Source organism: Vibrio frigidus (assembly GCF_042465995.1).
GTDB lineage: Bacteria > Pseudomonadota > Gammaproteobacteria > Enterobacterales > Vibrionaceae > Vibrio.
Map to the genome: position 1 here is coordinate 115,343 of NZ_JBCDMC010000005.1, position 57,225 is coordinate 172,567.

The window sequence follows — 57,225 nt, forward strand, 5'->3', positions numbered from 1 at the left end:
AGATAAAAAAGCAGCGTGGTACGCAGATCTGCTATTTAATCGTAGTTTCTTAGACCCAATGGTGAAGAACGAATTCCCTAAAGTGTTGTGTGACGTCTTAGAAGAACATGGCGTGACACCTGAAAGCACTCAAACTGAACGAGATGCGATTACGTCAGCGAAAATAGAATTCCTAGGTGTTAATTATTACGTGCCACGTCGAGTAAAAGCCCGGGAATCTGAGTACGAGTTAGATTACTTTACACCAGAAGTGTACTTCGAGAATCACGTTAATTCGGATGGCCGATTTAACCCATACCGCGATAACAATGAGATTCTGCCGACGGCTATCTATGACATTGCTACTAACGTTAAAGACAACTATGGAAATATTCCTTGGTTTCTGGCTGAGATAGGTATTGCTATGGACGAAGAATCCGAAGGAGAGCCTCAGAACAATGGTGTTATTGACGATGGTTTTCGTACTGAACTGATGAAAGAGCATCTTGTTCAATTACATAAAGCGATTGAAGATGGTGCAAATTGCTTCGGAATCCACCAATGGACATTCATTGACAATTGGTCGTGGACGAACTCATTCAAACGTCGCTATGGCTTCTTTCGTTTGGATTTGAAAACAGGTAACAGAATTCCTAAAAAGCATGGTATTTGGTTTAAGAAATTGGCTATGTCTGGTTCGTTTACAGATTGATCAGAGATCGGTATGAATAGGTCTCTAACGTTATTCAGCACGGAAAACTTGGTACTTTTTAGGCCTAAAAAAGGCTGCTCAATGAGCAGCCTTGAAGCGTTAAACCACGCTAATATTAGAATGAAGTACGTTTATAAGGACGATAATCTGGTGTCCAGAAGTTCTCCTTGATTTTCTGCATGATTCTTTCGTCGGTACGCTGCGACGCGACGCCTTGCTCCATTGCTTTTTTCGCAACCGCAAATGCAATCTTAATTGACACATCGCGGATATCTTCCAAAGGCGGTAAGAGTGCGCCTTTACCATTGATGGCTAGCGGTGAACATTCCGCTAACGCGCGACTAGACGCCATTAACATCTCATCGGTTACGCGGCGAGCTCTTGCTGCCAATACACCCAAACCGATACCTGGGAATATATAGCTATTATTACACTGCGCAATTGGGTAGGTTTTGTCACCAATGACAACAGGATCAAATGGGCTACCCGTCGCCACGAGTGCTTCGCCATTTGTCCAACGTAGAATATCTTCTGGCAGTGCTTCCACACGACTTGTTGGATTAGACAGCGGGAACACAATAGGGCGTTTACAGTGTTTATGCATCTCAGTAATGATGTCTTCGCTGAACAGGCCCGGAGCACCGGAGACACCGATAAGCACCGTTGGTTTACCATTTTTCATTACTTCGAAGAGCGATACATCGTTGCCTTCCGTATCCCATTCATTGAGAACTGCGCGTTTCTGAACCAGTTTTTTCTGGAAGTCTAGCAGGTTAGGCATGTCGTCGGTTAAGATACCCCAACGGTCAACCATAAATACTTGTGAACGGGCTTGCTCGTCACTAACCCCTTCGGATACCATTTGAGCGATAATCGCTTCGGCGATACCACATCCCGCAGAACCTGCGCCTAAAAACGCAATACGCTGCTCACTTATTTTAGATTTTGCCGCCTTGCATGCCGCCAATAATGAACCAACAGATACCGCTGCAGTACCTTGAATATCATCATTAAAGCAACAGACTTCATCTTTGTAACGCTCAAGCAAAGGCATGGCATTTTTCTGAGCAAAATCTTCAAACTGTATTAGTGCTTCTGGCCAACGACTTTTTACGGCTTGAATAAATTCGTCTACAAAGGCGTTATAGTCTTGTTTGCTTACGCGAGGATGACGCCAACCCATATACATTGGGTCAGAAAGTCTTTGTGGATTATTCGTACCTACATCAAGCACAACAGGTAAGCAATAAGCAGGGCTAATACCACCACACGCGGTGTAAAGTGCTAGCTTACCAATGGGAATACCCATGCCGCCAATACCTTGATCACCTAACCCGAGAATACGTTCGCCATCGGTAACAACGATCACTTTCACCTTATTACGAGAAGCGTTGTTGAGCATATCTTCAATATGTTCACGGTTTGGATAAGAGATAATCAATCCGCGAGCACGGCGATAAATATTAGAGAAATTTTCGCACGCGGCACCCACTGTTGGGGTATAGATGATCGGCATCATCTCAGTGATATGATTTTCAACCAAGCGGTAAAAAAGGGTTTCGTTTGTATCTTGAATGTTGCGCAAATAGATATGTTTGTCCATATCTGATTCGAAGCTTTGATATTGTAAGTAGGCGCGCTCTACTTGTTCTTCAATCGACTCGATCGCCTCGGGAAGCAAACCATCTAGATTGAATAGTGCACGTTCTTCTTTGTTAAACGCGTTACCTTTGTTGAGTAAAGGTGCTTCTAGTAGGGCTCGACCTGCGTAGGGAATATAGAGTGGGCGTTGGCTTTTGTTATTCATTTATAACTCTTATTGGCAGACTTTATTGATGGAAGTAACAATTGTTACAAAACGAACGCATTTTATTACATATGCGAGTAAAAGGTAATCGATTATCTATGATTTAAATGGTCAAAACTCGTTTATTATTTTTTAGTGGTAAAAACTGCATTGATTATAGTTCTACATCTTGTTGTTTGCTCGCGATGTGCTTTGAATATCTTATTCTGCTGGCGTCACTCACATTGAGTCAGTGATTATACCCGCTCGATTGTTGTTGTCGGTTGCTTTGATTGTAAAGTAGTCACTTATATGCTTCAGTATAAGCATATAATGATTCTCATTTACGGAAACGATGATTGTGAAATTAGAAAATACCTACCGACAGTTAGGCACGGCGTTTTATCAACAAATTGAGCCTACTCCGGTTGTACACCCCGTACTTTTTTTATGGAACGCTTCGTTAGCTAAGCGGCTTTCTCTGCCAGACAATGTGGAATCTAATGCGGCGCGGTTGTTTTCGGGCAACCAGTTATTAGAAGGTTCAGTCCCTATCGCATTAGCGTACGCCGGACATCAATTTGGTGGATTCAGCCCGCAGCTTGGCGATGGGCGTGCACATCTATTGGGTGAAGTACTCATGGCGGACAATCGTCGACTGGATATACAACTGAAGGGTTCCGGTCAGACGAAGTATTCTCGTCGAGGGGATGGACGATGCGCGATTAAACCCGCTATCCGAGAATATATAATGAGCGAGGCGATGTATGCATTAGGGGTTCCGACAACCCGCACACTTGCGGTTGTTACGACGGGCGAAGACCTTTACCGAGGGCTTTCGGAGCCTGGTGCCATTGTTACTCGTGTGGCAGAAAGTCATATCAGAGTCGGTACATTTCAATACTTCGCGGCTCAAGGAGAGACAGATTCTCTAGCAAAATTACTCGATTACGCCATTGAAAGACATTATCCAGATATCGACCTTACGGACGACCATCGGGCACTTGTTTTCTTAGATGCGGTTATCGACAAGCAGATAAAAACCATTGTGCATTGGATGCGAGTGGGCTTTATTCACGGAGTCATGAATACAGATAATGTGACTATTTCGGGGGAAACCATCGATTATGGCCCTTGCGCCATGTTAGGTATTTATCACCCAGAAACAGTGTTTAGCTCGATAGATACCAATGGACGCTACTGTTTCGGTAATCAGCCATCAATTATGCAGTGGAATATGGCGCGACTTGCTGAGTGTTTGATACCACTAATCGGCGGTGAAAAAGACGATATTATGACATCACTCGAAAGTCGGATACTCAATATCACAGATAGATACCAAGCCGCCTATTACCAAATGATGCATAATAAACTGGGTTTACTAGAGGCTTCTAACAATGAATTGATTGATGAGCTTCTCACTCTGTTGCTCGATAATAAATTGGATTACACTCAATCATTTATCGATCTAACTCACGTGCTGAATCAGAATGACCTGTCCGTTTCTGCGATTGATAGCGAATGGGTAAAAAAATGGTTGTCGACAATAAAACAAGGGGATAGGGTGACTTCATTGAAGCTTATGCAACAAAGCAATCCCGTTGTTATTCCGCGTAATCATCATGTAGAACGAGTGTTAGAAGAATGCAAATCGAGTGAAAACAACTTATCTGTTCTCAATTATTTGAACGTTTTACTGTCTCCTTATCAAGAAATTGTAGAGACCAATGATTATAATGATCTTCCGATAGACCGTGATGTTAGTTACCAAACCTTTTGCGGTACTTAGTGCCAGTATATGTAGAGATGACAATAATGAACGAATTTTATCCCATTGGTAAAAAAAACCAAAAATGGGGCGAGTCAGAAAAAGCAGAGTGGCTTAAGCAAACTAGTACGAAGAGAAGCTATCAAGATGAAGTGGTCACCAAAATTGTTGCTTTAGCCAGTCGTTTTCTGGTCGATCAATATGGTTTATTGCAATATGGCCTATTGAAAAATGACGAAAAAACTTTTCCACTTTATGTATTAAAAAGCCTTAACTGGGACCCAAGTAAACCAACCGTATTGATTACGGGTGGTGTTCATGGCTATGAAACGAGCGGTGTACAAGGCGCGTTATTATTTTTGGAAACGGAAGCGCACCGCTATCAGGATAATTTTAACATCCTTGCGGTGCCATGCGTTAGCCCGTGGGGTTATGAAGTCATTAATCGCTGGAACGCATTGGCTATTGACCCTAATCGCTCGTTTTACCCGGAGAGTCCCGCGCCAGAATCAGCAAACCTTCTAAAGCTTGTCGAAAAATACAAGGACTCGATAGTCGTGCATTTTGATCTTCATGAGACGACGGACAGCGACGAAACGGAATTCCGTAGAGCGTTAGCCGCAAGAGATGGTGTTGAGTTTATCCCGTGTAATATTCCAGATGGATTCTACACGGTAGGGGATACTGAGAATCCGCAATCTGGTTTTCAACGCGCCGTTATCGAATCAGTGAGGCTTGTCACTCATATAGCCGACGCGGATAGTGAGGGGAATATCATTGGGTCACCTATCACTCAAAATGGCGTGATTAACTACTCGATGAAACAGCTTGGTTTGTGTGGTGGTATTACAAATGGCAGGTTTACCACGACAACCGAGGTGTATCCTGATAGTGATAAGGTGACAAACGACGATTGCAATAGGGCCCAAGTTGCGGCGATTGTTGGTGGTTTGGATTATGTGTCGGATTGGATGAGTAAGAATGAACTATATTAACTTGCAACTAGACTCAGAGGCACAAGCCATTGTAGGTGAGTTGCTTGATGGGTTAGACAACATAGACGGTTGGCTTAAGATGACCGCTCGAATTGCTGCACAAATAGATGCAAAACTAAGCGAAGGTCTATACGTTGGCAAAGTGCAGTGGTTTAGCGATTCTGATTACATTGAAAAAGAAATTGAATATCAATAATAAAGATATTGCCACACTAACATCATTCTATCAGTAGCTTGGGGGACGACTATCTTGCATCAATAAATCGAGTTTTATTTGTGCTTGTTTCGGTTTCTCCAAGTCTACAACTTCAATCATTTCGCATTCATCCCTAATCATTTCAGAAATAAGGCTAGGGTAATGACGGCAATCTTCAGGTCTGTCTAGATAAATACTGCATGTATACTTTTTTGGCGCGAGCGCGTTTTTATTGGGTACAATTTCAAGAAAAGGGCATCGTTTAAGCCTAATACCAGATTCAGGATCGAACCAAATTTCGTCGTTCTTAACGTATTCGAAAATGTTGGGGTTAAATATTTCCCATAGGTCAATTTCATCTTTTGTCGCCCAAATGTCGCCATCTCCGTATTTGATACAACATTTACCACATGAATTACACTCTTTCATCGTTCGCTATTTAACAGGATGTACACCATCGTAGTGTACCACTGATGGTGTTTTTGGAAGGTGAATTATTTTGGTAACAAACAAATAGCGATGGTTTTTGACGCTAGATATGTAATTATTGTGGTTCAAGCATGACATGGATTTTACAATAGGGTTTTATTGATATGGACATCAAAATAGATAACTTGGAAAGCGGTGACGTTCTCCAACTTTTACAAGAGCATATGCAAGATATGCTTGCGACATCGCCTGCAGAGAGCGTACATGCCCTAGATGTACCGGCTTTAAAAGCACCTTCCATTACGTTTTTTAGCGCAAGAGAAGGCGGGCAATTACTCGGTTGCGTTGCCATTAAAGAGCTTTCAACGGCCAATGCAGAGCTCAAGTCCATGCGCACTCATTCTCATGCGCGTAACACTGGCGTCGCCTCCACGTTACTTGAGCATATTTTGGTTGTGGCGAAAAAAAGAGGTTATGAGTCGCTGAGTTTAGAGACTGGTTCAATGGCATTTTTTAAACCAGCACGAAAGCTATACATAAAGTATGGTTTTACACCCTGCGAGCCTTTTTCTAATTATCAATCCGACCCCAATAGCACATTTATGTCTATCGTTCTTTAAGTAAGAATCTAAAGTTTTGATAGGAAATGAAGATGAAAACGTATCTGTTTGATTGGGGTGACACCCTTATGATTGATTATCCGCGCACCTCTGGGAAGATGTGCGATTGGCCACATGTACAAGCGGTTGAGGGTGCACTAGAAACATTGAAGTGCCTTTCACAACGGCATCGTATATATGTTGCGACCAATGCCGCCGAGTCGTCTGAAAAAGACATCCGACTCGCCTTTGAGCGGGTGGGATTGGCGGAATATATTACCGGTTATTTTTGCAAAGCAAATTTAGGCGTAGGAAAAGGATCACCTGAATTCTTCTTAGCGGTACTGAATCAATTAAATCTGTCCGCTGAACAAGTCACGATGGTGGGGGACACCTTAGAAAATGATATTCTTCCAGCTCAATCGTTGGGCATAAAGGCTATTTGGTTTAATAAAGAAGCGAAGCCTCATCAATGTGAAGCTTCGATCACTCAAATTTGCAAACTCACTGAGTTGTGTTGACAGCTTGGCCGTATTTTATTGGGCCTATCGACGCATATTTTTCCCGGCCGCCTTTTTGGCTTTGTACGAAGACGCCGCTTTAGCTTGAGAGTCCAATATAGATTCGACAGTGAGTTTCATCGGTTCTCTTGGTGTTATATCGGCAGCGTAGGTGCGCATACGAGGCGGTATTTCTCTTTCTTCTTCCGTTGGTCGTGGCATTCTTTTAAATCGATTTAGGTAGAATGCCTCTAGCTTCTCTCTCGCCCATTCCGATTTTCGCAGATATTTTACACTGCTCGCGACGGACGGGTTGGTATGAAAACAGTTAAACCGCATCGCCGTATCTAATATGTCCCATCCATAAAAATCAACTAGTTCTTTAACCATCTCTTCTAGTTTGAGGCCATGTAGTGGGTTATTTTGTTGTTCTTCTAACATTTTTCTGCCTTTAATGCGGTTTACGGAATTAATTTCATTTTGATCACGTACATAATGTGACCAGTATTACTGGCTACATAGTTTGAATAGGTTTGGCCGACTATACAACTTTAATTTGCGACTAATAATCTCATCGTTCCTACAGGTGATGGTAAGAATGTTAACTTCGGTTGAAAATTCTAGTTGAAATGGTGATTTATTGGTCGGTATAATCACCACATCACTTCTACTGGAGCTAACGCCATAATGAACAACTAATACCTGATATCCAATTTACCATTATTTATTTGGACACTCGGGGTTAGTGGGCGTTGCTTTTCGTCATCTCTATTCTTGCACTACTGCAAACACTCTTCTTCATCTTTAGATTTGTTTATTGCCGTCGTGAGAAAAATAACCAAGCTCGCGTTTTTCTAATCTACAGATGTAGATTGGTCACCCCCTTTACATATTCAGTAAACGGAGGTTTTTATGCCTGCAAGTAAATCTACCATTATGACACACCAATTATCTTTCCAGCTCGATACGGGGGAATGGTTGTTCAACGATCTCAACCTTAATATTAACGAAAAAATCGCTGGTTTGGTCGGACGCAATGGTGTCGGGAAATCAGTATTGTTCGCTCTATTAAGTGGACTACGTACACCCACAAAAGGAAGTGTTATCACGAGTGGGAAGGTTGGCTATTATTCCCAACTGCCATCTGATTTGATCGATAGTCAGCTCACTATCGCCGAGTTTATGGGGGTTTCGAAACAGCTTTTAGCCTTGAATTCGATTCAGCAAGGGAGCAGTGAACAGAGGGATTTTGACGCCGTCGCAGAAGATTGGACGATAGAAGATAGAGTGAACGCCAATCTATTATCGCTTGGTATTCCAACGGATCCAAATGCACATTGCTGTTACCTTAGTGGAGGGCAGTTGGCTTTACTACAGTTGCATCGTCTTTTTGAATCTGACTGTGAAATCTTACTACTTGATGAGCCCACTAACCATCTCGATACCATTGGACGGGATTGGTTAATCAAACATATGAAGCAATTTGAAGGTATCATTTTATTAATAAGCCACGATAGGGTTTTACTCAATCATGTGGAGGCTATCTATCAGTTGACTCGCCTCGGCATCGATTATTTTCCTGGGAATTACGACGATTACCTGCAGCAATCTAGAATTGCAGATCAAGCACTAAACAAACGGATAGAAGCTCTCAAATCGGAACAGAAAAAGTTGATGAGACAAGCACAGACAAACAGAGAGAAAAGAGAGCAGCGTGAGTCGAAAGGCAAACAGTTAAGAAAGTCAGGTAGCCAGCCTAAAATTTTAATGGATGCAATGAAAAACAAAGCTGAACAGAGTCAATCTGCAGGGCTAAGAAATCAAAGAAATCAGATAGACCGAAACCAAAGTAAGCTCGCGGTTTTGGAAACCCAGCAAGAGACGGTCAAACCACAGGTCTTATATGTGCAACAAGCCCAAGAGTTAAAAAAACGCACCTTGCTTAGAGTGACTAACTGCACGCTAGATTATGGTTCAGACAAAGAAATAAACTTCACCGTGTCTCAAACTGAAAGACTCCATCTGGACGGGCCGAATGGAAGCGGCAAGTCGACGTTATTGAAAGCGATTCATGGCAAACATAGTCACTATAACGGTGAAATTAAACGATACGCTAAAACGGTTTACATGGATCAAAATTTTGGATTGTTGGAGCCGACAGAGTCGGTAATAGAAAGTTTATTGAAGCACAGTGATGGTCTAGTAGAAGGGACGGCTCGTATTCTTTTAGCGGGTATAGGGTTTCGGCGAGATTCTGTTTATCGCAAAGTCGCTCACCTGAGTGGCGGCGAAAAAATGAAACTCTCTATGTTGTTGGTAAGCCATATAGCCGACGGACCATTACTGCTATTAGATGAACCTGATAACCATTTAGATATAGAGTCAAAACAACGTTTAGCCTTAGCACTAAAGCAATATAAGGGGGCTTTAATACTCGTGAGTCACGATGTTTTTTTTATTGAAGCTGTTGGGATAAACAAAGTGCTGACTTTCTATAATCTCTAGGGTTTTGACCAAATTTGAGCTTAAAACACTTAGAGAAATAATTGCTGTCAGCGTACCCGGCATTGTCGGCTATCTGTTGAATAGAGAGGTCAGGGGAGCCCAACAAGCTTTCGTACGCATATTGTAATCGTTTATCTTTTAGGTATTGGTTTGGTGATGTTTGCAGATAATCGCGAAATAATCGTTCTAACTGGCGAACGCTTACAAATGACGCGGCGGCGATCTGAAGTGTCTTTAAGTCGTCGCGACGGTAATGCTCTTCAAGGTATACCAAGGCTCTACTCAATATCATGGTAGAGCGATTCATTTGTATGTCATCACCTTGATAGAAACGGGCGAGAATGATGATAAGTTGCTGAAGCTGGGCATTCAACATCGTTTCGAATCCGTTTGGTGCTTGGCGGTACTCTTCATCAATGGTTAGCACCAGTTTTTCTACCTCAGTGTACTGTTGAAGGCTTAGGTTAAGCTTGGCTGTGTAGTCGGCTTTTTGTCGTGCTAACGGTTCAATGTTGAATAACGCTTGATAACCCGGAAGTAATTTAAGCGCAGAGGTCTCGAAAAGGGGCGATTGAGATTCAAACATAAGATTAATTAATATCAACTCATCTACATTACTAAAACCATGTTCCACCTGACCATTTATAACGAACACGTCTCCTTGGGACAGTGGGTAATGGTAATCAGCCACCGTATGCGTCGCCGTTCCTTTTACGACAATAAAGAGCTCCGAAAAATCGTGGCTGTGCGTAGGAAAATCATGGCAATGCTTTCCATGGGTAACCGCAAATTTTAGATGTGGATGTTTTAAGTGTGTGTCCAGCGTGTAAATTAAGCTCATGTCGTAATTTTCCTTATTTATGTCGTTATATTAGCAGAAAAATACTTGTTATGGTCATACTATAAAGAGAGTAAAAGTGACTAATACTAAGCTGAATAACTTTGTGACCGATATGAATGTTATTCCGAGGACCACTCAAGCGCTTAGCAATGGCTTATCTTTGGTAAAGACCTGCCCATTAATGTCCGTTTATTACATTCATATTGCTGAGCAGTTTAGTGTTTAGGTTGGCATTATTTGTTGTTGTTAATTGTTAGGAAAATACCATGACATCTGAATTTATTACCCCTTACTTTTCGGATTGGCCACAGATTCAATCCACTATTTCAAGAAATGAAGCGATCGAATCCGAGGTCCGACGAATCGTGGCATCAATGACACTTGAAGAAAAAATTGGCCAGATGATTCAACCGGACATTCGTGGTATTTCCGTCGAAGAAGCGACGACCTATAAAATTGGTTCAATATTGAATGGTGGTGGAGCCTGGCCAAACGATGACAAACATGCGACAGCATTAGATTGGGCGAGCAAATCTGATGAGTATTGGTTTGCAGTAGAAGCTGCGTTTGAAGATCGCCCTTTCCGCATACCTTTCATGTGGGCAACGGATGCAGTGCATGGGCACAATAATGTATTTGGTGCCACAGTCTTTCCTCATAATATTGGGTTAGGTTGTGCACGCGACCCTGAGTTGGTCAAAAAAATTGGCCGTATTACCGCCATTGAGATTACCGCCACGGGCTTAGATTGGACATTTGCTCCTACGGTTGCCACACCGAGAGATCTGCGTTGGGGTCGAGTGTATGAAGGGTATTCGGAGGACCCAGAGATCGTTTATAACTACGCGGCCAAGATGGTCGAAGGATTGCAAGGTACTGCGGAAGACCTAAAAGGCGATAAGCATGTTATCTCAAACGTAAAGCATTGGGTGGGTGATGGTGGTACGTTAGCTGGTGTTGATCGAGGGGTCAATAATTACAGTGAAGACCTTTTGCGTAATATTCATGCTATGGGTTATTTCAGTGGATTAAATGCGGGTGCGCAAGTGGTAATGTCTTCTTTTAATAGCTGGGACAATCCTAACAACTACGACCTAGCACCGGAAATAGACGGGACATACAACCTTAAAATTCATGGCAGTAAATATCTGCTTACCGATGTTTTAAAAGAGAAGATGGGATTCGATGGTTTGGTCGTTACCGATTGGCATGGTCACTCGGAAGTGAGTAAATGCACGGATGATGACGCCAGTTATGCGATCAATGCTGGAAACGATATTCTGATGATTCCCGTCCACAAGCACTGGTTGAACGTGTATCAAAAAACCGTTGAAGACGTCAACCGTGGCCTAATTGCGTTATCTAGAATTGACGATGCAGTTACTCGTATTTTGAGGGTGAAAATGCGTGCTGGGTTGTGGGACAAACCACAGCCAACCAAACGGACTTTTGCCGGAAATCAAAACTTACTCGGGGCAGACGAACACAGAGAAGTCGCACGAGAAGCGGTACGAAAATCGCTGGTTTTGTTAAAAAATAACAATGCTATTTTACCGTTAAATAGAGATCAAAAGGTTTTATTAACGGGAAGTGCGGCGGATGATCTACAAAAACAATCGGGCGGGTGGAATTTAACATGGCAGGGGGACGAAAATACGCTTGCTGACTTCCCAGGTGCCACCACCGTTAAGATGGCTTTAGAGGGAGAACTTGGTTCGGATAAAGTGATGTTTGACCCTGAATTAACCTCAAATTACAACAAAGGCGATGTTGCTATCGTCGTATTTGGTGAAGACCCATATGCTGAAATGATGGGGGATATAAAGGAATGGCAGACACTCGAATTTGCAGCATTAAAAAGAAGTTATAAAGCTGATTTGCAGATAATCCAAAAACTATATCAAGCGGGTGTGAAAATTATCTCAATCTTTTTCAGTGGCAGACCGCTATACGTGAATGAAGAGATATCAAAATCGCAAGCCTTTGTCGCCGCGTTTTTGCCGGGTAGCGAAGGCAAGGGGATCACGGACGTTTTGCTTGCCAACGAAGACGATGAGAAGCAGGTTGATTTTGTTGGTCGATTGTCATTCAGTTGGCCAAACAAAAAACGCAGTACCCGTGTTCACAGAAAGCCTGCACATATTCCAAATTATCGGGTGCCCGCATACGAGCAAGACCCGATCGGTGAGCATGCCCCGTTGTTTGATTATGGTTATGGTCTTCGTTATGGCGATGAATTGCAGTCGAGATATCTCGATAACTTGCCTTTGGATATTGCACTTAACGACGCAGAAACGATTGCCGAACACGCAACTCATATGTTTGGTGTTAAAGCCACGGTTGGTGATTACCAAATGAAAATATCAGATTCATTGCATCCAATTGGAATCGACGTATCTCGTAATAACAACATGCAGCTAACGGATATCAGTACCTCTCCGTTCAACTATCAGCAGCAACAAGATGCGGTGCGGGTCGAGTTTAATCGATCCCTTGCGTCCATTTACCTGCAAACCAGTAATGGAAGTGCTGAAGACCTGTCTGGTTATGATAACGACAGCGGGAGTATTTGCTTTGATATTAATGTCGAGAAGGCATCTGGTATGCCTGTTTACTTAGCATTACAAGTGTTCATGGACCGTGGTGAGATGGAGCAGCTTTCGCGCATCGATATATCTGACCAATTGCCCGATGTAAATGAAGGTTTTTTGACGGTATCGATACCTTGCCATCGTTTTTCCAGTGCTGGCCTTGATCTTCGATATATCGATACTCCGTTTATGTTATTTACCGAAGGTGAATTGATCGCCGTTGTTGCCAACATTCGTTGGGAGATTTAGCCTAAGCCGTCATAGATCGTGGACGGATACTTATCTTGCCGTAAAGTGAGTAAACGGCATTCAAAGCGCACTATCTCGGTGCGTTTTTTAGTTTCTGTGAAAAAAAATCAAAATAATATCACCGTCTAAAATATGAGATTCAGGATAAATATCCACCATTTTTCAATGTTGTAGTTCAGAATTAATGATCAGGATTTAAAAATGCTCAAAAAATGAACAACTTAGTAAATGTTATATGACGGATGTTAATTGTCAAATAACTCAATAAACTAGTTTTCTATAAAAAAGCAGTCATTTCATCTGATTTGACGCGTGATGTATCGCATTCTATGGTTAATTATCACCTCAACCCATAAGGAAACCGCGCATGAAAAGAAACAGTAAAACCTATCGATTTCAGCTGATCAAAGATACGGCCGAAAGGCATCAGCGATCTAACAGCGCGGATCCTATGGTTAGGCATATTGGGCATATGCTCTCTGAGCAACCCGATTTAGAAGAAAATCTAATGTCGCATCATGACTTTGCCGGGCATCACTACGATCAAAGTATTGATGGTTGGGTTAGCGATAGATGGTCTTAGTGATTATTTGTTATGTTGTTAACAATATAAGCACGCTAACTTTCTGATTTTCTATTACTTTATTTGAAACGCAGTCATAAATGTAATATTGACTTGTCCTTTCATGACTTATTTTAAGTTCTCAATCTAAACCACTAATTCATTGATGAGATGAATTAGTGGTTGTTTATGCACTCTAATTATTGATCTTGAGTCACCCCAAAAACGTATAGCGTTAATTATTGGTAAGGAAAGGAAACCTTATGAAATGGATTCTATTCACTTTTTCGTTGATATGCTCATTTGGTGCTGTAGCCGAAGTTGAAAAGTTTGTTCGTTACAACCACGAAGATAAGGTGCAATACGGACAATTAGTCGTGACACCATCCACCCTGCTGAAGTGGTATTACCGGCGGAATATTACGGCACGTTACAAAGAGGGGCATTGGTGACACTCTACACAAATAGTGATGATGGCTTCGAAGGTAAGATTAAGATCATAGATCCAATTATCGATGCGGCTAGTAATATTTTTGCTGTAACGATTGAACTTGATAATGAAAAACTGAAGTTAGCCGCAGGCCTCAGATGTAGAGTAACTTTTTCGCAAGATATCTAACGGTTATCATATGCCTAATTAAGGTTTATGGTTCAGCTCAGATAAATTAGACTATACCGCCTTCCGTGCGCTCGTCCTGACATTCAAAAGAGCCCATTTCAAACTCACGACAAACCCATGGGCGATTTTCGTAAATCGTACACATCATGGTCTCTCTGTCTAATGCTGAGCATTTACCGTCATCTAATTGGCGCATTGTCTCTGCACCCCAACGATCGACTTTTATATGTTCTTCAGGGACTCCAGTATCAGTAAGAATCATGACTTCTAATCGACAGCAGCAAGCTTTACAATCTGAACAACTGATTGTGGGATCGGGTAAGAATTCGATGTCAATGTGGGTGGTCATAAGAGTCAACAATTTATATGGGGGGGATAGAGTAGTTCAATTGAACTTTGGTGTCGAAACATACCGAGTTTTTTTAAATATATACGCTAAATCGTGCGTTAATCGTAGAAGAGAAGTGTAAAAAGGGGGTTAGCGAAGAAGTGTGGAGGAAAATTAACATTGTGCGAGCAACGGTAGCCGAGCTCGCACGAATCCTAAACTTATAACGGAGTAACGTTAGCAGCTTGAGGACCTTTTTGACCTTCTTCAACGTCAAAAGAAACTTTTTGACCTTCAGCAAGAGTTTTGAAACCGTCAGAAACGATTGAACGGAAATGTACAAATACGTCTGCACCGCCGTTGTCTTGAGAAATAAAACCGAAACCTTTAGATTCGTTAAACCACTTTACTGAACCAGTTGTCTTTGACATGTTGTTACCCTTTAATAAATTCATTTTAAATTGCTATTGCACTGAGAGCGTAAATTATTCAATGTAATGATGAAGCCAAGAAAAAACAAAGGATATAACGCAAAGGTGATATTCTGAGGATTTACTTTTACTAAACATATACATCAACAACCCTGACTGCCAGAGCGACCATTATAATATAGCAGTTTTTTTTATTGTAAAGTTTTACTTGTCGCGATTCTGTATAAACAAATCCACCGTATTAATGGCGAGGTAAGTCATAAAGTAGTTGTTGACGAGTGCTTCAACTCATCTAATTGAACTTAGAATTAATCTCATTACCAGCATCTCGTATGATTTGAATCGGCGACATTATTACACCTTTGACTGCGCCTTCTGCAGCTTGGCGACTAAGCTGTTCGCTTTTGTCGACTATTTCATCAATCCTCGCGACAACAACAGGAATTTCTTGACGGAGATGCTGCGACTCCGCCAAGACTGCAGGAATAGTTTTTGTTCGATATCCTTTACTTTCTGCGACGACAACAGGAATTACTGTTGTCCTGTAGCTCTCCAACTCAGATAGACTGTTTGGAATAGTTTGATTGTTGACGGTGTCCACTCTTTGAATTACTTCTGGCACGGTTTGGGTTCGGATAATGGCCACTTCTTTTAAAACCAAAGGAATTTTCTGGTCAACAGAGCGGACAGATAGGTTTACATCCTCCACGGTTTTATTCATGGCCTCTGCTACCACCAGTACCTTCGGAACCAAAACCTCTATACTTTCAGCTACTTTTAACCACTGATCCAGTTTTAGTTGCTCTGCGCTTTTATTTATTTCACTAACCAACTGTGGGTAAGTGTCAACAACGGTCGAAACCGTATTGGTAAAAGAGTAAATGGTATAACCGAGGTAAAAAATTGAGGTTGCAAGCAATGCCTGAGTGGCGATTCCAATCCGTGAAAGCATAGTAAAGTCCAATTTATTTTTAGTCAGTCCATCTTAACGTCGCAACCGGCATCCTTGCCCATTGATGTTTGTTTAGTAGAGCACAATCTGGCAGCAAGTTATTTAATAGTCACAATGTACTATGACATCATTATCTAGCTGACAGGAAACGTCAAGGTACCCAAATGAAACAACAGATTATTACTGCTTGGCTTACATTTCTAATGGTTCTTTTACGTACCAATAACCTTTATTTACCAAAGATTGAATGAGTCTTACAGAATTGTTATCTAAATGACCATTCAACTGTTGTATAGAGAGAGTATCGTGATTACATAACGCAGATGTCAACTGAGCCTCATCGTCTGATATTTGAAACACTTCACCGTTGATGTATATGGTTCCCTCATCATTTTGGTGATAAAGCGCGCGAAGACCGGATACCTTTTCAAAAGCGAACCCAGAGTGTAAATGGTCGGCGATCTCATCCAATTGCCAGAGAGGCTCTGCTGGGACAATGTTGAGATTGTGTCGTGATTGACTGAGCATGCAACCCATGAAATCATCAATCGTTGATTTATTGTTTAGCGAATTCTGCAACATTTCGGTTAATGAATCTAAGTCAGTTGTGGCTATCTTACCAAACCCATTTTGAGTTGTGATTTCTGGCTTGTGCAGATGAACATCGCCGATATCGTGGGCTAATACATAATCAGCGAAGTTACTGATCAACTCTTGCTCTTTGGGTGAGCGGAATCCTACGGAGTAGCTCATCGAAGGTTCTAATGCATACCCATCATGGGGGAATCCGGGCGGGATATAGAGGATATCTCCTGGTTCTAAGATATCATCTATAATCGAATCGAATGACTCTATTTGCCTAAGTGCGTTTGCACGGTGGTTCTCTGTATATTGGCCGACATCTTTTGCTCCAACACGCCAATGGCGTTTTCCCATACCTTGAATGATAAATACATCATATTGATCAATATGAGGACCCACTCCACCATCCTTAACTGAATAACTGATCATTAAGTCATCAAATAACCAGTTGGGCATACCTTTAAAGGGTTCGACGAGTTTAGCCGCGTCTGCATGCCAATGATTTGCGGCTTGGACTATAAATGACCAATGACTTTCGTTTAGATCTTCAAATTTTTCCTCATTAAATGGACCGTGTTCTGCTATCCATTCGTTATTTAGATTCGAAACAAATCTAGAATCTATCTCTTCTTCCATAGTTAGTCCTGCTAACTCTTCTGGACTGATAGGGTCTTGAAAGTCTTGAAAGCCACCTTTGATGATAGTGGGTTTTTTTTGCCAGTATTGATGAAGGAACTCGGTTAGAGAAAAAGAGAGATTGTACATGAGATTACTTTCGTTGCAGGAATAGGGGCCGTATTGTAGCAGCGATTAGAATTGGAAGTGAACCTAATAACGTATTGATGACAACCCTCATGAGACCCATTGTTACTGTTTAAGTGATTCAATCAGAACATTGGGTCTAAATGGATGCTTAGAGGTTTGAAAATGGTTTAATTTTTTTCGTCCGAGTGAGCATTCTAAACGGCATGATTACAATCAATAGTGCCAATATGAACCAGTTGATGGATCCGGCGCTTCTTGATGTTGTTGTTGAATCGTCGTCTCGTTCACTGATGTCATCACTTGTAGCACCAGATATAGGAATAAGCTTAACTGCCGTAACGCGCTCGTCGCCATTGCCTTCATTACAAAACGCCCAATGATCGGTTGAGTCATATTCAATAGAAGATGTACTATTTTCATCTACATAGCATTGGGTCGCTGTGGCTGAGATCACTCCTGCGTTATTAATATCTCCCGCGTCTACTATACGAAAATGGTTATTACTTTCGCTGTAGTCACCACCATTAGTGAGATCATCTAACCACCATGCTTGTTTGGAGAAACGATTGAATCTGGTTGAATCTGTTCCAGAATCATCATATGGATAAATAAATCCACGATGGTCGCGTTGGTCGCCTCCAACCTCACCAGTCGTTTCTGCATCTACTTGTCCGACTATTTCGTTGTAGTCGTTGATAGCGTTGGCATTGCCTCCCGCACTACTGAAAAAGATAGTTTCACCTTGTGCGTTAAAAAAACGTGCACTTGGTTCATCATCGTTAGCATCCGCGATAAACATTCGGTTATCTGTGACGTTCCCAGATGGGTAATCACCATCTCTTTTGGCATGCCCAATAACAATAAGGTTGTTGTTGATATCGGTAGCAACGGAGTTGCTGTGAATATAAGAACCATCTACTTTTACGGTGACATCTTCGATGAAAACGGTAGACCATGCGTTCTCTGCGACACTAAAACTGGTTGTGGATTTGGGTATAAAAATGGCGGCCTGCATCAGGAAGTAGTCATAGTCTTCGTCTATTTCAGTGTTATACCCGACGAGAATAGGTAATGAGTCGTAAGTTCCGCCGTTTGCAATGGATGCCGCTCGTATACTGGCTTGAGCAGAAGCTTCATCATCGTTGTATTCATAGTAGGTGCTATCGGTATCTGTTTCCCAATCAACTGCGGAGAATCGATTGTTTGCAGTGTTGGGGCCTGCAACATCTGAAATATTCCAAACAAAGGCCCGCGAAGCAAAGCTAAAGTTCTGACATTGGGGATATAAGGCAGGGTCGGCGTAATCTAAACATGAAGTGACATCTTCGTTGTCACTGTCAGTTGTATATACTGAATCATAATCCTTATAATTATTCTCATCATCATCTTCATAATAGAAGGTGGCAACAGAGGCACTTCCCACAATGTAGGTTTTGTTGTCATAAGAAAATGAGTCAAACGCCATGGTTTGTCCCATTTGAGCAATAATATTTTGTTCATCGTCCGAATCTGCAAGGGTAAGACTGGTATCCGCATCTGGTTCTAATACGGTTTCAACCGACCCATTAGAGTAGTAACCACGTTGTCGATACATCCTGACATAATAACCACCATAATCATAATAGCCGCTACTGGTATTGCCTATAACATATTCTTCGCCGTCATCGTTGACGATTATTTTATTGATGACTTTATCTTCAGTATCTCCGATATAGGTGTAATCGTAGTAAACGTCATCATCAGTGTCTGCTGACGGGGCGTTGTTACCAGGATCAGGGGTAAAATCTAAGGTCTTTGAGTCGTAAAAAGCGGTGTTGTTGGTTTGGTAATCTTTTGTCCAATACGCTTCTCGCTCATTCTCTAAGCCACCTATGCCACTATCGACATCTCCATACCAATGGTCAAACGCCCAATATTCGCACGTTGAATAGCCTAATTCCTCATCACAATAGTCTTCCAAATCGTCGTAATCTAAGTAAAAGAACTGATTATCGATGGCAAATGGTACTTCCTCTTTATAAGAAAACCCTTCAGTACCGTTTAGCGTATCTCCAGCCAGCGCATAAGCACTGTCAGAGCAAGATGTGGAAAAACAATCAGTACCGACATTATCTGGCTCTATTGAGATACCATAAGACTCAACGCTGGTCGTAGGAGAAGTGACTTCCGTGACCTTATAGAGCGCAGAATGGGAAAAAAATGGGGCAAACAATAACGATATTAACAATATTGAATTTTGGTTGGACATATCTATCATGGATAAGTTGCTTTATGGCTTTAGTGGTCAGAGCTTCACGATAGAGTAAAAAAATAAAGTAAATATGGAGAAATTAAGGAGTTGCGGATTAACTTTAACCGGTAGACTTCAAATATGTATTGTAAAGTTTGCATACAAATATAGGGTGATTTTTATGATTGTCAATACATTTACATGTAACGATTTTTTATTTTACTATTAAAAAAAAGAACAAACTTCTAAACAACAAGGTGTTAAAGGTATGTAAAATTAACTGGTAGGTTGTCATTGAAGCTATTCGTTATTTAAAAGGACATATGTCTTATGTATTTATAATACCAATCACAATTTTCATATAAAATCTTTCATTAATCGAGCCGTGTTCACAGTTAACACCTTTAATCAATGATTGCTTGGCTCCGATCAATTATGTTTCAGTTGACGTCAGGAGGACAATTATGATCACGAAAGATGCAATTTTGCGAGTTGCGAGAATGACCGACAATCTGTCGGCGATTTCGGACATGTATCAAAACGCGTTAGGGTTTGATGTTTTAGCTAAATATGAAGATGAAGATGGGTTTGATGGAATTGTTCTAGGGCATAAGAATCACAGTTATCACCTAGAATTTACCAACAGACTTGCTGTCGAACCAAGAGAACACCAAGTAGCCGATACATATTTGGTGTTCTATATGCCGGATAGTCGAGAGTGGGAATGGGCTTGTCGTTCTATGATAGAAGCGGGATTCAAATTCGTAGAAGCAAGGAATCCATATTGGAAACGTGTTGGTAAAACGTATGAAGATATTGATGGTTATCGTATCGTCATTCAAAATAGAGATTGGTCAGAATAAAGACGACTGATAGGTATATCAAAAGTGATATTTTTCTTTAAGGCCTTAACTTGCTGTACGAAGAGAAGGCCTTTATTGTTATTTACTCTTCAGTTTGGGCAGTTACTTCATAGTATTATCATCACTATCAGGGGCAATTGACGACACTAAAGCATACTCGTATTGCCCTACACACAATCGAATTGACAGAGATAAACAATGCCTTTGACTCAATAAACAAAGGTGAAAATATTCGGCCTGTGATTCATTATGATAATTCCTTTTTTCATAGTGCATTTAAACCGATTAACTATTGAATAGGTCAACTTGGAAAATCTGCGTCCTTGGCGGTTTTTGTGGCGCTTGGATAGAGGCACAGTAAATGGAATTAGAAAATGTAAGTTCATCAAAAGTCGCCGGTGGATGGCATAAACAGTTTTGCTTCGAATCAAAGTCGTTGAATAGCAAAACTCGTTTTGCAATATTTTTACCCCCTAACGCAACCGACGATAAACCTGTTCCCGTTATGTATTGGCTGTCGGGTTTAACGTGCACGGATGAAAACTTCATGCAGAAATCGGGGGCCTTTCAAGTTGCTTCAAGGCTTGGTATTGCCATAGTGGCACCGGATACGAGTCCAAGAGGCGATTCTGTTCCGGACGACGTAGATGGTTCATACGATTTCGGATTGGGTGCCGGTTTCTATGTCAATGCGACACAACCACCTTGGAATGTTCATTATCAGATGTATGATTTTGTGGTTGAAGAACTTCCAAATGTGATTGAACGGTATTTTCCAGTATCAGATAAGAGAGCGATTAGTGGGCATTCAATGGGAGGACATGGAGCATTAATGATCGCACTGCGTAATCCTGAACGCTATAGCTCAGCGACGGCGTTTAGTCCTATAACAAATCCGACAAAGGTACCTTGGGGACAAAAAGCCTTCTCTAATTATCTCGGCGATAACCGTAATGATTGGGCGCAATACGATACCTGTAAACTGATGCGTGATTTCTCCGGTTCACCCGTGCCAATGCTTGTTGAACAGGGTGACAAAGATGATTTTTTGCATACCCAACTTAAGCCTGAAAATTTGCTTACATCGGTTGAATATGAAAAGTATCCGCTAGAATTCCGTATGCAGTCTGGCTATGATCATAGTTATTTTTTTATTGCGACATTTATAGAAGACCATATTCGTTTTCATGCTAAAAATTGGATGACAGGTTAACCACTAATCGATTGTCGAATTGACAAGATACACAACTACGCGATGGTGTTTAAATGCGCGCCCTTATAGGTGTCATTGATGTTTACCAATTTGTCTCCAGAGAATTGGTAAACAGAGGATATCTTATTCTGTTGGTTTGCCTGTAACTTATGATAAGAATACGGCTGGTTACGATTGTTGTTCGAAAATGCTGCCGCTGGCTTTTGGGCTACTTCAGTAATGAGTTGATGACCAGATTTGAATGAGAGTACTGGAATACCCGCGTTGTTCATGCTTATTCTTGAGCTTAGCTGCATCGTGTGATTCCCCAATATATTTTCGATGCAGGTATGATACAAATGTTGTGCTTTTAATCTGTCTCCTTTATGTCATCACCTGTTAGAGTTTTGTAAAATTTCTTGATTCACCAATAAAGGCTTTGATGCTGATAAAGGCCTTGGCCTTTTTTGACACGATATTTATACAGTGACGAACTGGATGGTAAAAAGTTGCAACGTGCTCTGTAAATCTTCGAGAAGTATTGGTTTGGTCAGTACTTTCGTTATTCCTATTTCTTCAAACATAATATGGTCTTGTTTTAATGCATCGGCTGTTAACGCGATTATAGGCATCGTAGTATCGATATATTGACGAATGTATTTTGTTAGTTCTATACCGTCCATAATCGGCATTCGAATATCAGTGATACATAGGTCGTAACGATGTCCCTTTGATAGATGTGTTTTTGCTTCCAGTCCATTGGTGAAGCTAGTTACTTTGCAACCTAAAATTTCTAATTGTCTAGACAGAATTCGCTTATTAAAGATATTGTCTTCGACAACAATTATGTTTAGGGCCATTTTCGCCTTCAGTAAATCAAATTCATAATTATCCGTTAAGTGAAGCCGCTTGAATACTTCACTTTTAAAGTCGATTTTGACCTTAGTACCAACGCTAAGTTCTGATTCAACAGACACCGCTCCACCTAAAAGATGAACATAGCTTTTCGCCACGTTAGCACCCAAACCTGAAGAGTCGTTTTGCAACGTTCCAAACTGACTAAAAGGTTCAGCAAAATGAGACAGCTGATCTTTAGACATTCCTATGCCGTTGTCTTCAATGACAACGGTCACTAATGCATGTGAATTAGAAATTGCCTTTACGTCAAAATCGACTTTTATGACGCATTTTGATTTAGTAGAATCTGAATACTTAATAGAATTGCTTACATAATTTAGTATAATTTGGCGCAATTTTGTTTTGTCTGTCGATATATTGAAATCTGATGTCCCTGTAAAAATCAATTGACAGTTTTTCTTGTCCACCAACGGCCTAGTGATATTTTCTATTTGAGTGAAAAACTCATTGGGAGAGAACTGGTCTGTGCTAACTTCCATCATTCCTGCTTCGATTTTCGAAAGATCTAAAATGTTGTCTATATGATTTTTTAGTGAAATAGAAGATGTATGCAAAGTTTCTATATATCGTTCTGTTCGATTACATTGACGGCAATTATTATCGTCCAGCATTAATCCAACAGTGCCAATAATGCCGTTCAGAGGTGTTCTAATTTCATGACTCATTTGAGCCAAGAATCTGCTTTTCTGTATACTTTTAAAGTATGCCAACTTCTGGTTGTGTTTTGATATAAGGTATTCATTGTAGATAAAGACAATAAACCCAACAATAACAACAAAAAACAATGTAAGACCAACTAAATACTGCTTGGTTGAATTATTATGGCTAACTAAATATAGATATTGCTGTGTGGTATTTGAGTCTACGAAATCGTCTATTCGTTCGATTAAATAATCTACATTTTGTTGTTCTTCTCTATAAGCAATATGTACTTCGGAGAATATCCGAAATGATCCATAATATAAGTCTAACTGAATTTCTATTTTTGAATAAATTAGTAATAGAGTTGTATTTTCTGTAATGCTACTTAATTTATTTATATTGATATTTGCAAGAGTAATGAGATTTGAGAATGAATTGACCAGATCTATCTTCTTTTTAATATCTGTTTCTAATTGAAAGTCACGGTCCGTTTGTCTGGCATCCGCTATGTTGATTGCGAGTTCTTTGGTTATCTTTGACACGTTGCCGCTATTGTCTCCTGAAGATAGTGAAAAGTCCCGTGTAATTCTTAATGTCGCATCGTATAGATTTGATGCCTTTTTTACCATTTCTCGATGTAACAAATAATCTTGTTTTTTTAGTGAAATTAGGGATTTAAAATCATTTACAAGTAGGTTTCTAAATTGTATATAGGTTTGAATAGATTCATTAATAGAGTTCGTCTTATATTTTGCTTCTAGCTCTTGATTGTTGAGTTTCTTAATAATAAATGACATATCTAATTCATTATCAGAGCTTAATATTTTTCTGGTGTCTAATATTATTTCATTCAAAGATTTGGCTAAAGATAAAGAGTATTTTTGAGTTTCAATTGTGTTTTTCTGAATGTAGTAAATATTGTACAAATACGCCGCAAAAGAAGCGGACATAAAGGTTATAACCGCAATTGCAATAATGTAATAACTGTGCACTCGATAAATTTTTACCATATACTTCTATTTTTATCTCTACTAGTTAACTTTGTGGCAGTACTTTAACAGTTATGCTTTGACATGATATTAGCACTTCTAAATAAAAACTAGGTAGCGTTTGCTATGTTTAATGATATTATCAGGCGTAGAATATGATCATTATTCTAAATTGAACAATGATGTGGCTGATTAATAATGATAGATTTCGGTAGGCTTTTAAAGAGATTTCGAACATCAAACTTTTTAAGTCAAAATGAGTTTGTTGATCTGGTAACGAATAAGGATAATAAACTCGTTGGGTTGGATGTAGTAACTATAAGTCGCTGGGAGAACTGGGTCGTTGTACCAACGCACCGCCGTCAAATCGAAGTTTTTCAGGGGGCGTCTAAGTGTTATTTTGATGTGATTTTAGCCAACGAAGATTTACTCGTCCGTGACTTTAATCCTAAGGTAATTGAAAAGTCAAATGTTTGGGAAAATACTGAGAATGTTAAGATAGAAGATGTTGTATATAAAGAAATTCAATCTCAGGATGAACAAGGTAATACGCTGTACTGCATATTGTATACAGATAGAAAAGGTATACCTCTAGGTCAAATAACCTATAAGTACCTTTCTCAAAATGACCTTTGGCATGCGCTAGATAAAGTAATTCACCCATCATTCGATGATGAGAACAGAGAGCAATGTTTGCAAATTAGTTCAATGTTTTGCTTATCGACTAAAATATTACCGCACATGTTGGGCTTGGTAACCAGAAAATTATTATTAAAAAAGATCAATATGATCGGTTTTACCAGCAAAAATAAAAAGTCCAATTTAAAAAGGTTTTTAAGAGGGGTTGGATTTAAAGTACATAAAGAACAACAAGACAGTACGTCATTAGTTCTGACTTATTATGATGCGCTGTATAATAAAGAATTATTTTATTGTTCAATATTAGTCGGTTTTCAGGGTGGATTAAATGTCAAAAAATTGTAAAGATATACTAATTGTAGAAGATCAACTTTTTTTTCAAGATGTTCTAGAAATAGCTTTGAGAGATATTGTGCCAAAAGAGGCAATTATTAAGAAATCCATAAGTGGAAATAGAGCCATTGAACTGCTAAAAATTGAGTCTGATTCGATAGGCCTGATACTCTTAGATATGAAGATGGAAGATGGGGATGGAATAACGGTATTAAACTATTTAGAGCAGAACGCCCTATCTGATATTCCTGTATATATTGTGAGTTCATTAGACAGTGAATTTATCAGCTTTGTTATGCAGTCGATAAGCGAAATTGATATACGATTGGTCGGTTTTATTCCAAAAGATACACCAGATTTTATTATTGATAGAATCTCTGATATCGAAAAGGATATTTTAACATTCTTATTAAATGACAAAACAAAGATACAGCATAACCCGATTAAGTATGACCCTAAAGACCAAGGCTCTGACATCATAACAAAACTTGAATCAGATTTGATTTTATATGTACAACCCAAAATCAACATACAAGAGGGTGGTTATATTTCGGGGTATGAGGTATTGAGTCGTTTGTACGATGAACAATTTGGTATCATTGAACCTAATAACTTTCTCCATTACATTGACACATTGGATAAAAAACTAGCTTTTAATTGGTTAGTGTTAGAAAAAACATTTAAGTCTCTAGAAAGTAGTATACAAGTAGGGGCCTACTATAACCTGTCTGTTAATGTTGACCCTGATGTGCTTGGCCATAAAGGTTTCGTCAATAAATTTGATAGGCTAGCAAAAAAGCACAATGTTGACGTTGGGTTAGTCACCATCGAGTTAACAGAAGATTCTCAGATCGAAAGCAGTAAGTTGTATTTTAATATTGCTCAGTTGAAGTTACTTGGTGTTAAATTTTCGCTAGACGACTTCGGTAAAGGTTACTCCAATTTAGACCGAGTAGACAGGATACCATTTGACGAAGTTAAGATTGATTTAAATTTAATAGCTAAAGTACGCAATAGTGAAAAAGAAAAAGAGTTGGTCGTTTCTATACTCCATTATATCAAAGACAAAGGATGTAATGTTGTTGCAGAGGGAGTTGAAGATAAAGATACAAACGATTTCCTTAAGTTTATCGGTTTTCATGAAGCGCAGGGCTATTATTATTCTATGCCCAAACCTATGTCTGAAATAGACACTATTTTTATTGAATTTTTCAAGAGTCGAGTTTCATTATTAATGGGTGATATGAGTTCTGAAAGTTTCTTAGATATATATAATTATTTTCATATAAATGCGGTTGAAGTTCTAGATAAATATTTAGCAAGGGAAGTTGAAATTGAACAGAATGAATTTGTCCACCAAGTTAAAGGCATATTGAAAACGGCGGGATTGAACGAGGGATTAAAATTTATTGAACTATATAGTAATACTGAAGATGAATTACATATTATCAGGTTAAAAAACTATCTTAATTATTTTAACAAGTCATTATTAAAAGATATTATATGATTTAGTGGTTTTTCATCAAATCTTTAATAAAATCTAACTCCGTGTCTGTTAGCTTGGAATTCTCAATATATAAATTATTGAGAGTTTTAAGCTTTTTTGCGATGTAACCTTCAAGATGCTTAATCTCATATTTGTCTAAATTGTCTATTTGAACGATCAAATTATCAATTTTCAGTGTTCTAATCATAATATCTCCTTTCTTTTTAGTGATTATATCTTCGTGACCAACCGATGGTATTGGCATGGCAACATTATTAATTGAAATTATTTGCCAGTAAGCTTTCTTAATACTCAATATTGTTCTTACAGAAATATCTGCCATGAACGTCGGAAAATCCCTATATTTATAAATGTTGGAAGTGAATAATTTATGGCCCATGAATTTTTTAAGCATTTAGCACATGGCATATGAATGAAAATTTTTAATTTCGGCAGGTTAATTAAAAGATTAAGAGTTATAGAGTGTATAACGCAAAGTGAGATGGTAGGGCTCATTGAGGCATCAACTGGGGGAGAGTCAGGGATTGATACTGTATCTATTAGTCGTTGGGAAAATGATGTCATTGCTCCTTGCCACAGAAGGCAGATAGAAATAACCAGTAGCTTGGGTTATGATTTTGCGCAACTGGTTGGTTCGGAAGCAATAGCAGTTTCACAGAAAAAATTACAAGACTATTTAGTGAGAAAGTTGATTGTTGATAGTTACTGGGATTTTACATCTAATGTTTGTAACATGGACAAACTAGAAAGACGGGAAGTCGTCATTGGTAATGCGATTAGTTTTCATTTTATTGAGAAGAACAGTGACATTCCAGTTGCATTCATATCATTTGAATTTGAAAATGATTCTCTTACCAAAGGTAATAAATATATGGTTATAGAGTCGCTCTATTGTGTTAATTCGATTCTATTACTGAATATTGTCGGTTTTATCATGTCCCTGCTCATAAGAAAAGTTATTGATGGTGCCATCTATAAGTCAAAAAACAGGAATTCCCCGTTAAATAAATTTGTCAGGTCAATTGGTTTTAAAACGTTAGAAAAAAAAGAGAACATGTACATTAACGTCTTGTCCTATTCGGATGTACTTTATAACAAAACTTATTTTAGTTTGGCGTCTTGTTATAATCATGGTATAGATTTGTAGCGTATGCATGAACTAAATCGTTCTGTTTAATGCTTGTTAATTAGCATGATAAATTAAAATTTAACACTCGATGCTATTAAATCAAAAACGAAAATTATTAATAATACATTTGCCTCATTGGCGATGTGATTATTTAGGAACTTGTATTCCACCTATCCAAATTGGATAGGTTTTTTTTAAGTTGAATTGATTGATGGAGATACGGCTGGTGATATGCAATATGGAAGAATTGCATACTGATCAGGAAAAATTCATGACTACTTTATCACTCGTACATTACTTGAATTAATCAATTGTTAATGGGAACTATTCGTAATAAAATGAGGGAGTTTCTCTTAATCGGTTTAACAATTTGAAAAAATGGTTTTTTATTTGTATTGGATGGTTAGCGACTGGGCTCGGGTTTTTAGGGGTATTTCTTCCCATCCTTCCTACCGTACCGTTTATTCTGCTTGCTATGTTCTGTTTTAGTAAGAGTTCACCTCGCTTTCAGCTCTGGCTACAAAATAACAGGTACCTCGGTCCCACCGTTACTCGAATTAGACGTAAGCAGGGCCTGACAGTAACTGAAAAGAAGAAAATTCTGCTCTATAGCTGGTTGTCTATCGTGACGACAATTTTTTTCCTGCTGGAGCGCGTAGAGCTACAAGTGTTATTAAGTATTATTCTACTCATTGAGACTTGGTTCATTATCCGTTATAAGACCTTTCCATCGACTAAAATTAGGTCTAGTTCTCGCTAAATGCCTTTCTTGCCGCGTCATAACCATACTGAATCATCTCTTCTGCGCGGTCAAACTCAAATGTACCACAGATGTTCTGAGGGATTTCTATTGTTTTATCTGGTGGGTAGGCCGCTAGTTTTTGTCGTGCAATTGTACTTTGCATTGCATCAAAAGCTTGGTTTGCAATGTCATAGGCCTCGAAATTGATATTAATAGAACCAATGACAGAATCCTGTAATTTATCTACGTAGTGGCTTATTTTTTGTTGGATCGATCCTTTGACCTGACTAGGAATAACCTCGGTTTTTTCTGGTAGTTTAATAATGTCACCGCCTAGATTAACAGCTAAGGTTAAGTCGGTTTTGTCCCCAAATGTCGGCGCGATTGGTACGGGATTAAGTACGCCACCATCTATCAATGATTCTCCATCTATCTCAAACGGTGTAAAAAAAAGTGGCAGAGAAATAGAAGCTCTTATCGCATCAAAAAGAGGACCAGAGTTTAACCATACTTCTTTTTCCTCACGTACATTTGCAGCGATAGCCGTAAATTTGATATCGAGATCTTCAATTTGGGTGTCACCAATAAGATCGACCAGTGTATTAATAATTCGGTCGCCTTTAAACAGGCCACTAGATTGCCAGGAGATATCTAATAATTTAGCCATTGATACTTTGTCTATAGCCGTTACCCACTCAACGAATGGATCAAGCTTTCCTGCCGCGTATATCCCACCAATAAGTGCACCAGCAGAACACCCAGCTATAGATTGAATTTTGTAATTATTTTCTATTAACCAATGAATGACGCCTATATGAGTTAATCCTCTTGCTCCACCGCTGCCTAGTACAAGGGATACTGTCTTTGTCATGAATGTCTACCTATCTGATGTCATGCGTTAACTATACACTCACCATTGTAGGATAGGCGAGTAGCAATCGGTCTTGGTGTAATTTAATTACAATAAAATGTGATCAAAGTCTTGCAAAATACAATTAATGCGATTAAAGTCACACTTAAAAGAAAGTTAATTACATTTTAAGGTGAAAGAGGAATATATTATGGGACATGATCTAGGTGCGGCATATTTGAGTCAAATTATCGCTAAGCAGATGGTAGAAGAAGCAATTTATGGTAAGCCAACACCGAAAAGAAAATCTCGCATTAAAGCGTTGATTAAAAAAATGATTAAATAAAAAATGCCCCTTACATCAGTACTTAGGGGCATCTATCTTTATCTAAAAACTAAACAGAGTTACTTATAACATTAGAGTTTCGTGTCGTTCAACGCTGATTCTAAACGATCTGCTCCACCGACATATTGGCTGTCTAGCCATATTTGAGGTACGGTGACTGGCGTTTTTTCCCCAATGATCGCTTTAACCTCAGGGATCATTCGATACAGTGCCGCACTGTCTTTGACAACATCAAAATAACTGTATTCGATTTCAGCATCATCGAGCATCTGTTTTGCTTTCACGCAATACGGGCACGTTGCTTTTCCAAATACAATATTTCCTTTCAGTTCGTCGCGTTGACTCCACTGCTTTATTACTGATTGAACCAGCACTCCTCGGTTAAGGGCTTCGCCTTGACTGATGACTTTACCTTCTACAACAAGTATTGGCGCATGCCACGCCCCAAGTTTAAGCGGTTCCCACCAATGAGAAAGCCAATCTTTTACCTCTAGTTCAACCGGCACATCTTTTAGCTCATTTGCAAACGTGTCGCTAAGTATATCTTTGGTTAGGGTGCATTCACCACAGGGTATCTTGACACTGAATGGTCCCCATTTCCCACCCCAACGATATAACGTAATTTTTACCGGCTGTACCATACAATTATTTTCCTTTACTAATCTTGTCTACTAGATAAGAAAGGGACAACGTAAAAAAAATTTCATCGAATTAACGATACTGGCCATATCAAAAATCTATTAACATGAACTCAATTTTATTATTCGCTCAATACGTCTACATTTTGTTTGTTATGGGGCAGTAATACAGCTACGGCCATACTTATATTTGGACCTAACTGTATTACCTTTTTGCTCGTGGACTAGAAATCGTAACGGATACCAGCTTGAAGTTGGTTATCTAGATTGTCCATCTGTTCAAATTTGTACCCTGCGTAGGTTCGTAAATTGTTGTTAAATTTGTATACGCCTTCAATTGCGATGTTATCAGCCTCACTTGATTTTTTACTTGCTGCATCGAATTCGCTTTTATTGTAGACACCTATAAATACCATTTTGCCCATCGTGTACATTGCAGACATTTCAAATGCAGAAGCATCATCATCGGCTGCTTCGCCAAAAGCTAGAAATGCACCAAATGTGAAATCAACAACCGTTAGATTAGCTGCAAGGTTGAATTGATAATCGTCGTCTGTAGAAACGAAACCAGCACCAACATCAAGTGACTCTAATGAATAGATGCCAGCGACACCGAAACTCTCGTCGCTATCATCCGCTTTTTGAGCGGCCAAGTAATTCGCTTTAATTGTAAGGTCTGCAAAGCTACTTGCGTATAAGAAGTTGGCGTCGCGCTTGTCTTTATTTCCATCTGTAAGGTCAGCGGCATCGGCACCAAATGTGGCCATAGTATCAGTAATATCCGTTAACATAACTTGCGCAGAGTCTTGCTTACCGTAGGAAAAATCACCAACGGCTGAACCTATTCCGGCAAAAACATAGCGGTTATTAATGGTACTTGAATCACTGGTATCAAATTCCGCTTCGTATTTACCAAACCCTTCTAAAGATTCACTTATCTGGGTTCTCCCAACGACGTTAATACGAGCGCGTGACTTATCATCGAAAGTGCTAGAGGACGCGGTTTTGTTGTTATCTGAAACGTTAAATCGGGCTTCAGCACGCCCGCCTATCATTAATTCGGCAGTATCGCTTTTGTATACCGTTGCTGCCAAAGAAGATCCTGAGGCCAACGTTGTGACGATAGCGGTTGCTAGTATTGAAATTTTCATCTGACATATCCTATGTAGAAAATATTGGGTATTCGCCCCTCAAACATTTTCGAATAATCTAAACCATGGAATTGCAGTTTTTATGGCAGCTAGTTTTATAACTATTAGCCTTTATAATTTTTATTGAATTCTTCACTTGAAATTATGTCTAAGGGGAAGGATTTGTCCACGTTATTTATTGAAGGTGGTTCTCTAAGGTTAGGCTAAATGATGGCTAGTGATTGTTGACAGCGAATATAGTCGGCATTGATGAAAACGCAAAATAAATGGCGAGTCTTCACGGTTTTGATAATTCAGTTGGACACAGTGTCGGATTAAATTGTTGCTAATGTGAAATCATCTTGAAATTAAGAATTTTCATAAACTTTAAGAATCGATGATTTGATTCATAGCAATATCAACGTGCGAAGTGTTTGAACGTTCTCTCACTTGCTTTCTTTCTGGAGGAGGTGGATGATAAAGTACTTTTGTATTCTATCAGAAACTGATTTTGAAAAACTCGCCATATAGACACCCATCATTGACAATCAACCAGCCTCCATCGGATGTTTTTATGAACTTCGATGCATTTAGAGAAAATACAGAGACTCGACTACACGCACATAAATGGGGGCAATTACAGATTGTTACTGGAGGTTCGCTAGAGATAGTAGCCGAAAAAATTCGATTTATCGCGCCTCCGCATCTGGCCGTTTGGGTTCCGGCCGGAGCTATGCATCACAGCTTCAATAGAAGGCCATTGCGTTATTGTTCAATTAATATTGAATCAAGTAAATCGCAATATATGCCAAGCTATACCTGCCTAGTTAGCCTGACGCCGATTGTTTCCGCAATTATTGAGGACTTTAGACTTCGTTCAATCAATGTGGCAAGCACAATTCCAGACCAAAGGTTAGTTAATGTGCTATTGGATCAGTTGTATCTTAGTGAAGAACAAAGCCATTTCTTACCCAATAGCCACCATAAGTTACTGCAACCGATATTATCTGCACTGGAACAGAATCCGACGGATGATACGTCACTTAATGAGTGGGCTGGTCGAGTGCATACTACAGAGCGTACACTCGCAAGATACTGTCAAATAGAATTGGGTATGAGTTTCACAGAATGGCGCATAAGGTCAAAGTATCTGCATTCAATGACGTTATTAAAATCAGGGATGTCAGTGAAAGAGGTTGCGTTGACATTGGGTTATCATCAAGCAAGCCCTTTCATCGCGATGTTTAAAAAATACGCCAATGAAACCCCTGATCAATACAAAACTAGGCTTGTCTAGGGGTGTGATAGTATTAATGACTCACCTTTTTAGGAGCCATTAATACATATAAAACGAGCGCTTTACTTAACCTTCCAATGTATCTGTTCATCCGCACGGATAGGTACGACACTGTCTGTTCCAAAAGGCATCTTTTTGTCTACGCGCCAACTTTCTTTCATTAAGGTGATGTTGTCACTATTTCTAGGTATGCCATAAAAGTCAGGCCCATTGTGACTGGCAAATGCTTCTAAGTTTTCCAGCTTGTTTTCTTTTTCAAAAACCTCGGCGTATAACTCTATAGCGGCATGAGCGGTATAAGAACCAGCACAGCCGCAACTGTTTTCTTTTTTGTCTTGTGAATGTGGTGCAGAATCGGTGCCAATAAAGAATTTTTTGTTCCCACTGGTTGCCGCTTCTATTAGTGCTTTTTGATGAATATTTCGTTTAAGGATAGGCAGACAAAATAAGTGAGGGCGTATGCCGCCGACAAGCATATGATTACGGTTGAACAATAGGTGATGCACTGTGATCGTAGCGGCTACATTATCTCGTGCATTGTTTACAAAATCCACGGCTTCAGAGGTTGTAATATGTTCAACAACGATCTTAAGTGTCGTAAATCTCGCCACAATTGGTGAAAGAATCGTGTCCAGAAATACTTTTTCTCGGTCGAAAATGTCGACTTCTGCCGTTGTCACTTCGCCATGAATTAGCAGTAGCATTCCAACTTTTTCCATCGCTTCAAGAACGGGGTAAAGTGCTTTTATCGACGTGACTCCAGAATCCGAGTTGGTGGTGGCTCCTGCAGGGTAAAGTTTTGCCGCGACGATTTTACCTGACGCTTTTGCATCTATAATATCTTCTGGTGTGGTGTTATCAGTCAAGTAGAGTGTCATTAATGGCTTGAAATGGTCACACTCAATGTGTTCATTGATGCGTGCATAATAAGCCATTGCTAATTCAGTGTTAGTTATCGGTGGAATAGTATTGGGCATTATGATCGCCCGCCCGTTATAGCGACTAATGTCGCGAACGGTATCCGCTAAAACAGCCCCATCACGTAAGTGGACATGCCAGTCGTCTGGGCGAGTAATGGTGAGAGTAGTCATGATTAGTTTGCTCCACTTTTAGAACTGATAAGTATTGATGCCGCTACTGAACTAGAACAATGAATTAGAAAAGTTATGGCGTCGGGATAATATTAGAAAAAATGTTGTATTTCATCAATTTTTTATGAGTAAATGGTTTTAAAAGAAAACGTTTGCGCAATTTGTCACGATGTAAGCAAATAACCCTATAAGGAAACCCGATGTCTAACTTGTCTTTGTCCCTTCTTTCCCAAATCAATATCTACCCAATTAAGTCAATTAGAGGTATCAGTCTATCTACTTCATGGGTTGAAAAACAAGGGATTATATTTGATCGCCGATTTATGTTAGCCGATCAAGAGGGCGTGATGATCACGGCTAGAGCTTATCCTCAATTAGTGAGGGTAAAGGCCAACCTGACACCTAATGGCATGTGGTTGAGTTTTGATAACACCGCGCCTTTCAAACTGACGATGACTGAATTCGAAATGGAGCAAGTAAAAACGAATGTTTGGAATGATGTTTTCACTGCTTTTTCGACTACTGAATCTGCGAATCATTGGTTTAGTTCAATTTTAGGTATTCCTGTGCAGTTACTTTATACAGGAGAAGAGTCGAAACGTGTAAGGGAAAAATTTGGACACAGCGTTAGTTTTGCTGATGGTTATCCACTATTGGTTATTAGCGAAGCATCTCTAGTTGCGTTAAACGAAAGAAGTTCGGATAACCATGATATGGCACAATTCAGACCAAATATTGTTGTCTCTGGAGATGAAGCCTTTGTAGAAGATAGTTGGAAACGAATTAAGATAGGTGACGTTGAGTTTGAGATAAGGAAGCCTTGTCAACGATGTATTCTTACCACTGTTGATGCAGAAACGGGAAGCTATAAAGCCAATAAAGAACCATTAAAAACACTGATTAACTTTCGATCTTGTGAGAAAGGAGAGGTCTATTTTGGTCAAAACTTAGTCGCGATAAACGAAGGGACAATACAGGTTGGTGACCCTATAGAAGTGTTAGAGTACAAGCAAAAAGAGGTTTACCTTGATAAAGGATTTACAAAGAGTATAGAGAATGAAAGCTTACGATTAACCTGTGTTGAAATCGAAGAAGTAGCGAAAGACTTTGTGACCTATTGGCTAGAGCCAACCCATGGTGTATTGCCCAATTATTCCCCTGGTCAGTACCTACCGATAGAGATTGAAGCAAATGGTGAATCGTACGCTCGTTTTTATACGCTTTCGTCTAGCCCGAGTCGTCTTGGGCGGTATGCGATATCAGTGAAGCGGGTGAATGGAGGTAAGGTATCGAACTATTTATCCGATAATATGCAAGTAGGGGAAGTATTAACAGCGGAAAGCCCATCCGGAAGCTTTCATTTGCAAGGAACGACAGACCAACCTCTTCTGCTTTTGTCTGCGGGGAGTGGTGTTACCCCAATGATATCTATGTTGAGATTTTTGGCGGATCACAATCAACTCAATGATACGGTATTCTTCCATCAGTGCAGTACGATAGACGATATTCCTTTTAGAAATGAACTCGACACATTCCACGCGAGATTTCCTGGGTTTAAAATGGTTATTTCCTTGAGTCAGGCGCACGAAGAATGGGAAGGAGTGAAAGGTCGACTAGCGTTGTCTCATATAAAACATATTCCGGACATAGAATCACGACAAGCTTTTGTGTGTGGACCGAAACCTTTTATGAATAAAGCAAAAAATTTGTTATTTAAAATGGGGTTACCTGAAACGAACTATCATCAAGAATCATTTGGCGTGAATACCAAAAATAAGGTAGAGGAAATCAAATCTGTGACTTTGAGCCTAAATGGACAAGAGTTTCAGGGTGATAATCAATCATCCATTTTGCAGCAAGCAGAAAAAAAGGGTTTATATATTGCTAATAGTTGTCGAGCGGGCTTGTGCGGGGCCTGCATGTTAGAACTCAAATCTGGCCAAGTTGATCAAGAAGACGTGCCTGCATTAACGAAGGATGCTGCTGCGAACGGCAAGATACTTGCTTGTTGTAGTGTACCAACAACAGATGTCGAACTCTCAAGTTAATCTAAAAGTAGATATTCTTTTGGATTGGTTATTTCAACACTACGATTGGCATGTAGTATGTAATCCGACACATGGGTGATGACGTAGGTGTGTTTATTAGTAATCACATTGCCCACTTTGAGTTTGTTTAGTGGCTTATCGCTGGATGCGCAAAACCAATCCTTATGTGCATGGTCGTTAACCGTAACCAAAGTAATACTTTCGATTGCGATGGCTCGCGAACCGTAGTTTGCCAATATGACAAATTTATCGCCGGATACCATGCTTTCTACCTGACTACCAGGTTTGAGTTGAGATAATGAATGAAGTTGCAATGGTGTTTGATTTCGCATATTTAGTGGTGTTTATTCTAATCGTTAGGGTTAAATCAAAAGGTTATCAATGAGAGCCTCTCGCTGGAGATATTATCAGAAAGTAAAAGCTCTATTGGTTTTCATGGATGCTTTTACTCGCTGATTCTTTCTGTAATTAGATACCGTTCCTATCGTATCGTTAACAACTCAGTCGTAAATGGTTGGTATCGCTTTTCTTTTATGTTGAGTAGCTTTGTAGGTCGCAACTATTCTATTTGTTGCGTCTACAGATACTGCTTTTCCTTCCAAAAAATCGTCGATCTGATCGTAAGTGAGATGCAGCGCATCTTCATCCGCTTTTTGAGGAGACAGCTCTTCTAGATCCGCTGTCGGTGTCTTATTCACCAATACATGAGGTGCTCCCAATGTATTAGCGAGTTGTCTGACTTGGCGTTTACTCAAACCAAACAAAGGTGCTAAATCACAAGCTCCGTCACCAAATTTTGTGTAAAAGCCCGTTATATTTTCCGCTGAGTGATCGGTACCTATGACCAACCCACCAACGTAACCTGCAATTTCGTATTGAGCGACCATGCGTGCTCTGGCTTTAACGTTACCTTTTATAAAATCGTGTTTAGCATCGTCTTCAGGGAGAATGCCAGCACCTTGTAGTGCTTCACCAGTGACGGTATGAATACCATCAACACCAGCTTTTATATTAACAGAAACCGAATGGCTTGGTTTTATAAAAGAAAGGGCAAGTTGTGCTTCCTCTTCATCTTTCTGTTCACCATAGGGAAGACGAACTGCAATGAACTGGTATTCGTTGGTTGAGGATGCCTCATTCAAACTATTAACGGCGAGTTGAGCGAGACGGCCACAAGTTGTTGAATCAATACCGCCGCTAATACCTAATACTAGCGATTTACAACCGGATTCGGCCAGTTTATTTTTAATGAATTCGACTCGGCGATTAATCTCGAAATCAGGGTCGATAGAAGCTAATACGCGCATCTCTTCACGAATTTGATGTTCCATTTGGGTTCCTTTTCCTACAAAATGTATCAACAGGTAATATCATACCTAATTACTCACAATTAAAAACAGTGAAAATCTATCTTATGTCGTTAAAAATAGAGAACAAAACTAAAATTGCCGTGTTTGGAAGCGCATTTAATCCACCGAGCTTAGGCCATAAGAACGTCATTGATTCGTTGAGTCACTTTGACAAGGTTATCTTAGTTCCAAGTATCTCGCACGCTTGGGGCAAGGAAATGTTGGATTATGAACTACGTTGTCAGTTAGTTGAACTGTTTGTCAAAGATTTGAATTCGACAAAAATAGAGATATCCAAGGTAGAAAAAGATCTATACCAACCAGAACAGAGCGTAACAACATTTGCAGTATTGTCGGCCTTAGAAAAGCACTACATTAACGCTGAACTTACTTTCATTATGGGGCCTGATAACTTCATAAATTTTAATAAATTTATGAATTATAAAGAAATACTGACGCGTTGGTCGGTAACTGTTTGTCCGGAAAAACTAAACATTAGAAGCACATTTATCAGAGACAATCTTAGAAATAAAAAATCAGTTAATAAATTGACGACATTCTCGGTCGAAAAGTACCTTTTAGAAAACAATGTATACTAATATTCTCCGGTACTGTTTTGCTGTAATACCAACACCATTAAATAATTGATCTGATGAGATGTGCTCCTACATGGGGTCTCTCTAGCGGTTCGTTTCTTTGTCTCGCTTGGAATCAAACGAGTTTAAAGAGATGCTCCAAAACCAAATTCACACAAGCCAGCAAATTCTTGTTGTGAAACATCAAATAGTTCTAAAGCAACCTGTTCGGGTTTCTTTCCAGAAAGCACACGCTTGCGCGCTTCTCTTAGTTTTAATGAGAAATGGATTTCGGCATCTAGTCCCGCGTTATTGTTTGGTGCCCAAGCGTTAAATTTCTGGCTTAGTTGATTCATTAGTAACTGAGGTTTGGTATTTTTCACCTCATGACGAACGACCTGCAGTAAAACCTGATGGTAATCGTTGTCGAGAGACGAATCCATCAGCAAGCTAAATGCATTCTCTGTGATATCACTTGCTTCAACAAAGCCAACTTTATTCGTAAATGAGTCGGCAAGTCGTTGAGAAAATGCAATAGTTGAAACGTTAGACAAAGGAAAAAAGGTCGTTGAAACTAAGCAATCAGCAGGTATCCAAAAATATTGACCTGGTTCTACAGCGTATTCATTCTTGCCCACCTTTATCAAAATCGTGCCTTGAGTGACGGTCATCAGCGAATATTTTAAGGTCTTTCTTCTTGATGAAATAGTGATGTAGGGATGAGCGATGTTTTCAAACTGAATAGAGTAGTTCATAGTGACCTCGAATAATTCGCCGCTAGGTTACCTGTTATTTGACATAAAGCCAATATAGTTAGCACTAGAGCTAACCTAACCTAATGATGCAATCCTGACGTCAGGTTAGTTGCGGTATCACTCATAATGAGCAATTTTCAATACATACTCTGGTCGGACCATGATTAAATGCCAATACTAATGCTGAATATAAGCCAAAGAGTGCGTAGAATTAGCCCGATTTTAAAATAATGAAGAAAAATATGAATTCTGAAAAAGATGTTTACCAAGAAATTCGACCATACAATGATTCAGAAATTAGTGGCGCTATTGATCGTTTGGTTTGTGACCAAGAGTTTGTCAGTGCCATTATTAATCATCGTTTTGCAACCAAACCTGTGTGGCTAAAGACGCTTCTCTCTCCCTTTGTGAAGATCACTTTAAAAACGAAATGGGGCAAACTAAAAACGGTAGCCGATGTGCAATTGGAGGTTGAAAAGTATCTTGCGAATACACTTCGAAAAACAACCGATGGTGTGGTTTTTGAGGGACTTGACAGCTTAGATAGCGATATTCCTTATTTGTTTGTGTCGAACCATAGAGACATCGCGATGGATCCTGCACTCATCAATTATGGTTTATATCATAGTAAGCACAAGACAGTCAGGATAGCGACTGGAGACAACCTACTTAAAAAACCATGTGCGACGGAGCTGATGAGGCTAAATAAGAGTTTTATTGTAAGGCGTTCTATTAAGGCACCAAGAGAGTTGTTGAAAGCGCTGGGTTTGCTGTCTTCTTATATCAAAAACTCATTAGAGACAGGAAATTCCATCTGGATTGCTCAACGAGAAGGTCGAGCTAAAGACGGAAACGATATCACTGAGCCTGCAATACTTAAGATGTTTCATGTGGAAGGTCGAAAAAGAAAGGTGGGATTTGGCGAATATATAAAATCGCTAAATATTGTTCCGGTTGCGATCTCATATGAGAATGATCCATGTGATTTAGACAAGGCTAGAGAGCTTGACGAAAAACGGAATAATGGACGTTATGAAAAAACTGAATTCGAAGATATTGAGAGTATCGTCAAAGGTATTGTCGGCCATAAAGGCAGGGTATCGGTTTGTTTTGGTCGTGTCATAGAGAAAGAATTTGATAAGCCAGAAGAGCTCGCCCTAGAAATAGATAAGCAGATAAGTCAGCTGTATACGCTTTATCCTGTTAATCTTTATGCTGCGGGCATTGAAGACGATTCTATAACAGATAAAGTTAAACAAGATTTCAAAGACAAACTAGACCAGTTGTCAGATGGGGCGAAGAAAGTATTGACTAATATGTACGCTAACCCGGTTCATAACAAAGGGCAATAAAAGGAGCATTACGCTCCTTTTAGTTATTAAATTTGATGTGATTTTTGGTTGGTCGTTGAAAGAATTGTATTAATTTGGATCTGTTTTGACTTATCTAGCCACAGCGCCACCAAGGGAGAGATTTTTCGGCCAGATTTTGATGATATTACCGCCAAGAAATATATTGCCGTCAACCGTCATGGTTTCTGGGAATGCATTTATCTTAGATCCACCAATGTACAGGTCGCCTTTTACTATAATGTCATTGGGTAATTCTGCTAACGGAGTACGAATAACACTCAAATCACCATTGACACTCAATCTGGCTGGCAAAGATTTAAGCTGCGTATCGGTAAAGTTAATGTAACCGCCTACACTAATACCTACAGGCCATGCTTCGATTGTTGCGCCAAGAAAATTGGCATAGCCTTTAATTTTAGTGCCTCTTCGAATCTGCTTAAGTGCGCTGTTTGAAGCGTCTAAATTACCATTTACCACTAGGCCTTGTGGGAGTTTTTCTATGCTTGTTTTTGAAATATTTAGATTACCTTTCACGACCAAACCAGTTGGTAAGGATGTATAAGGTTTGTTTCGAAGATATAGATTACCGTAACTGTCCAAATGATTCAGTATTTCATACTCGTCAAGCGGCGTAGCAATAGAAGCTGAAGGTAGAATCAAGCAGCAAAGAATGAGTATTGTTTTATTAAAATACATGGGCAATTTCTTAATGATTTTATTACCTATCGGCACAGAACTGAAAAACTGAAGACGTGGTGTAGAAACGAGCTAAAGATATTAGCCCGTTGATATTTGAAAGTTAGCGACTGATCGAACGAGACTTGAGCTCAAAAATCAGTTTTTCAGCACTTACTTCAAACTTGAACTGGACATGCAACTCTTTCGCATCGTCGGCAATTGGACTCGTATCATACTCAACATTTGTACAAACGTCTTTTGCTAATGCTATGTATTTGTCGAGCTCAGTTTGTAGAAGCTGCTTGGACTGAGCGAATATAGATACGTCAGCAACCTCGTCACCTTCTCCAATGATAAATCCTACTTCAGCAGTAACACCACACGCCTCACAAAGTTCATTTTCTGGGTCAATACCATTTGTATCTTTGGTCATAACAATTCCTCTTACTTAAAGTCGCTCTATACTACATTAGCTACTTGATAGATAACCAGAAAAATATGCCCAGTTTAGTTCAAGAGCGAGTTGAAGAAAGACCTATTAGCAAAGTTGCATAGCAATAGTTTCAGGATGCCAATCATCTATTCGGTAAAACCATTTAATGTACGTCAAATAGTACGAATGGCTATATCTAATATTGCCATTTTATTGATCGTGAATAGTTAATGACGTCGTTAGAAGAGGTGATATATGCCAAAAAGAAGTAAAGCTGAAACTAAGGTTACTATCCAAAGAATTTTAGATGCTGTTGCCGATCAGTTGCTGAGGTTGGGTTACGACAAAATGTCGTACACGACATTAAGTCAACAGACAGGAATTTCAAGAACAGGAATTAGTCACCACTTCCCTAAGAAGCAAGACTTTATGTTGGCGTTAGATGAGCGCATATATGGGATGCTAGTATCTCATTTAGATTTGGATGATAAATTAGAAACTTTCTCGGAAAGTTGGGTGAGCTCTCTAGGCAGACCTGAATTTAAATCGATTCTTCGCATTATCTTCCATCATATTGTTGCTTTTGAAAATGGTGAAAAACCGGTACAGGAAGGTATTGATAGGCTATACAAATTGCTAAATAATAGATATGGCAGCGAAAGTAAACGAGAATTGGAGTGGCTTATTGGAAAGTCGCTGGTTGAGATAAGTTTTACTGCGTGAGCTAAGACAAATACTATTCCAACGAGTCAACGAGTCGGGATAGTATTTGTCATATCACCATAAATAACAGTGGTAACTTAGACTTTTATGGCATCCATTACGTTTAATTTTTTTTCTTGATACATCTTGAAGAGGAAATAAACGTTTACGCAAGCAATAAAAGCATTAGTCGCCACAACGGGCATTGCCCCAATCATTACACCGTAAATGACAAAAAATGTACAACCAACAAAGTTTAGAACGCGTAATTTTACGATGTCTTTCATTGTTAATGAAATAGCAACCATTATAGAAGCGACGTAACCCATAATTTCAATCATATTAAATTCCATTATTAAATCCTCATTTGAATGCCGATAATTCGGTACCAATTCTTCTCTTCGTGAGATATACGAGGAAGCTCCGTGCCTCGAATGGTTCTACTTGTTAATTGGCGCTGAATATATCAGGTACAAGAGTGTGAGGAAAGCCACAAAAATGGGTTTTTAGTAAGTTAGCGATTACGCAAACGTTTAACAAAAGAAAAGGCGTATTTGATTACTGAATCTATTGAAAATTTGTATAAAAAAACCTCAATATTGGTAACCCAATTATTGAGGTTTACTTTATGTACTATAACGTTACATTGCAGAGAGGTTATTTTTTACCTTGAGATTGCTTGTCGACTTCGGTTAGTTCTCTAATACGACGACTGATTTCACGTCGTGACTTTGAGATCTCTGCGCTGCTAATAATGTGATCATCGACACGATCTTCGTAATCGGCTTTCATGTTCTTAATAATAAGAACAATTTCGTCGTGTGACATTTGAGGTTTGATATAATCTAACAGGTTGTCTAATAGCTCCACGCGTTTGGTATTATCACGGACCTTTTTTTCGTTGTCTTGGAGTTCACGCTTTAATTTATTTTTGCGACGAGCTTGATTCACAATCTCAAAAACGTTGTTCATGGCGGTATCTTCCTAAATTTATGTAATGTTGTTAACTCGCTAAAGCATATCAGACGTTTTGAGAACAGTCATATCATAAATGGAGAGAATTTCACTAGCTACTAAAAGTAAACTGAGGTAAGGATTGTTATTCGATCAATATGTGGTTATAAAATAGAAATCAAATCAGAGGTTGCGGAATCTAACGATAATCATACATATGCAAAAAATAAACAGTGAATCTAATCTCAAAGTATCGTTACGGCTACAACGTGCTTACTTAAAGGCACGGGAAGAGCAAGACCTTGTCGAAGTCGATTTAAACAGAGCTCGTATTATTTTGGTCGATAAAAATGGTAAGTTAATCAAAGAATTACATAAGACCGAGCACTAGTTAAGGCTGCGCATTTTCTGGGTGAACATATCAAATTGCCAATTAGTTACTCAATATATAACCACAAGGAATGAGTATGAAAATTGAATTGTCAGCTATCGAAGCACGAGTTATTGGGTGTCTTTTAGAAAAAGAAGCGACGACTCCTGATCTTTATCCACTCACATTAAACAGTTTAACCAACGCATGTAATCAAAAAAGCAACCGCGAACCGGTCATGTCGCTGAGTGAAAGTGATGTACTAGACGCGGTTGATAACCTTATATCAAAACGTATGGTAAGCGATGAAAGTGCGTTTAATAGTCGTGTCTCAAAATATCGACATCGTTTCTGTAACACTGAATTTGGTGATCTGCAATTTACTCAGCAAGAAAAAGGCGTGGTGTGCTGTTTTCTACTTCGAGGAGCACAAACACCAGGTGAGTTGAGAACTCGGACGAACAGACTATGTCAATTCACCGATGTAAAAGAAACGGAAGCAGTGTTAGATAAATTGTCTGCTAATGATGTTGAATCGGCAATTGTGGTCAAGCTACCCAGAGAAGCGGGTAAGAGGGAATCACGTTATATGCATCAGTTTTGTGGAGAAGTTGATCTAGACGCTTTCTCATCAGTACCTGAAAATCAATACGAAGGTGTTAAACAGCGAGAAAATCAGAAGCTTCTTGAACTAGAAGAAGAGCTTGCCCTAGTTAAAAAAGAAGTGGCGGAGTTACGCGAAATGTTAGAGCTGCTACTTTAGTCTATGTCTGATTTAGCTAACGAACAATCGAACACAAGTTGGTGGGTATACCTAATCCGCAATAACAGAAATGCCCTGTATTGCGGAGTCACTAACGACTTGGAACGTCGATTTAAAATGCATCAGGATGGAAAGGGAGCGAAGGCCTTAAAAGGTAAAGGACCATTAGTTTTAGAATGGTCTCAAGAGCTAAATAATAAAGTTTCTGCCATGCAATTGGAATATAAAATAAAACAATTAAAAAAGATCGATAAAGAGACATTGGTCAGTAATGGTTTTGTTTTCCCCCAAGTGTGATTTATTTTTCTGGCCGCTATTTTTAGACCGATATCGCGAAATAATCTATTTTTACTGTTATTATATATAATGCTCATCAATGGAATGAGCCTTATATATAATTAATTTTACAGTTGAGATGTCTATGAAAACGATGAATAAGATTGGTTTGGCTATCGGTGTGGCGACAATGTCTAGTTCAGTCCTTGCCGCTACGCACATTGCGGACAGTCGTGGTAATGGTATGGGAAACACTGGTGTGGCAAGCGCTGACTATTTGGTTGCCCCTTTTTACAACCCTGCATTAACCGCGCATTATAGAGAGTCCGACAGTTTTGCGTTGTTAATTCCTGGTATTGGTATGACAGCAAGAGATAGCGAGGACACGCTTCAGGAAATAGATGACCTTCAAGATACTATAGATCAATTTAAAGCTTCTCCTGACCAATCTAACATCAGTCAACTTAACAGCCACTTGGATGATCTTACGGGGAATAAGCCATTAACGGTTACCGCAACAGCGGGTATTGCTGTTGCGATACCCAACGCTTTGGTTGCTGTGAATTTTTTTGGTCGAGGTTATGTAGAAATAATTGCAGAGACCGATATCGCCTCATTATCCGAATCTGGGGGTGATACTCAAACTCGATACGAAAACTCGAATGTAAACCTTGCTGCATTTGGCTATACAGAATATGGAGTATCGTTTGCGAAAAAACTGGTGATTAGTGGGCAAGAATTTTCACTTGGTATCTCGCCAAAATACCAGGAGCTTCGAACCTATTCAGATATTGTAAATGTCGAAGATTTTGACCTAGATGACTATGATGAAAGTGAAGTTAACGACACCGCATTTAATTTAGATTTAGGTGCGGTTTGGTACAAGGAGCAGTGGAGAGTCGCTTTTGCTATAAAAGATCTGTTTAAACAGGAAGTCAACACCGCCAACTTAAATTACAAATATGAGCTTACACCTCAAGCCACGTTAGGTTTTGCCTATTCTTCTCGGTTGTTTACCGCGGCTTTAGATGCAGATTTGACCGCACAGACTCGTTATGCCAACGTTGATGATGACACACAATTTGTCCGTTTTGGTTTAGAAGGAAATGCTTGGGATTGGTTGCAACTCAGAGCAGGCTATCAAATTGACCTAGAAAACACGATCGACAATATGGTTACAGCAGGCGTTGGAATATCACCATTCGATGTTGTTAATATCGATGTAGCAGGTTCGTATGCCGGTGAAAATGAATTTGGAGCTTCAGCAAATCTAGCGCTTACATTTTAAATCAGTATCTAATTGTCACAATTTTAGACGCTATCGGTATCTGCCGATGGCTTCTTTTTAATAGATAGGCCTTTAAATGTTGCTATAACCCATTACTCTCTATTATGATTTGAAGACACACTCTTATCTAGGGCGTTTAATGAAGGTCAATATAGCTCAATTGTCACTGGTGGCTTGTCTCTATTCATCCTACAGCTTGTCGGTTGAAGTGCTTAGTCCATATTGGAGTTATTCTGATTATCTAGATTCTCAACCAGAACAACAAAGACTGACAAGCGAATTAGCCTTAACGATAGACAATAATCCTGTACTTTTGCAAGTCGTACAAAAAGACCCTATTCATATATCGGTGGTCTACCCTGGGGAACAGGAATCGGACTATTGGCGGAGGAATATTCTCGCGTTTGAACAACGGTTAATCGAACTTAATATTACATATTCTCTTGAACAAATATTCACTCGACCTAACGCAGACGTAAGGCAACAAAACTCATTTCTAAACAACGCCCTTAAGAAAAATACGGACTACCTAATTTTCACTTTAGAAACAGGTAGGCATAAAAAGTTTATTGAACACGTTTTGCATAACTCCGATACTAAACTCATCTTACAGAATATTACCACACCCGTGAAAACGTGGGATAAGAAGCAACCGTTTCTATATGTAGGTTTTGACCACCTTGTGGGCAGTTTAATGCTAGCCGATTACTTTAAAAAGGCGTTACCCCAAGGCGCAGAGTATTCGATGCTGTATTACTCTCAAGGCTATATTAGTGCCGCTAGAGGTGACACTTTTATTGATGCTATGGCAAATAATCAAAGTTACAAACTCACTTCTTCATACTATACAAAAGCAACGAAAGAAACGGGCTATATCGCCGCAAAATCAGCGCTAAGTCAGGCACAAGGAATAGACTTTCTTTATGCCTGCTCTACCGACGTAGCGTTAGGTGCCATCGACGCAATAAAAGAGTCAGGAAACACTCAAATTAAGATTAATGGCTGGGGTGGTGGTTCCGCTGAACTTGATGCTATCGCTAATGGCGATTTAGATGTCACTGTTATGCGAATGAACGATGATACAGGCGTTGCAATGGCAGAAGCCATAAAGTGGAATATAGAAGGTCGAGAGGTACCCACCGTGTATTCGGGGAGCTTCGAACTTATTACTAAAGAAGACAGTGCGGAAAAAATCGAACGTTTAAAAAAACGGGCTTTTAGGTACTCTGATAAATGAAGTTAATTAAAAGAGAATCTAAGCCACGATCGATGGTTAATCTGACCGTTCGTCTCATTTTTGTTGTGTTTACACTGCTTATTGCTCTTCTCTTAGGTTTCAGTTACCAATTTAGTTCTACAGCAGTAACCCAAGAAATAGAACGCAATATCACTCAAACAGCGTCATTGTTGCAAAACCTAATCGATTATCGATTGGGTACGATGCAATCCAATCAAAATAGTCAGACAAACAGCGTCACTTTGTCCAATTTTGTTGAATCTGAAGATATATCCAAAATTGACGATTACTTTATCTCTATCGATCAAGCGAATTTGAAAAACTCACCAGATTTTCGATTTATCTCAAAATCGCAATCGCTTTTCTGGGATGACGGCAACGCGTCGTTTTTTGGGATAGATCAACGCCACCTAGATAAGCTCGTACGCGATGTTGCTTATAGCGATAGTTGGCATTTCATCGCACTATCAACTAATTCTGGAGAACGACATCTGTTAATAAGGCGGATGCCAGTTGTAGAAAGCAACAGAGGGGAGGTATTAGGTAAATTATTTATCGTCATGGTTCTTAACAACAACTTTGCTCTAGTTGAAAACCTAAAAAATACCAGTAATACGACGGATGTTGTTTTAATGGTGAATGGAAAACCGGTTGCTTCAACGGTTAAATTAAATAGGGACCTTTTGATTCGGATCCAAGAATCTAAAAGGCCTTCCCCAGTTTATAATAGTACGTTGATGGCAAATAGTATTGACGTCAAAGTAGATGGTGTTATTAGCCCAATTAGCGTCTATTCGTTGCAAGATAACCAGAATTTCTTATCATTAGAAGACAACTTCAAGATCAGCCTCATTTTCTCATTCTTCTCAATTGTCATATCGGCCTTTTTGGCAAGATTTCTCATTCATAAAAGAATTACAAGTGAACTTACCTCTCTGATGGCATATGCAAAAATTGCCCGAGATGAGCGGAAGGTGTCCAAATTTGAAGGTTCAATCGTGTCTGAATTTGACCACATTGGTCATACGTTAGAACATACCTTTTCGGAACTATTAGAAAAAGAAAAGTTATTTCAAGATCTGTTTAACTTCGCATTATCTCCGATAGTGGTTTGGAATGGCGATGGAAAAATTATTCGGATGAACCCTGCGGCAGAAAAGGCATTCAGGCTGGATGATGTGCATAATGAAGGCGACTATCAAGCGTTCCAAATGAGAATTGTCGCTCATATAAAAATGGTTGCTACGGGGGCGGTCTTAACTGGTATAAAAATCCCAATTAGTAAAACAGTTTATCTTTGGAACCTATCACCGATCTCTTTAGACGATGAAATACACACTATTATTGGACAGGGATTGGACATCACTTCTCTCGTCGAAGCGGAAAGGCAAAGTAACCTTGCTCGCGTAGAAGCAGAAAAAACAGCAACCGCGAGAGCTGAATTTATGGCACGAATAAGTCATGAAATCCGAACACCATTAAACGGCATATTAGGCATATCTCAGTTGCTGAAAAAGAGTACACACAGGCAAGATCAAGCAGAGAAAATTGACGTGTTATGTCAGAGTGGAGAGCATCTCCTAGCGGTGTTAAATGACATATTAGACTTCTCAAGAATTGAACAAGGCAAACTTAATATAGAAAAAAGCAGCTTCGTTTTAGCGAGCTTGGTTAACACGATAAAAAATATATATTCGCCGCTATGTGATGATAAGAATATTAAACTCAATGTGAGCAACCAAGTTCCACGTGAGACAATGATATTGTCAGACCAAGTTCGCCTTACTCAAATACTGTTTAATCTATTGAGTAACGCTCTAAAATTTACCCATTCAGGGCAGATTGACGTTATATTCTCGATGTTATTAAATCAGCAAGGTAAAACACAATTAAACATTGAAGTTAGTGATACAGGCATAGGTATTTCGGACCAAAATCTACAGACTATCTTTGACCCGTTCACCCAATCAGAGAGAACCTCGATAAGAGAATATGGAGGCAGTGGTTTAGGTCTTTCTATAGTGAAGCTGCTAGTTGATATGCTTGAAGGCGAAGTCAATATTACGAGTAAAGAGCACATTGGCACAACGCTGCTATTACGAATTCCTATTGATGAACAAAATGAATGGCAAAGTTTGGATACAACATATAGAAATAATAGGCCTATCGAGCTATTTGACAGAAAATTGTCCATGCTTTTGGTAGAAGACAATAAGACCAATGCATTCATTGCGAAAGCGTTCTGCGAAAAATACGGGTTTACTGTCGATTGGGCTGAAGATGGTGTTACCGCATTAGATCAACTGAAAAAGAAAACGTTTGATCTCATTATGATGGATAACCAAATGCCAAATATGGATGGGATTGAAACGACACAATTGATTAGAGATGACATGGGTCTTATGACTCCGATAATAGCGTGCACAGCGGATGGTTTTGAAGAAACTAAACAGGCATTTTTGGCAGCTGGAGCTGATTTTGTTTTAGTAAAACCGATAAAAGAGCGCCCACTGCGTGAGGCGCTTTTACTATTCAAAGCAAATTTTATTGATAGGTAGCAAAGTAAAAGATCTCAATTATCGAACGACAATTCTAAAATTTCGTACTTAAGGTCATTTTTAATATCGATAGTTTTCTCAAATCTAATGCCGATCAATAACCCTCCTGCATGGCGCCGAATATTAACGATGTGGCACGGTGGAATATCTTTAGGAAAATGGGTGAGTTGGGGGATGATGGTCACAATGGATTCTTTCGTGATGTCCAAAGTCTTATTTAAATAGATGCCACAACCAGACGCTGAAAGATCTCGTAGTGTTCCATTTACCTGAGTGTCATGGTGTGTAACTGCAACGGGTATATTGAGTTTAAAGCGTTTGTTTTCGCGGATCGGTTTCGATTCAAAACTGTAGGGAATACGGATAAAAATTAGCCATGTAGGGCGAGAAATGATGGTGATAATCTTAGTTTTAAATGCAATGATATGACCCAACTCAGTGTCCGTAATTCCCCTAATGACAACGGCGACATTACTTGTTTTACGGGTAATGAGGTCTTCCACCGCCTTTTGGTTCATATCGAGTAACATGAATTGATTTTCTTTGACACCGACTAAATTACATTGAAGGTTGTACTCATCATTAGGACCGAATTTGATCGTCACCGACAGACGCATTCCAAACTCTACGTACTGTTTGATTTCGTTCGTGCTATGTTTTTTCGTGCTCATGTGTCCCTTGAACTGTGTGTACTTCCTGCGTCCAATAGATTAGCGGTATTCGATGAAGTTTTGTAGGAAATTTTTCAAATAATGGCGGTTGAGTCAGTGTTGAAGGAAGAGGAACTCGAGCTCGAGTGTTATACATGGGTATCTAAAACCGTACCAATTATATCATTAGAACGTTGGATTAAGCTCGCGCCAGCTTGATTATAGGTTTTCGCTTGTTGAAGTTTTACGAAGGAATCTTCGGTAGAAGGTGTGGGTTTTTCTTTAATAACTTCCATCTGTTTATTATCTATTTTGTTAAATTCGAGATTACCTGATTTATTAGAGTCAGTTATTTCGCTCGCCGCTTCATCGGAAAGAACTTGGGAACGTTGAATTAGTTGGTAACCAGAGTTTATCAATGATACAGACATCATATTCTCCTTAGATCGCACTTAAAGGATAATCGTGTTTGATGATAGTTACAAATTATTAGGTCTAAATAGGGTGAAAGTAGCAAAGGAGCAATGATATTAACAGAGTAGAAATGACGAAAAAGTAGAATTAACGAAATAAACTAGAGATAAGATCGAGCTCTTCAGCCGTGACCAAAGTTTCTTCTTTGCGTTCTTCAAGTTTAGACTCTATATCATCTTGTAGTTTTTTGAGTTGTTGAGGAGACAGCAACTCTACACGAGTCTGAAATTCCTCAAATTGTTTCTGGCCCATTCTACCTCTCCTATACACTTGCTTTTAACGTTTACCTATAATGATTGTTGACTCAATCTGATTATCCTCATGTAGGGAATCCTTCTTCTACAGTAGATAATATAGTACGGAGTATGGTTACTAATGTACGAGCAATGTCAGGAGTAATCAGGTGAATGTTAAAATTAGCTGGCCGATCAGGTTAAAATATAGACGATTCATGGCAGTATAAAATAAATTATGCTGATAATATGCACAATTATCATTGTTGAGTTTTACTTCGATTGGCAAAATTGTTGGCCAAGGATTGCAGTTCTGGCAACATGCGATAAATTAAATGCAGTTGTTGTAAAACCATTCTTGCTGACCCTTCTTCGTCTTTCCGCCACTCGGAAAGTTTGCCTTCGATATCACTATAGTTTTGCTGATTGATCAGCGATTCGCAGTCGTTGAACAATTGAGTATTTAGTGCGTCTAACGCGCCATGTATTTCTCGATGAGCTTCTAGAATTAATAGGTGTGTAGAGTTGTCAGAAATTCGTTGTCTATGTGCGCCAAGGGCCGATATATAGCTTAAAAGAGCGTGGTTTAAAGTCAAGAACCTGAAACTGTCATCGACGGATGACCGATATTTGCCCGGTTCGACTAACATATTGGTGATGGCAGAACTGAGTAGTGACGCTTGATTATGGGCGTGACGCCGTGCAATCCGATACGCCAAATCGTTATGTTTTCCAATTCTATATTGGCCGATAATCTGCGCAAGATAGGATTTGTTCGCGCAGATAGATTCCGCCATAACGCCATGTAATCTTTTAGATTGCCAATCAGGCAAAATATAAGTGACCGCACCTACTGCCAGTAAACAACCAACGATAGTATCTGTTAGCCTAGGCAATATCACGGCGTATCCCTCACCCAATTGATTAAAGCAGAATAAGACTAAAATAGTTATAAAGGCAGTGGCATAGCTGTAATTATTGAGTCTAAACACAAAGAAGGCGACACCAGACAGAACGATGACAACCAACTGACTTAGCAATGAGGGAAAAAGTGACAACAGTACCACACCAATTAATAACCCCGCCAACGTTCCGACTACCCGAGATGTCAATTTCTGTTTTGTCGCACTATAATTTGGCTGGCATACGAACAGTGTTGTAAGTAATATCCAATAGCCCCTTTCTATTTCGAAAAATTGAATGATCCCGTAACCTAAAGTCAAAGCAATAGACAGACGAATAGCGTGCCGAAAGAGCAGTGATGACGGGTTGAGGTTAGATTTCACTCGCAACCACATCTCTTTAAAAGTATGAGCGTCGGTGTCATCGAGAATATCGTTATTTTCTCGATTAATGGCGTCAGGGTTACTGACGTTTGATAACAGCTTTTCGATGGTAGAAAGGTTTCTAAAAAGGTAATTGAGTTGTTCTAGAAGTGGGTCGAGTTGCCTTTCTTGTTGTAATTCGAGATATTTAATTGACCTCTGAATATCTTCAAGAGCGCGGTTTGAGTCCGCACTATGCTCATAATTAGTACCAGAGTTAATACAAGACGCAATTTCCGCACAAGAATTGGATTGTATATCGATCAGGTATTTGAAGCGGAACATGATGTCTGAATGAATAAAACTCGTTGCTAAATCTTGGTATCGATAGTGACTGGAGCTTATCCTTTCATGGATATCTTGGGCTAGGAAATAGATTTTGAGAAAGCGGTCGCTTGGCCCATCTACAATGCCACGATTTGAGCGGGAAAGTATGGTTTGCTTAAAATTGTTCAACGCCTCTACTGTATCTACGTTTAACCTTGCTTCTTGGATTCTAAAAGGCTGTGGGATCAGATCGATATTCGGGTGGAATAGATGCTTCTTTGCATCAAAATAGTTTGAAAGTTGTGTGAATACGGCTGCTAGACTTTGCTGTACAGGTCGTAATGGCGCAATGCTATACCAAACGGTAGAGCTCAGAAAATACCATGTTGAACCGGTGAGAAGTAATGCAGGTTGTTGCCAGATGTTAATGCTTTCGTGAGCCCCTAACATGGTGTAGATAGCGATGAGTAGAGAACCAAACGCTATTTTAGCGTACCTCGGCCCAATAGCACCAATCATTATAAATCCAATAGAGGACGAGAAAAGGCCAATGGCAAAAAATATGGGGAAGTTAAATAAGAGTTCGATTGAAAATGTGGCGATAACGAAGCAGAGCAGAGTTAACGTTTGTGCCTTAATCCTCCCCTTAAAATTGTCATCCGATTCAGCTAAAGCAGCCGCAATAACACCCAGAATCAGTGGTGTTGCGAACTCCTGCATCTGAAAGTACCAACAAGGGATAGTAACCCCAAGTAAAGTGATGAGTATAAGGACGCTATGGTTAATAGCGGGAATAACCCATAGTCGTTTAACATTGATTAAAAAAGGCACAAAAATAAGCTTCTTTATAGAGAACCATTCAGAATTAAGATTTTGCTTGAATAGCACAATAAATCAATGAAAAAATGAATAAATTTTTCTTGGTGCATATTCAATTTCTCATCTTGGTTAGCTATTCAGGAGAAAATAGTTGTATTATTTCAGCTTGAAAGTATTTGATTTATTTAAGAGTGTATAGGTTATGGAATTAAAGGCGACTGAGAGTGCTCAGTTTTTTGTCCAAAAAGAATACAGCCATGTATTGATTGAAGATGACTACCTAATTATTTCATCCTGCAATACAGAGGAAAGAATCCCATTTGCTGTATGGAGTGGCGATGTCACTTTGGAAAGAGGCCTTCTTTGGGGGACCCTAGTTTTCCATGCGCATTCTGTAGAAAACACCTCAACTGCTTGGCTTGTGCAAGGGTTACCTTGGGACGAATGTAAGACATTCGCTAAATACGCGGTGCATACCTATAAGGAATGGCACTCTGAGCAGTGCAGGCATCTAAGAGATCATATTCCAAAATGGAACGAGAGTTTAACTCTATTAAAGAAACAGCCTGCCTATTTACCTGATTCTGATGTATATATTTGGAGAGAAAACGTATTTTCTCAGCTTAGAGAGATGAGAATATCAATCGATGAGGCAACGCAGAGAATGCCAAACGCGATGAAAGATATTGTGTCTTGGCTGACAGAGGTAGAGCGCTTGGTTGATGATAGAAATGAACGTTGGCTTGAAACTGAAAGGTTAAACTGGGAGGTTTTGTTTTCTCAGATTGAATCGTCGCCTTTAAATGTGTCTCAGCAACATGCCGTTCTACTTAATAATGATAATAACCTTGTGCTTGCAGGTGCTGGGACAGGAAAAACGAGTGTCTTAACTGCACGCATCGCTTATTTGTTGCAGAGTCATCTCGCTCAGCCCAATCAACTTCTTATGTTGGCCTTTGGCAAAGATGCAGCAAAAGAGATGAAGGGGCGCTTAAGAGACAAGGTTGGGTCCGGTGCGTCAGATGTGACTGTGGATACATTTCATCAACTTGGGCTTAGCATCATCACCAAAGTAGAGCAACGTTCTGTTGAACTGTCCCCATTTTCTACTGACCCAAAACGCAAACTAAAATGGTGCAGCGATTGGCTAAGAAGCCATTGGCAAACTGACTCAAATTTGAAACGGTGGCGAAAACACCTTTCGGTTTGGCCGATAGCTTACCTAAAAGGTGATGAAGAATTATCTGGTCAATCAGAAAACTTGAAACTCATTAACTGGCTAGTGAATCAGCTGGATCCGCTGTGCAGTACTCACCTATCTAAGAAGCAACTGCAGCAAAAATTAATCGACCAACTTGAGTATCCAAGGTTGAATAGTGAACTTTCATTGGTTTGGCCGTGTTATCTCGCATGGCAACAGATGTTAAAAGAAAACGATCAAATAGATTTTTATACCATGATCACACGAGCAACAGAATACGTAGTGAAAGGTAAGTTTTTGTCGCCTTGGCGTTACATTATGGTTGACGAGTACCAGGATATATCACCAGACCGTATTGCACTTATTGATGCACTCTGCACCAATAAAAAAGGAGAGATGCAATCGACGCTTTTTGCGGTGGGAGACGATTGGCAATCAATTTATCAGTTTGCAGGTGCTGATGTGGATCTGACTACAGGGTTCGCTGAGCGTTTTTCAAGTTCGTCGGTCCACTATTTGGATACTACCTACAGATTTAATTCTATGATTGCAGAGGTTGCTAATCGATTTATTCAGGAAAACCCCAATCAACTGGATAAAGAACTAAACAGCCATTTTGTGCAAAAACAGAAATCTGTCACTATTTGCTCAAATAGACGAATTGAACCGATCCTTGACCAACTTCATCGAAAAGTAACCCAAGAAAAGACTGTGTTATTGTTGGGACGAAATCACTATCACAAGCCAGAGTTATTCAATGAGTGGAAAAAGAATTTTTATAACTTAAAATTAGAGTTCATGACGTGCCATGGCAGTAAAGGCAAAGAAGCGGACTACGTATTTGTTCTTTCCGTTGATGAGGGGCAGTTTCCAGCAATCCAGCGTCAAAGGCATTTGAATTTGGTTCTTTCTGAAGGAAGTGACGATTATCCTGATGCGGAAGAGAGACGTCTATTCTACGTCGCGATGACACGAGCGAAAGAGAAGCTTTGGATAACTCATGGTCCTCAGGCGTCCTCTTTTGTCAATGAACTGATTAGTGAGAACTACCCAGTTATCAAGAAAAGTTAATAAGGAGAGTATCATGTCAAACCATGTTGAACTGAAGCATAACACCATCAACTATATTGAATATGCTGCAACAGATTTTGTTAAAACCAAAGCATTTTTTAGTCGTGTGTTCGATTGGACTTTTGAAGATTATGGTGAAGAGTATATGGCGTTCTCAGGTGATGGCTTAATGGGAGGCTTCTATTATTCCCAAGGCGTTTCGGTGCAAGAAAAAGGGGGCGCATTGCTTGTTTTTTATAGCGAAGATATTAATAAAAGCCTATCCGATATTGAGGCTGGAGGTGGAGTAATTAACCGAGATATTTTTGAATTCCCTGGTGGGCGACGTTTTCATTTTATAGAACCGAGCGGCAATGAAATGGCGGTTTGGAGTCACAAATAGTTGATAGAGATGTTAGCGGTATTGAGCAAAATAAAAAGGGAGCAATACGCTCCCTTTTTGCTAGGTTCTTTCAGCTAAATAAGCTTGATAATCTGGAATTTCGATAACAACTTCTTGTTCGAGCAAACTAGATTCAAATAAGAATTTTGCGGATGCTCGATTGGTTGCTACCGGGATATTCCATACGCTAGAAATTCTTAATAAGGCTTTCACGTCTGGATCATGCGGAACGGAATTTAGAGGATCCCAAAAAAAGATAAGCATGTCGATTTTGCCTTCAGAAATCAGAGCACCTATTTGCTGATCTCCGCCCATCGGGCCAGAGATCATACTCTTAATCGCTAGACCGGTCTCTTTACTTAACATACTACCTGTTGTACCCGTAGCATATAGGAAATGGCTCTGAAGTTTATCTTTGTTCTCTTCCACCCAACGCAATAGCTCAGGTTTGTAATGATCATGAGCCACAAGCGCGATGTGCTTGTGTGCAGGAATGGTTCTAGTCGTTGTTTTCATTTGCTATTCCATATAATTACAATCGATTAAATAAGTAATTTTGACAAAATCAATTGCTGTTAACTGCATTCGTTTTTTGTCGCTATAAGGTCAGTTCTTTTCCTTGGAAACTGAAAATATGGGTCTAAATTCAGAAGGCGAAAGTGAATCTTGTATAACCGTTTTTTTTAATGAACTGGCCGTCAGTGGTTCAATTTGTGGCGTTTGATTTTGATTGTATGGTTCACCGTTTAGGTAGGCATGTGCTTGCCTAATCGATAGCCGTCCCTGCAGTACCATTTTGTCCGTGGAAGAAAAAAGTACTTTGTTACGCAATAGTGCTCGGTAGATGCCATGGCTAAAATAGAACGAAATAAGTCCAACTTCATCTCCCTTTCCGGCGGTTCGTACTTCGCTTATCGCCGCTTCTATTGCGACTGCGCTGCCAACGATATAGTCAACATCTGTTCGCTCAAGAACTTGTTGTACAAGGTTTCGTTGTAGTTCTTTATCGTTATCTGCCCATAATGTATTGATGATGGACACGTCAGAATCTTTAATTGCGTCATACATGCCTAGATTACTGGGCTTGGTTCCGCCACTCATTTTGGGGCCAGGAAGCCAAGCAATGTTAACCTTTCCAGAACCCAATGGATGCTTCTCTGCGAGGTATTGACCAGCATTATATCCCATCCAATACCAATCTACGCCGACAGAACCCTTAAACTGAGGTTTATCTTGTTCGCCTACAACGAGCTTATTGACCGTTGAAAATAGTGGGATATCGCCAATGAGTTTTGCTATTTGGTTCATGTAGGCTTTCGGTGCCACGGTGCCTAGTATTATCGCATCAGCACCCCATTCACGGCAACCAATCAACTGCTGCCGTTGCTTATTAACGTTGGGGTATCCACCTGATTCAAAAACTTTCAAGTCGATGCCAAAATGTTCGCTTTCGTTTACCATGCCGTAGTTTACAGATAACCAATAGGAGTCTTTTAGGTGCGGGTAAATAGCGCATATTTTCTCTGTCGCTAGAGCCAAA

Annotated in this window: 61 protein-coding genes (2 of these 61 only partly in view); 32 read left to right on the forward strand and 29 right to left on the reverse strand. The window is 39.6% G+C overall.

The features are described from left to right. Positions 1-691, forward strand: the end of a protein-coding gene (locus tag AACW90_RS10000) for a glycoside hydrolase family 1 protein (protein ID WP_390233796.1). 707 nt of this gene lie to the left of the window's left edge; only the last 691 of its 1,398 coding nucleotides appear in the window; its start codon lies beyond the left edge, outside the window; its stop codon occupies positions 689-691. A gap of 115 nt (positions 692-806) precedes the next feature. On the opposite strand, the gene AACW90_RS10005 is transcribed toward AACW90_RS10000, so the two are convergent. Further along, the gene (locus tag AACW90_RS10005; RefSeq protein WP_390233798.1) at positions 807-2,498 is read right to left on the reverse strand and encodes an NAD-dependent malic enzyme; all 1,692 of its coding nucleotides are present in this window, start codon (positions 2,496-2,498) and stop codon (positions 807-809) included. A gap of 340 nt (positions 2,499-2,838) precedes the next feature. Here AACW90_RS10005 and AACW90_RS10010 point away from each other — a divergent pair, with 340 nt between their 5' ends. The 3 genes from AACW90_RS10010 to AACW90_RS10020 are packed head-to-tail and all read left to right on the forward strand — an operon-like array spanning position 2,839 to position 5,436. Continuing rightward, the gene (locus AACW90_RS10010) at positions 2,839-4,266 is read left to right on the forward strand and encodes a protein adenylyltransferase SelO (protein WP_390233800.1); all 1,428 of its coding nucleotides are present in this window, start codon (positions 2,839-2,841) and stop codon (positions 4,264-4,266) included. Between the two features lie 26 nt (positions 4,267-4,292). Beyond that, positions 4,293-5,240, forward strand: a complete 948-nt coding sequence (locus AACW90_RS10015; RefSeq protein WP_390233802.1) for a M14 family metallopeptidase — start codon at positions 4,293-4,295, stop codon at positions 5,238-5,240. Then, positions 5,227-5,436 (forward strand): hypothetical protein, encoded by a 210-nt coding sequence (locus tag AACW90_RS10020; RefSeq protein ID WP_348000056.1) that lies wholly within the window; start codon positions 5,227-5,229, stop codon positions 5,434-5,436. Before AACW90_RS10015 ends, AACW90_RS10020 begins: the two co-directional genes overlap by 14 nt. A 30-nt stretch (positions 5,437-5,466) precedes the next feature. Here the strand turns inward: AACW90_RS10020 and AACW90_RS10025 are convergent, their stop codons facing one another. Continuing rightward, positions 5,467-5,865, reverse strand: coding sequence for a YkgJ family cysteine cluster protein (locus AACW90_RS10025; protein WP_390233805.1), 399 nt, complete (start codon positions 5,863-5,865; stop codon positions 5,467-5,469). 164 nt (positions 5,866-6,029) lie between these two features. Between AACW90_RS10025 and AACW90_RS10030 the strand changes: the two genes are divergently transcribed. Together AACW90_RS10030 and AACW90_RS10035 are read left to right on the forward strand one after the other, a co-directional pair. After that, positions 6,030-6,485 (forward strand): GNAT family N-acetyltransferase, encoded by a 456-nt coding sequence (locus AACW90_RS10030; protein WP_390233808.1) that lies wholly within the window; start codon positions 6,030-6,032, stop codon positions 6,483-6,485. Positions 6,486-6,517: 32 nt separating this feature from the next. Continuing rightward, positions 6,518-6,985: an HAD family hydrolase gene (locus AACW90_RS10035; protein ID WP_390233810.1), complete on the forward strand. Its 468-nt coding sequence runs from the start codon at positions 6,518-6,520 to the stop codon at positions 6,983-6,985. A 24-nt stretch (positions 6,986-7,009) separates the two neighbouring features. Here AACW90_RS10035 and AACW90_RS10040 read toward each other — a convergent pair whose 3' ends face one another. Beyond that, complete coding sequence (locus tag AACW90_RS10040) at positions 7,010-7,405, reverse strand: VF530 family protein (protein WP_275137422.1); 396 nt, start codon at positions 7,403-7,405, stop codon at positions 7,010-7,012. A 471-nt stretch (positions 7,406-7,876) separates the two neighbouring features. Between AACW90_RS10040 and AACW90_RS10045 the strand changes: the two genes are divergently transcribed. Continuing rightward, a complete protein-coding gene (locus AACW90_RS10045; protein ID WP_390233812.1) occupies positions 7,877-9,469 on the forward strand; it encodes an ABC-F family ATP-binding cassette domain-containing protein in 1,593 nt (530 codons plus the stop codon). On the opposite strand, the gene AACW90_RS10050 is transcribed toward AACW90_RS10045, so the two are convergent. Further along, positions 9,420-10,310 (reverse strand): helix-turn-helix domain-containing protein, encoded by an 891-nt coding sequence (locus AACW90_RS10050; protein ID WP_390233814.1) that lies wholly within the window; start codon positions 10,308-10,310, stop codon positions 9,420-9,422. The two genes, AACW90_RS10045 and AACW90_RS10050, sit on opposite strands and share 50 nt — an antisense overlap. A gap of 76 nt (positions 10,311-10,386) precedes the next feature. Between AACW90_RS10050 and AACW90_RS10055 the strand changes: the two genes are divergently transcribed. From AACW90_RS10055 to AACW90_RS10075, 5 genes are all read left to right on the forward strand, one after another. Next, positions 10,387-10,536 carry a hypothetical protein gene (locus AACW90_RS10055; RefSeq protein WP_390233816.1) on the forward strand — a complete coding sequence of 50 codons (150 nt, stop codon included), beginning with the start codon at positions 10,387-10,389 and terminating at the stop codon, positions 10,534-10,536. A gap of 40 nt (positions 10,537-10,576) precedes the next feature. Beyond that, positions 10,577-13,150, forward strand: a complete 2,574-nt coding sequence (locus AACW90_RS10060; protein WP_390233817.1) for a glycoside hydrolase family 3 protein — start codon at positions 10,577-10,579, stop codon at positions 13,148-13,150. A 367-nt stretch (positions 13,151-13,517) separates the two neighbouring features. After that, positions 13,518-13,733 (forward strand): hypothetical protein, encoded by a 216-nt coding sequence (locus tag AACW90_RS10065; RefSeq protein ID WP_390233819.1) that lies wholly within the window; start codon positions 13,518-13,520, stop codon positions 13,731-13,733. 242 nt (positions 13,734-13,975) lie between these two features. Beyond that, entirely contained in the window at positions 13,976-14,164 is a 189-nt protein-coding gene (locus AACW90_RS10070) for a hypothetical protein (RefSeq protein ID WP_390234363.1), read from the forward strand. Then, positions 14,161-14,331 (forward strand): hypothetical protein, encoded by a 171-nt coding sequence (locus tag AACW90_RS10075; RefSeq protein ID WP_502226691.1) that lies wholly within the window; start codon positions 14,161-14,163, stop codon positions 14,329-14,331. Before AACW90_RS10070 ends, AACW90_RS10075 begins: the two co-directional genes overlap by 4 nt. Before the next feature lie 46 nt (positions 14,332-14,377). Here AACW90_RS10075 and AACW90_RS10080 read toward each other — a convergent pair whose 3' ends face one another. From AACW90_RS10080 to AACW90_RS10100, 5 genes are all read right to left on the reverse strand, one after another. Continuing rightward, positions 14,378-14,680: a YkgJ family cysteine cluster protein gene (locus AACW90_RS10080; RefSeq protein WP_195705241.1), complete on the reverse strand. Its 303-nt coding sequence runs from the start codon at positions 14,678-14,680 to the stop codon at positions 14,378-14,380. Between the two features lie 200 nt (positions 14,681-14,880). After that, positions 14,881-15,090 carry a transcription antiterminator/RNA stability regulator CspE gene (cspE, locus tag AACW90_RS10085; RefSeq protein ID WP_195705240.1) on the reverse strand — a complete coding sequence of 70 codons (210 nt, stop codon included), beginning with the start codon at positions 15,088-15,090 and terminating at the stop codon, positions 14,881-14,883. Between the two features lie 292 nt (positions 15,091-15,382). Further along, the gene (locus AACW90_RS10090; RefSeq protein ID WP_390233827.1) at positions 15,383-16,042 is read right to left on the reverse strand and encodes a hypothetical protein; all 660 of its coding nucleotides are present in this window, start codon (positions 16,040-16,042) and stop codon (positions 15,383-15,385) included. A 192-nt stretch (positions 16,043-16,234) separates the two neighbouring features. Beyond that, positions 16,235-17,389 carry a ribosomal protein uL16 3-hydroxylase gene (locus AACW90_RS10095; RefSeq protein ID WP_390233829.1) on the reverse strand — a complete coding sequence of 385 codons (1,155 nt, stop codon included), beginning with the start codon at positions 17,387-17,389 and terminating at the stop codon, positions 16,235-16,237. A gap of 148 nt (positions 17,390-17,537) precedes the next feature. Further along, positions 17,538-19,646, reverse strand: a complete 2,109-nt coding sequence (locus AACW90_RS10100; protein ID WP_390233832.1) for a DUF3466 family protein — start codon at positions 19,644-19,646, stop codon at positions 17,538-17,540. A gap of 437 nt (positions 19,647-20,083) precedes the next feature. Between AACW90_RS10100 and AACW90_RS10105 the strand changes: the two genes are divergently transcribed. Beyond that, entirely contained in the window at positions 20,084-20,482 is a 399-nt protein-coding gene (locus AACW90_RS10105) for a VOC family protein (RefSeq protein ID WP_390233834.1), read from the forward strand. A 361-nt stretch (positions 20,483-20,843) separates the two neighbouring features. Next, the gene (gene fghA / locus AACW90_RS10110) at positions 20,844-21,695 is read left to right on the forward strand and encodes an S-formylglutathione hydrolase (RefSeq protein ID WP_390233836.1); all 852 of its coding nucleotides are present in this window, start codon (positions 20,844-20,846) and stop codon (positions 21,693-21,695) included. Between the two features lie 35 nt (positions 21,696-21,730). Here the strand turns inward: fghA and AACW90_RS10115 are convergent, their stop codons facing one another. Next, a complete protein-coding gene (locus AACW90_RS10115) occupies positions 21,731-21,991 on the reverse strand; it encodes a hypothetical protein (RefSeq protein WP_390233839.1) in 261 nt (86 codons plus the stop codon). 162 nt (positions 21,992-22,153) lie between these two features. After that, entirely contained in the window at positions 22,154-24,244 is a 2,091-nt protein-coding gene (locus tag AACW90_RS10120; RefSeq protein WP_390233842.1) for a hybrid sensor histidine kinase/response regulator, read from the reverse strand. 177 nt (positions 24,245-24,421) lie between these two features. Between AACW90_RS10120 and AACW90_RS10125 the strand changes: the two genes are divergently transcribed. Beyond that, positions 24,422-25,207: a hypothetical protein gene (locus AACW90_RS10125; protein ID WP_390233843.1), complete on the forward strand. Its 786-nt coding sequence runs from the start codon at positions 24,422-24,424 to the stop codon at positions 25,205-25,207. Beyond that, complete coding sequence (locus tag AACW90_RS10130; protein WP_390233846.1) at positions 25,191-26,702, forward strand: EAL domain-containing protein; 1,512 nt, start codon at positions 25,191-25,193, stop codon at positions 26,700-26,702. The genes AACW90_RS10125 and AACW90_RS10130 overlap by 17 nt, the downstream gene beginning before the upstream one ends. Before the next feature lies 1 nt (position 26,703). Here AACW90_RS10130 and AACW90_RS10135 read toward each other — a convergent pair whose 3' ends face one another. Then, positions 26,704-27,024, reverse strand: a complete 321-nt coding sequence (locus tag AACW90_RS10135; RefSeq protein WP_390233848.1) for a hypothetical protein — start codon at positions 27,022-27,024, stop codon at positions 26,704-26,706. Positions 27,025-27,114: 90 nt separating this feature from the next. Between AACW90_RS10135 and AACW90_RS10140 the strand changes: the two genes are divergently transcribed. Both AACW90_RS10140 and AACW90_RS10145 read left to right on the forward strand, forming a co-directional pair. Next, positions 27,115-27,849, forward strand: coding sequence for a hypothetical protein (locus AACW90_RS10140; protein ID WP_390233850.1), 735 nt, complete (start codon positions 27,115-27,117; stop codon positions 27,847-27,849). A gap of 352 nt (positions 27,850-28,201) precedes the next feature. Beyond that, positions 28,202-28,591: a YbaN family protein gene (locus tag AACW90_RS10145; RefSeq protein ID WP_390233853.1), complete on the forward strand. Its 390-nt coding sequence runs from the start codon at positions 28,202-28,204 to the stop codon at positions 28,589-28,591. On the opposite strand, the gene AACW90_RS10150 is transcribed toward AACW90_RS10145, so the two are convergent. After that, complete coding sequence (locus AACW90_RS10150) at positions 28,578-29,444, reverse strand: patatin-like phospholipase family protein (protein ID WP_390233856.1); 867 nt, start codon at positions 29,442-29,444, stop codon at positions 28,578-28,580. The two genes, AACW90_RS10145 and AACW90_RS10150, sit on opposite strands and share 14 nt — an antisense overlap. A 190-nt stretch (positions 29,445-29,634) precedes the next feature. Between AACW90_RS10150 and AACW90_RS10155 the strand changes: the two genes are divergently transcribed. Then, complete coding sequence (locus AACW90_RS10155; RefSeq protein ID WP_275137448.1) at positions 29,635-29,769, forward strand: hypothetical protein; 135 nt, start codon at positions 29,635-29,637, stop codon at positions 29,767-29,769. Between the two features lie 71 nt (positions 29,770-29,840). On the opposite strand, the gene AACW90_RS10160 is transcribed toward AACW90_RS10155, so the two are convergent. Together AACW90_RS10160 and AACW90_RS10165 are read right to left on the reverse strand one after the other, a co-directional pair. After that, on the reverse strand, positions 29,841-30,410 hold the full coding sequence (locus tag AACW90_RS10160) for a glutaredoxin (protein WP_390233858.1): 570 nt from the start codon (positions 30,408-30,410) through the stop codon (positions 29,841-29,843). Between the two features lie 221 nt (positions 30,411-30,631). After that, positions 30,632-31,558 carry a porin gene (locus AACW90_RS10165; protein WP_390233861.1) on the reverse strand — a complete coding sequence of 309 codons (927 nt, stop codon included), beginning with the start codon at positions 31,556-31,558 and terminating at the stop codon, positions 30,632-30,634. 487 nt (positions 31,559-32,045) lie between these two features. On the opposite strand from AACW90_RS10165, the gene AACW90_RS10170 reads away from it, so the two are divergent. After that, entirely contained in the window at positions 32,046-32,834 is a 789-nt protein-coding gene (locus AACW90_RS10170; protein WP_390234329.1) for an AraC family transcriptional regulator, read from the forward strand. A gap of 62 nt (positions 32,835-32,896) precedes the next feature. Here the strand turns inward: AACW90_RS10170 and pyrC are convergent, their stop codons facing one another. After that, complete coding sequence (pyrC, locus tag AACW90_RS10175) at positions 32,897-33,925, reverse strand: dihydroorotase (protein ID WP_390233864.1); 1,029 nt, start codon at positions 33,923-33,925, stop codon at positions 32,897-32,899. Between the two features lie 209 nt (positions 33,926-34,134). On the opposite strand from pyrC, the gene AACW90_RS10180 reads away from it, so the two are divergent. Next, complete coding sequence (locus AACW90_RS10180; protein ID WP_390234332.1) at positions 34,135-35,973, forward strand: MOSC N-terminal beta barrel domain-containing protein; 1,839 nt, start codon at positions 34,135-34,137, stop codon at positions 35,971-35,973. Here the strand turns inward: AACW90_RS10180 and AACW90_RS10185 are convergent. Both AACW90_RS10185 and nadE read right to left on the reverse strand, forming a co-directional pair. After that, positions 35,970-36,305 carry a hypothetical protein gene (locus AACW90_RS10185; protein ID WP_390233868.1) on the reverse strand — a complete coding sequence of 112 codons (336 nt, stop codon included), beginning with the start codon at positions 36,303-36,305 and terminating at the stop codon, positions 35,970-35,972. The two genes, AACW90_RS10180 and AACW90_RS10185, sit on opposite strands and share 4 nt — an antisense overlap. Before the next feature lie 168 nt (positions 36,306-36,473). Beyond that, positions 36,474-37,304 (reverse strand): NAD(+) synthase, encoded by an 831-nt coding sequence (gene nadE, locus AACW90_RS10190; RefSeq protein ID WP_390233870.1) that lies wholly within the window; start codon positions 37,302-37,304, stop codon positions 36,474-36,476. An 83-nt stretch (positions 37,305-37,387) separates the two neighbouring features. Here nadE and AACW90_RS10195 point away from each other — a divergent pair, with 83 nt between their 5' ends. Continuing rightward, on the forward strand, positions 37,388-37,921 hold the full coding sequence (locus tag AACW90_RS10195; protein ID WP_390233873.1) for a nicotinate-nicotinamide nucleotide adenylyltransferase: 534 nt from the start codon (positions 37,388-37,390) through the stop codon (positions 37,919-37,921). Between the two features lie 122 nt (positions 37,922-38,043). Here the strand turns inward: AACW90_RS10195 and AACW90_RS10200 are convergent, their stop codons facing one another. Further along, positions 38,044-38,652, reverse strand: coding sequence for an AraC family transcriptional regulator (locus tag AACW90_RS10200; protein WP_390233876.1), 609 nt, complete (start codon positions 38,650-38,652; stop codon positions 38,044-38,046). A 242-nt stretch (positions 38,653-38,894) separates the two neighbouring features. Between AACW90_RS10200 and AACW90_RS10205 the strand changes: the two genes are divergently transcribed. Further along, positions 38,895-40,004 carry a 1-acyl-sn-glycerol-3-phosphate acyltransferase gene (locus tag AACW90_RS10205; protein ID WP_390233878.1) on the forward strand — a complete coding sequence of 370 codons (1,110 nt, stop codon included), beginning with the start codon at positions 38,895-38,897 and terminating at the stop codon, positions 40,002-40,004. A gap of 90 nt (positions 40,005-40,094) precedes the next feature. Here AACW90_RS10205 and AACW90_RS10210 read toward each other — a convergent pair whose 3' ends face one another. After that, a complete protein-coding gene (locus AACW90_RS10210) occupies positions 40,095-40,682 on the reverse strand; it encodes a hypothetical protein (RefSeq protein ID WP_390234335.1) in 588 nt (195 codons plus the stop codon). 121 nt (positions 40,683-40,803) lie between these two features. Further along, a complete protein-coding gene (locus AACW90_RS10215) occupies positions 40,804-41,115 on the reverse strand; it encodes a YfcZ/YiiS family protein (RefSeq protein ID WP_390233881.1) in 312 nt (103 codons plus the stop codon). Between the two features lie 255 nt (positions 41,116-41,370). Between AACW90_RS10215 and AACW90_RS10220 the strand changes: the two genes are divergently transcribed. Next, a complete protein-coding gene (locus AACW90_RS10220) occupies positions 41,371-41,838 on the forward strand; it encodes a TetR family transcriptional regulator (protein WP_390233884.1) in 468 nt (155 codons plus the stop codon). Between the two features lie 77 nt (positions 41,839-41,915). Here AACW90_RS10220 and AACW90_RS10225 read toward each other — a convergent pair whose 3' ends face one another. Together AACW90_RS10225 and AACW90_RS10230 are read right to left on the reverse strand one after the other, a co-directional pair. Beyond that, on the reverse strand, positions 41,916-42,170 hold the full coding sequence (locus tag AACW90_RS10225) for a YgjV family protein (RefSeq protein WP_195705218.1): 255 nt from the start codon (positions 42,168-42,170) through the stop codon (positions 41,916-41,918). A gap of 304 nt (positions 42,171-42,474) precedes the next feature. Further along, complete coding sequence (locus tag AACW90_RS10230) at positions 42,475-42,789, reverse strand: DUF496 family protein (RefSeq protein ID WP_195705217.1); 315 nt, start codon at positions 42,787-42,789, stop codon at positions 42,475-42,477. Between the two features lie 199 nt (positions 42,790-42,988). Between AACW90_RS10230 and AACW90_RS10235 the strand changes: the two genes are divergently transcribed. The 6 genes from AACW90_RS10235 (at position 42,989) to AACW90_RS10260 (ending at position 49,263) form a co-directional block, all read left to right on the forward strand. Beyond that, positions 42,989-43,162 carry a hypothetical protein gene (locus AACW90_RS10235; RefSeq protein WP_390233888.1) on the forward strand — a complete coding sequence of 58 codons (174 nt, stop codon included), beginning with the start codon at positions 42,989-42,991 and terminating at the stop codon, positions 43,160-43,162. A gap of 76 nt (positions 43,163-43,238) precedes the next feature. After that, positions 43,239-43,904 carry a YceH family protein gene (locus tag AACW90_RS10240; protein ID WP_390233891.1) on the forward strand — a complete coding sequence of 222 codons (666 nt, stop codon included), beginning with the start codon at positions 43,239-43,241 and terminating at the stop codon, positions 43,902-43,904. Positions 43,905-43,907: 3 nt separating this feature from the next. Then, the gene (locus AACW90_RS10245) at positions 43,908-44,201 is read left to right on the forward strand and encodes a GIY-YIG nuclease family protein (RefSeq protein ID WP_390233894.1); all 294 of its coding nucleotides are present in this window, start codon (positions 43,908-43,910) and stop codon (positions 44,199-44,201) included. Between the two features lie 124 nt (positions 44,202-44,325). Next, complete coding sequence (locus AACW90_RS10250) at positions 44,326-45,468, forward strand: conjugal transfer protein TraF (RefSeq protein ID WP_390233897.1); 1,143 nt, start codon at positions 44,326-44,328, stop codon at positions 45,466-45,468. 139 nt (positions 45,469-45,607) lie between these two features. Beyond that, positions 45,608-46,705, forward strand: coding sequence for a substrate-binding domain-containing protein (locus tag AACW90_RS10255; protein WP_390233899.1), 1,098 nt, complete (start codon positions 45,608-45,610; stop codon positions 46,703-46,705). Next, positions 46,702-49,263 (forward strand): LuxQ periplasmic sensor domain-containing protein, encoded by a 2,562-nt coding sequence (locus tag AACW90_RS10260; RefSeq protein ID WP_390233902.1) that lies wholly within the window; start codon positions 46,702-46,704, stop codon positions 49,261-49,263. The genes AACW90_RS10255 and AACW90_RS10260 overlap by 4 nt, the downstream gene beginning before the upstream one ends. 14 nt (positions 49,264-49,277) lie before the next feature. On the opposite strand, the gene AACW90_RS10265 is transcribed toward AACW90_RS10260, so the two are convergent. The 4 genes from AACW90_RS10265 to yccS all read right to left on the reverse strand — a co-directional run bounded on the left by AACW90_RS10265 (position 49,278) and on the right by yccS (position 53,043). Continuing rightward, positions 49,278-49,934 carry a PilZ domain-containing protein gene (locus tag AACW90_RS10265; protein ID WP_390233904.1) on the reverse strand — a complete coding sequence of 219 codons (657 nt, stop codon included), beginning with the start codon at positions 49,932-49,934 and terminating at the stop codon, positions 49,278-49,280. Positions 49,935-50,062: 128 nt separating this feature from the next. Further along, positions 50,063-50,344, reverse strand: coding sequence for a hypothetical protein (locus tag AACW90_RS10270; protein WP_390233906.1), 282 nt, complete (start codon positions 50,342-50,344; stop codon positions 50,063-50,065). Positions 50,345-50,474: 130 nt separating this feature from the next. Then, positions 50,475-50,639 (reverse strand): hypothetical protein, encoded by a 165-nt coding sequence (locus tag AACW90_RS10275; RefSeq protein WP_390233909.1) that lies wholly within the window; start codon positions 50,637-50,639, stop codon positions 50,475-50,477. 241 nt (positions 50,640-50,880) lie between these two features. Further along, entirely contained in the window at positions 50,881-53,043 is a 2,163-nt protein-coding gene (yccS, locus tag AACW90_RS10280) for a YccS family putative transporter (RefSeq protein ID WP_390233910.1), read from the reverse strand. A 190-nt stretch (positions 53,044-53,233) separates the two neighbouring features. Here yccS and helD point away from each other — a divergent pair, with 190 nt between their 5' ends. Both helD and AACW90_RS10290 read left to right on the forward strand, forming a co-directional pair. Beyond that, complete coding sequence (gene helD, locus AACW90_RS10285) at positions 53,234-55,303, forward strand: DNA helicase IV (protein WP_390233912.1); 2,070 nt, start codon at positions 53,234-53,236, stop codon at positions 55,301-55,303. Between the two features lie 13 nt (positions 55,304-55,316). Beyond that, a complete protein-coding gene (locus AACW90_RS10290; protein WP_390233915.1) occupies positions 55,317-55,685 on the forward strand; it encodes a VOC family protein in 369 nt (122 codons plus the stop codon). A 60-nt stretch (positions 55,686-55,745) separates the two neighbouring features. On the opposite strand, the gene AACW90_RS10295 is transcribed toward AACW90_RS10290, so the two are convergent. Both AACW90_RS10295 and torT read right to left on the reverse strand, forming a co-directional pair. Then, a complete protein-coding gene (locus AACW90_RS10295; protein WP_195705204.1) occupies positions 55,746-56,201 on the reverse strand; it encodes a methylglyoxal synthase in 456 nt (151 codons plus the stop codon). Between the two features lie 90 nt (positions 56,202-56,291). After that, positions 56,292-57,225: the 3' portion of a TMAO reductase system periplasmic protein TorT gene (torT, locus tag AACW90_RS10300; protein WP_390233918.1), read on the reverse strand. It continues 71 nt past the right edge of the window; 934 of the gene's 1,005 nt are visible here — the last part of the coding sequence; the start codon falls outside the window, past its right edge; its stop codon occupies positions 56,292-56,294.

Coding starts and splice junctions, on each gene's coding strand:
- AACW90_RS10005 (WP_390233798.1), bottom strand. CDS start 2,498: ATGAATAACAAAAGCCAACGCCCACTCTATATTCCCTACGCAGGTCGA.
- AACW90_RS10015 (WP_390233802.1), top strand. CDS start 4,293: ATGAACGAATTTTATCCCATTGGTAAAAAAAACCAAAAATGGGGCGAG.
- AACW90_RS10020 (WP_348000056.1), top strand. CDS start 5,227: ATGAACTATATTAACTTGCAACTAGACTCAGAGGCACAAGCCATTGTA.
- AACW90_RS10025 (WP_390233805.1), bottom strand. CDS start 5,865: ATGAAAGAGTGTAATTCATGTGGTAAATGTTGTATCAAATACGGAGAT.
- AACW90_RS10030 (WP_390233808.1), top strand. CDS start 6,030: ATGGACATCAAAATAGATAACTTGGAAAGCGGTGACGTTCTCCAACTT.
- AACW90_RS10035 (WP_390233810.1), top strand. CDS start 6,518: ATGAAAACGTATCTGTTTGATTGGGGTGACACCCTTATGATTGATTAT.
- AACW90_RS10040 (WP_275137422.1), bottom strand. CDS start 7,405: ATGTTAGAAGAACAACAAAATAACCCACTACATGGCCTCAAACTAGAA.
- AACW90_RS10045 (WP_390233812.1), top strand. CDS start 7,877: ATGCCTGCAAGTAAATCTACCATTATGACACACCAATTATCTTTCCAG.
- AACW90_RS10050 (WP_390233814.1), bottom strand. CDS start 10,310: ATGAGCTTAATTTACACGCTGGACACACACTTAAAACATCCACATCTA.
- AACW90_RS10060 (WP_390233817.1), top strand. CDS start 10,577: ATGACATCTGAATTTATTACCCCTTACTTTTCGGATTGGCCACAGATT.
- AACW90_RS10065 (WP_390233819.1), top strand. CDS start 13,518: ATGAAAAGAAACAGTAAAACCTATCGATTTCAGCTGATCAAAGATACG.
- AACW90_RS10070 (WP_390234363.1), top strand. CDS start 13,976: ATGAAATGGATTCTATTCACTTTTTCGTTGATATGCTCATTTGGTGCT.
- AACW90_RS10080 (WP_195705241.1), bottom strand. CDS start 14,680: ATGACCACCCACATTGACATCGAATTCTTACCCGATCCCACAATCAGT.
- cspE (WP_195705240.1), bottom strand. CDS start 15,090: ATGTCAAAGACAACTGGTTCAGTAAAGTGGTTTAACGAATCTAAAGGT.
- AACW90_RS10090 (WP_390233827.1), bottom strand. CDS start 16,042: ATGCTTTCACGGATTGGAATCGCCACTCAGGCATTGCTTGCAACCTCA.
- AACW90_RS10095 (WP_390233829.1), bottom strand. CDS start 17,389: ATGTACAATCTCTCTTTTTCTCTAACCGAGTTCCTTCATCAATACTGG.
- AACW90_RS10100 (WP_390233832.1), bottom strand. CDS start 19,646: ATGATAGATATGTCCAACCAAAATTCAATATTGTTAATATCGTTATTG.
- AACW90_RS10105 (WP_390233834.1), top strand. CDS start 20,084: ATGATCACGAAAGATGCAATTTTGCGAGTTGCGAGAATGACCGACAAT.
- fghA (WP_390233836.1), top strand. CDS start 20,844: ATGGAATTAGAAAATGTAAGTTCATCAAAAGTCGCCGGTGGATGGCAT.
- AACW90_RS10115 (WP_390233839.1), bottom strand. CDS start 21,991: ATGCAGCTAAGCTCAAGAATAAGCATGAACAACGCGGGTATTCCAGTA.
- AACW90_RS10120 (WP_390233842.1), bottom strand. CDS start 24,244: ATGGTAAAAATTTATCGAGTGCACAGTTATTACATTATTGCAATTGCG.
- AACW90_RS10125 (WP_390233843.1), top strand. CDS start 24,422: ATGATAGATTTCGGTAGGCTTTTAAAGAGATTTCGAACATCAAACTTT.
- AACW90_RS10130 (WP_390233846.1), top strand. CDS start 25,191: ATGTCAAAAAATTGTAAAGATATACTAATTGTAGAAGATCAACTTTTT.
- AACW90_RS10135 (WP_390233848.1), bottom strand. CDS start 27,024: ATGGCAGATATTTCTGTAAGAACAATATTGAGTATTAAGAAAGCTTAC.
- AACW90_RS10140 (WP_390233850.1), top strand. CDS start 27,115: ATGAAAATTTTTAATTTCGGCAGGTTAATTAAAAGATTAAGAGTTATA.
- AACW90_RS10150 (WP_390233856.1), bottom strand. CDS start 29,444: ATGACAAAGACAGTATCCCTTGTACTAGGCAGCGGTGGAGCAAGAGGA.
- AACW90_RS10155 (WP_275137448.1), top strand. CDS start 29,635: ATGGGACATGATCTAGGTGCGGCATATTTGAGTCAAATTATCGCTAAG.
- AACW90_RS10160 (WP_390233858.1), bottom strand. CDS start 30,410: ATGGTACAGCCGGTAAAAATTACGTTATATCGTTGGGGTGGGAAATGG.
- AACW90_RS10165 (WP_390233861.1), bottom strand. CDS start 31,558: ATGAAAATTTCAATACTAGCAACCGCTATCGTCACAACGTTGGCCTCA.
- pyrC (WP_390233864.1), bottom strand. CDS start 33,925: ATGACTACTCTCACCATTACTCGCCCAGACGACTGGCATGTCCACTTA.
- AACW90_RS10185 (WP_390233868.1), bottom strand. CDS start 36,305: ATGCGAAATCAAACACCATTGCAACTTCATTCATTATCTCAACTCAAA.
- nadE (WP_390233870.1), bottom strand. CDS start 37,304: ATGGAACATCAAATTCGTGAAGAGATGCGCGTATTAGCTTCTATCGAC.
- AACW90_RS10195 (WP_390233873.1), top strand. CDS start 37,388: ATGTCGTTAAAAATAGAGAACAAAACTAAAATTGCCGTGTTTGGAAGC.
- AACW90_RS10200 (WP_390233876.1), bottom strand. CDS start 38,652: ATGAACTACTCTATTCAGTTTGAAAACATCGCTCATCCCTACATCACT.
- AACW90_RS10205 (WP_390233878.1), top strand. CDS start 38,895: ATGAATTCTGAAAAAGATGTTTACCAAGAAATTCGACCATACAATGAT.
- AACW90_RS10215 (WP_390233881.1), bottom strand. CDS start 41,115: ATGACCAAAGATACAAATGGTATTGACCCAGAAAATGAACTTTGTGAG.
- AACW90_RS10220 (WP_390233884.1), top strand. CDS start 41,371: ATGCCAAAAAGAAGTAAAGCTGAAACTAAGGTTACTATCCAAAGAATT.
- AACW90_RS10225 (WP_195705218.1), bottom strand. CDS start 42,170: ATGGAATTTAATATGATTGAAATTATGGGTTACGTCGCTTCTATAATG.
- AACW90_RS10230 (WP_195705217.1), bottom strand. CDS start 42,789: ATGAACAACGTTTTTGAGATTGTGAATCAAGCTCGTCGCAAAAATAAA.
- AACW90_RS10235 (WP_390233888.1), top strand. CDS start 42,989: ATGCAAAAAATAAACAGTGAATCTAATCTCAAAGTATCGTTACGGCTA.
- AACW90_RS10240 (WP_390233891.1), top strand. CDS start 43,239: ATGAAAATTGAATTGTCAGCTATCGAAGCACGAGTTATTGGGTGTCTT.
- AACW90_RS10245 (WP_390233894.1), top strand. CDS start 43,908: ATGTCTGATTTAGCTAACGAACAATCGAACACAAGTTGGTGGGTATAC.
- AACW90_RS10250 (WP_390233897.1), top strand. CDS start 44,326: ATGAAAACGATGAATAAGATTGGTTTGGCTATCGGTGTGGCGACAATG.
- AACW90_RS10255 (WP_390233899.1), top strand. CDS start 45,608: ATGAAGGTCAATATAGCTCAATTGTCACTGGTGGCTTGTCTCTATTCA.
- AACW90_RS10260 (WP_390233902.1), top strand. CDS start 46,702: ATGAAGTTAATTAAAAGAGAATCTAAGCCACGATCGATGGTTAATCTG.
- AACW90_RS10265 (WP_390233904.1), bottom strand. CDS start 49,934: ATGAGCACGAAAAAACATAGCACGAACGAAATCAAACAGTACGTAGAG.
- AACW90_RS10270 (WP_390233906.1), bottom strand. CDS start 50,344: ATGTCTGTATCATTGATAAACTCTGGTTACCAACTAATTCAACGTTCC.
- AACW90_RS10275 (WP_390233909.1), bottom strand. CDS start 50,639: ATGGGCCAGAAACAATTTGAGGAATTTCAGACTCGTGTAGAGTTGCTG.
- helD (WP_390233912.1), top strand. CDS start 53,234: ATGGAATTAAAGGCGACTGAGAGTGCTCAGTTTTTTGTCCAAAAAGAA.
- AACW90_RS10290 (WP_390233915.1), top strand. CDS start 55,317: ATGTCAAACCATGTTGAACTGAAGCATAACACCATCAACTATATTGAA.
- AACW90_RS10295 (WP_195705204.1), bottom strand. CDS start 56,201: ATGAAAACAACGACTAGAACCATTCCTGCACACAAGCACATCGCGCTT.